The organism is Rhodococcus qingshengii JCM 15477 (assembly GCF_023221595.1).
In the GTDB taxonomy this organism is placed as follows: Bacteria; Actinomycetota; Actinomycetes; order Mycobacteriales; family Mycobacteriaceae; genus Rhodococcus_F; species Rhodococcus_F qingshengii.
This window is the reverse complement of the sequence record NZ_CP096563.1, coordinates 1,696,527-1,753,286: the sequence shown is the minus strand read 5'-3', so window position 1 is coordinate 1,753,286 and position 56,760 is coordinate 1,696,527. Positions and strand designations below refer to the sequence as shown.

At 63.2% G+C, this 56,760-nt stretch carries 58 protein-coding genes (2 of these 58 running past the window's edge); 21 read left to right on the top strand and 37 right to left on the bottom strand.

The window, feature by feature from the left end; genetic code table 11:
• The 3 genes from M0639_RS08125 to M0639_RS08115 all read right to left on the bottom strand — a co-directional run.
• Positions 1-740 carry the 5' portion of a glutamyl-tRNA reductase gene (locus M0639_RS08125; protein WP_003941867.1) on the bottom strand. The gene continues 622 nt to the left of window position 1, outside the view, so the window shows 740 of its 1,362 coding nt (coding positions 1-740); its start codon is at positions 738-740; its stop codon lies off the left edge, out of view.
• Positions 737-1,624 (bottom strand): redox-sensing transcriptional repressor Rex, encoded by an 888-nt coding sequence (locus M0639_RS08120; protein WP_007735314.1) that lies wholly within the window; start codon positions 1,622-1,624, stop codon positions 737-739. Before M0639_RS08120 ends, M0639_RS08125 begins: the two co-directional genes overlap by 4 nt.
• 140 nt (positions 1,625-1,764) lie before the next feature.
• Positions 1,765-2,025 carry a glutaredoxin family protein gene (locus M0639_RS08115; protein ID WP_003941953.1) on the bottom strand — a complete coding sequence of 87 codons (261 nt, stop codon included), beginning with the start codon at positions 2,023-2,025 and terminating at the stop codon, positions 1,765-1,767.
• A gap of 200 nt (positions 2,026-2,225) precedes the next feature.
• On the opposite strand from M0639_RS08115, the gene M0639_RS08110 reads away from it, so the two are divergent.
• Entirely contained in the window at positions 2,226-3,221 is a 996-nt protein-coding gene (locus tag M0639_RS08110; protein WP_020968932.1) for an HAD family hydrolase, read from the top strand.
• A gap of 39 nt (positions 3,222-3,260) precedes the next feature.
• Here the strand turns inward: M0639_RS08110 and M0639_RS08105 are convergent, their stop codons facing one another.
• From M0639_RS08105 to M0639_RS08075, 7 genes are all read right to left on the bottom strand, one after another.
• Complete coding sequence (locus tag M0639_RS08105; RefSeq protein ID WP_042923247.1) at positions 3,261-4,298, bottom strand: lysophospholipid acyltransferase family protein; 1,038 nt, start codon at positions 4,296-4,298, stop codon at positions 3,261-3,263.
• On the bottom strand, positions 4,295-5,428 hold the full coding sequence (locus M0639_RS08100; protein WP_064074199.1) for an NAD-dependent epimerase/dehydratase family protein: 1,134 nt from the start codon (positions 5,426-5,428) through the stop codon (positions 4,295-4,297). The genes M0639_RS08105 and M0639_RS08100 overlap by 4 nt, the downstream gene beginning before the upstream one ends.
• A gap of 217 nt (positions 5,429-5,645) precedes the next feature.
• Positions 5,646-5,747: a 30S ribosomal protein bS22 gene (locus M0639_RS08095; protein ID WP_003402602.1), complete on the bottom strand. Its 102-nt coding sequence runs from the start codon at positions 5,745-5,747 to the stop codon at positions 5,646-5,648.
• Positions 5,748-5,991: 244 nt separating this feature from the next.
• Positions 5,992-6,228: a helix-turn-helix domain-containing protein gene (locus M0639_RS08090; RefSeq protein ID WP_003941845.1), complete on the bottom strand. Its 237-nt coding sequence runs from the start codon at positions 6,226-6,228 to the stop codon at positions 5,992-5,994.
• A gap of 126 nt (positions 6,229-6,354) precedes the next feature.
• Positions 6,355-7,170, bottom strand: a complete 816-nt coding sequence (proC, locus tag M0639_RS08085; protein ID WP_003941923.1) for a pyrroline-5-carboxylate reductase — start codon at positions 7,168-7,170, stop codon at positions 6,355-6,357.
• 34 nt (positions 7,171-7,204) lie between these two features.
• Entirely contained in the window at positions 7,205-8,050 is an 846-nt protein-coding gene (locus M0639_RS08080) for a thioesterase family protein (protein WP_042923249.1), read from the bottom strand.
• Positions 8,047-8,685 carry a MerR family transcriptional regulator gene (locus M0639_RS08075; RefSeq protein ID WP_042453006.1) on the bottom strand — a complete coding sequence of 213 codons (639 nt, stop codon included), beginning with the start codon at positions 8,683-8,685 and terminating at the stop codon, positions 8,047-8,049. Before M0639_RS08075 ends, M0639_RS08080 begins: the two co-directional genes overlap by 4 nt.
• A gap of 150 nt (positions 8,686-8,835) precedes the next feature.
• Here M0639_RS08075 and M0639_RS08070 point away from each other — a divergent pair, with 150 nt between their 5' ends.
• The 4 genes from M0639_RS08070 (at position 8,836) to M0639_RS08055 (ending at position 14,851) form a co-directional block, all read left to right on the top strand.
• Positions 8,836-9,459: a TetR/AcrR family transcriptional regulator gene (locus tag M0639_RS08070; protein ID WP_003942051.1), complete on the top strand. Its 624-nt coding sequence runs from the start codon at positions 8,836-8,838 to the stop codon at positions 9,457-9,459.
• Positions 9,460-9,614: 155 nt separating this feature from the next.
• Positions 9,615-11,081, top strand: coding sequence for a wax ester/triacylglycerol synthase domain-containing protein (locus tag M0639_RS08065; protein WP_058227475.1), 1,467 nt, complete (start codon positions 9,615-9,617; stop codon positions 11,079-11,081).
• Between the two features lie 3 nt (positions 11,082-11,084).
• Positions 11,085-13,421: a glycerol-3-phosphate 1-O-acyltransferase gene (locus tag M0639_RS08060; protein WP_007735324.1), complete on the top strand. Its 2,337-nt coding sequence runs from the start codon at positions 11,085-11,087 to the stop codon at positions 13,419-13,421.
• Positions 13,418-14,851, top strand: a complete 1,434-nt coding sequence (locus M0639_RS08055) for an HAD-IB family hydrolase (RefSeq protein ID WP_003941905.1) — start codon at positions 13,418-13,420, stop codon at positions 14,849-14,851. Before M0639_RS08060 ends, M0639_RS08055 begins: the two co-directional genes overlap by 4 nt.
• On the opposite strand, the gene M0639_RS08050 is transcribed toward M0639_RS08055, so the two are convergent.
• From M0639_RS08050 to M0639_RS08040, 3 genes are read right to left on the bottom strand one after another with little or no spacing between them, the layout of a single operon-like run.
• The gene (locus tag M0639_RS08050; RefSeq protein WP_082893158.1) at positions 14,831-15,715 is read right to left on the bottom strand and encodes a sugar phosphate isomerase/epimerase family protein; all 885 of its coding nucleotides are present in this window, start codon (positions 15,713-15,715) and stop codon (positions 14,831-14,833) included. The two genes, M0639_RS08055 and M0639_RS08050, sit on opposite strands and share 21 nt — an antisense overlap.
• 7 nt (positions 15,716-15,722) lie before the next feature.
• The gene (locus M0639_RS08045; protein WP_064074200.1) at positions 15,723-16,856 is read right to left on the bottom strand and encodes an NADH-quinone oxidoreductase subunit E; all 1,134 of its coding nucleotides are present in this window, start codon (positions 16,854-16,856) and stop codon (positions 15,723-15,725) included.
• On the bottom strand, positions 16,856-17,806 hold the full coding sequence (locus M0639_RS08040; RefSeq protein ID WP_003941975.1) for a Ppx/GppA family phosphatase: 951 nt from the start codon (positions 17,804-17,806) through the stop codon (positions 16,856-16,858). Before M0639_RS08040 ends, M0639_RS08045 begins: the two co-directional genes overlap by 1 nt.
• Before the next feature lie 66 nt (positions 17,807-17,872).
• Between M0639_RS08040 and M0639_RS08035 the strand changes: the two genes are divergently transcribed.
• Positions 17,873-18,658, top strand: coding sequence for a DUF3109 family protein (locus tag M0639_RS08035; RefSeq protein ID WP_003941928.1), 786 nt, complete (start codon positions 17,873-17,875; stop codon positions 18,656-18,658).
• 101 nt (positions 18,659-18,759) lie between these two features.
• Here the strand turns inward: M0639_RS08035 and M0639_RS08030 are convergent, their stop codons facing one another.
• The 8 genes from M0639_RS08030 to M0639_RS07995 all read right to left on the bottom strand — a co-directional run bounded on the left by M0639_RS08030 (position 18,760) and on the right by M0639_RS07995 (position 27,251).
• Positions 18,760-19,449, bottom strand: coding sequence for a response regulator transcription factor (locus M0639_RS08030; protein WP_003942020.1), 690 nt, complete (start codon positions 19,447-19,449; stop codon positions 18,760-18,762).
• Positions 19,446-20,681, bottom strand: a complete 1,236-nt coding sequence (locus M0639_RS08025) for a sensor histidine kinase (RefSeq protein WP_003941938.1) — start codon at positions 20,679-20,681, stop codon at positions 19,446-19,448. Before M0639_RS08025 ends, M0639_RS08030 begins: the two co-directional genes overlap by 4 nt.
• A gap of 162 nt (positions 20,682-20,843) precedes the next feature.
• Positions 20,844-21,599: a phosphoglyceromutase gene (locus M0639_RS08020; protein WP_003941992.1), complete on the bottom strand. Its 756-nt coding sequence runs from the start codon at positions 21,597-21,599 to the stop codon at positions 20,844-20,846.
• 46 nt (positions 21,600-21,645) lie between these two features.
• Positions 21,646-23,247 (bottom strand): AMP-binding protein, encoded by a 1,602-nt coding sequence (locus M0639_RS08015; RefSeq protein ID WP_064074201.1) that lies wholly within the window; start codon positions 23,245-23,247, stop codon positions 21,646-21,648.
• Positions 23,248-23,386: 139 nt separating this feature from the next.
• Entirely contained in the window at positions 23,387-23,884 is a 498-nt protein-coding gene (locus tag M0639_RS08010) for a type III secretion system chaperone family protein (RefSeq protein ID WP_047268888.1), read from the bottom strand.
• Positions 23,881-25,209 carry a D-inositol-3-phosphate glycosyltransferase gene (gene mshA, locus M0639_RS08005; protein ID WP_003941843.1) on the bottom strand — a complete coding sequence of 443 codons (1,329 nt, stop codon included), beginning with the start codon at positions 25,207-25,209 and terminating at the stop codon, positions 23,881-23,883. Before mshA ends, M0639_RS08010 begins: the two co-directional genes overlap by 4 nt.
• Positions 25,210-25,251: 42 nt before the next feature.
• A complete protein-coding gene (locus tag M0639_RS08000; RefSeq protein WP_020906763.1) occupies positions 25,252-26,079 on the bottom strand; it encodes an alpha/beta fold hydrolase in 828 nt (275 codons plus the stop codon).
• Positions 26,025-27,251: an MFS transporter gene (locus tag M0639_RS07995; protein ID WP_064074229.1), complete on the bottom strand. Its 1,227-nt coding sequence runs from the start codon at positions 27,249-27,251 to the stop codon at positions 26,025-26,027. The genes M0639_RS08000 and M0639_RS07995 overlap by 55 nt, the downstream gene beginning before the upstream one ends.
• 111 nt (positions 27,252-27,362) lie before the next feature.
• On the opposite strand from M0639_RS07995, the gene M0639_RS07990 reads away from it, so the two are divergent.
• From M0639_RS07990 to M0639_RS07980, 3 genes are all read left to right on the top strand, one after another.
• Positions 27,363-28,136, top strand: coding sequence for a PIG-L family deacetylase (locus M0639_RS07990; RefSeq protein WP_003942001.1), 774 nt, complete (start codon positions 27,363-27,365; stop codon positions 28,134-28,136).
• A gap of 64 nt (positions 28,137-28,200) precedes the next feature.
• Positions 28,201-28,593 carry a PaaI family thioesterase gene (locus M0639_RS07985; protein ID WP_064074202.1) on the top strand — a complete coding sequence of 131 codons (393 nt, stop codon included), beginning with the start codon at positions 28,201-28,203 and terminating at the stop codon, positions 28,591-28,593.
• Complete coding sequence (locus M0639_RS07980; protein ID WP_064074203.1) at positions 28,590-29,594, top strand: tocopherol cyclase family protein; 1,005 nt, start codon at positions 28,590-28,592, stop codon at positions 29,592-29,594. Before M0639_RS07985 ends, M0639_RS07980 begins: the two co-directional genes overlap by 4 nt.
• Here the strand turns inward: M0639_RS07980 and M0639_RS07975 are convergent.
• Entirely contained in the window at positions 29,560-30,429 is an 870-nt protein-coding gene (locus tag M0639_RS07975) for a LysR family transcriptional regulator (protein WP_029254832.1), read from the bottom strand. The two genes, M0639_RS07980 and M0639_RS07975, sit on opposite strands and share 35 nt — an antisense overlap.
• Positions 30,430-30,499: 70 nt before the next feature.
• On the opposite strand from M0639_RS07975, the gene M0639_RS07970 reads away from it, so the two are divergent.
• Positions 30,500-30,859 (top strand): YybH family protein, encoded by a 360-nt coding sequence (locus tag M0639_RS07970; protein ID WP_054187841.1) that lies wholly within the window; start codon positions 30,500-30,502, stop codon positions 30,857-30,859.
• Between the two features lie 15 nt (positions 30,860-30,874).
• Here M0639_RS07970 and M0639_RS07965 read toward each other — a convergent pair whose 3' ends face one another.
• A complete protein-coding gene (locus tag M0639_RS07965; RefSeq protein WP_074447122.1) occupies positions 30,875-32,146 on the bottom strand; it encodes an ROK family transcriptional regulator in 1,272 nt (423 codons plus the stop codon).
• A 342-nt stretch (positions 32,147-32,488) separates the two neighbouring features.
• Between M0639_RS07965 and M0639_RS07960 the strand changes: the two genes are divergently transcribed.
• Genes M0639_RS07960 through M0639_RS07950 form a run of 3 tightly spaced genes read left to right on the top strand, consistent with a single transcriptional unit; the run spans position 32,489 to position 36,549 of the window.
• Entirely contained in the window at positions 32,489-33,466 is a 978-nt protein-coding gene (locus M0639_RS07960; RefSeq protein WP_042452972.1) for a TauD/TfdA dioxygenase family protein, read from the top strand.
• Entirely contained in the window at positions 33,463-35,784 is a 2,322-nt protein-coding gene (locus M0639_RS07955) for an arylsulfatase (protein ID WP_064074204.1), read from the top strand. The genes M0639_RS07960 and M0639_RS07955 overlap by 4 nt, the downstream gene beginning before the upstream one ends.
• A 15-nt stretch (positions 35,785-35,799) precedes the next feature.
• Entirely contained in the window at positions 35,800-36,549 is a 750-nt protein-coding gene (locus M0639_RS07950; protein WP_064074205.1) for an SDR family NAD(P)-dependent oxidoreductase, read from the top strand.
• Positions 36,550-36,564: 15 nt separating this feature from the next.
• On the opposite strand, the gene M0639_RS07945 is transcribed toward M0639_RS07950, so the two are convergent.
• The 4 genes from M0639_RS07945 to M0639_RS07930 form a co-directional block, all read right to left on the bottom strand.
• Entirely contained in the window at positions 36,565-37,323 is a 759-nt protein-coding gene (locus M0639_RS07945) for an ESX secretion-associated protein EspG (protein WP_054187843.1), read from the bottom strand.
• Positions 37,320-38,843 carry a hypothetical protein gene (locus tag M0639_RS07940; protein ID WP_064074206.1) on the bottom strand — a complete coding sequence of 508 codons (1,524 nt, stop codon included), beginning with the start codon at positions 38,841-38,843 and terminating at the stop codon, positions 37,320-37,322. The genes M0639_RS07945 and M0639_RS07940 overlap by 4 nt, the downstream gene beginning before the upstream one ends.
• 120 nt (positions 38,844-38,963) lie before the next feature.
• Complete coding sequence (locus M0639_RS07935) at positions 38,964-40,160, bottom strand: L,D-transpeptidase (protein ID WP_042452959.1); 1,197 nt, start codon at positions 40,158-40,160, stop codon at positions 38,964-38,966.
• Positions 40,161-40,192: 32 nt separating this feature from the next.
• Positions 40,193-41,236 carry a UDP-N-acetylmuramate dehydrogenase gene (locus M0639_RS07930; protein ID WP_051649640.1) on the bottom strand — a complete coding sequence of 348 codons (1,044 nt, stop codon included), beginning with the start codon at positions 41,234-41,236 and terminating at the stop codon, positions 40,193-40,195.
• 74 nt (positions 41,237-41,310) lie between these two features.
• On the opposite strand from M0639_RS07930, the gene M0639_RS07925 reads away from it, so the two are divergent.
• The 3 genes from M0639_RS07925 (at position 41,311) to M0639_RS07915 (ending at position 43,181) form a co-directional block, all read left to right on the top strand.
• Positions 41,311-41,808: a DUF2505 domain-containing protein gene (locus M0639_RS07925; RefSeq protein ID WP_003942023.1), complete on the top strand. Its 498-nt coding sequence runs from the start codon at positions 41,311-41,313 to the stop codon at positions 41,806-41,808.
• Positions 41,809-41,884: 76 nt separating this feature from the next.
• Entirely contained in the window at positions 41,885-42,385 is a 501-nt protein-coding gene (locus tag M0639_RS07920) for a DUF2505 domain-containing protein (protein ID WP_007735352.1), read from the top strand.
• A 7-nt stretch (positions 42,386-42,392) separates the two neighbouring features.
• Positions 42,393-43,181 carry a hypothetical protein gene (locus tag M0639_RS07915; RefSeq protein ID WP_007735354.1) on the top strand — a complete coding sequence of 263 codons (789 nt, stop codon included), beginning with the start codon at positions 42,393-42,395 and terminating at the stop codon, positions 43,179-43,181.
• Between the two features lie 70 nt (positions 43,182-43,251).
• On the opposite strand, the gene M0639_RS07910 is transcribed toward M0639_RS07915, so the two are convergent.
• The 3 genes from M0639_RS07910 to M0639_RS07900 form a co-directional block, all read right to left on the bottom strand.
• Positions 43,252-45,285 carry an Ig-like domain-containing protein gene (locus M0639_RS07910; RefSeq protein ID WP_064074207.1) on the bottom strand — a complete coding sequence of 678 codons (2,034 nt, stop codon included), beginning with the start codon at positions 45,283-45,285 and terminating at the stop codon, positions 43,252-43,254.
• An 81-nt stretch (positions 45,286-45,366) separates the two neighbouring features.
• Positions 45,367-46,797, bottom strand: coding sequence for an Ig-like domain-containing protein (locus M0639_RS07905; protein ID WP_064074208.1), 1,431 nt, complete (start codon positions 46,795-46,797; stop codon positions 45,367-45,369).
• Between the two features lie 310 nt (positions 46,798-47,107).
• A complete protein-coding gene (locus tag M0639_RS07900; protein WP_003941523.1) occupies positions 47,108-47,686 on the bottom strand; it encodes a type IV toxin-antitoxin system AbiEi family antitoxin domain-containing protein in 579 nt (192 codons plus the stop codon).
• A 127-nt stretch (positions 47,687-47,813) separates the two neighbouring features.
• Between M0639_RS07900 and M0639_RS07895 the strand changes: the two genes are divergently transcribed.
• On the top strand, positions 47,814-48,584 hold the full coding sequence (locus M0639_RS07895) for an LmeA family phospholipid-binding protein (protein WP_058227464.1): 771 nt from the start codon (positions 47,814-47,816) through the stop codon (positions 48,582-48,584).
• Here the strand turns inward: M0639_RS07895 and deoC are convergent.
• Positions 48,581-49,246 carry a deoxyribose-phosphate aldolase gene (gene deoC, locus M0639_RS07890; RefSeq protein WP_047268935.1) on the bottom strand — a complete coding sequence of 222 codons (666 nt, stop codon included), beginning with the start codon at positions 49,244-49,246 and terminating at the stop codon, positions 48,581-48,583. The genes M0639_RS07895 and deoC overlap by 4 nt on opposite strands.
• A 64-nt stretch (positions 49,247-49,310) precedes the next feature.
• Here deoC and purU point away from each other — a divergent pair, with 64 nt between their 5' ends.
• On the top strand, positions 49,311-50,198 hold the full coding sequence (gene purU, locus M0639_RS07885) for a formyltetrahydrofolate deformylase (protein WP_003941509.1): 888 nt from the start codon (positions 49,311-49,313) through the stop codon (positions 50,196-50,198).
• Between the two features lie 12 nt (positions 50,199-50,210).
• On the opposite strand, the gene M0639_RS07880 is transcribed toward purU, so the two are convergent.
• The 5 genes from M0639_RS07880 to M0639_RS07860 form a co-directional block, all read right to left on the bottom strand.
• Complete coding sequence (locus M0639_RS07880) at positions 50,211-51,242, bottom strand: alpha/beta fold hydrolase (RefSeq protein WP_021333908.1); 1,032 nt, start codon at positions 51,240-51,242, stop codon at positions 50,211-50,213.
• Positions 51,243-51,410: 168 nt separating this feature from the next.
• Positions 51,411-51,707 (bottom strand): DUF2516 family protein, encoded by a 297-nt coding sequence (locus M0639_RS07875; protein WP_003941505.1) that lies wholly within the window; start codon positions 51,705-51,707, stop codon positions 51,411-51,413.
• A gap of 95 nt (positions 51,708-51,802) precedes the next feature.
• Positions 51,803-52,630 carry a heparin-binding hemagglutinin gene (locus M0639_RS07870; RefSeq protein ID WP_003941552.1) on the bottom strand — a complete coding sequence of 276 codons (828 nt, stop codon included), beginning with the start codon at positions 52,628-52,630 and terminating at the stop codon, positions 51,803-51,805.
• Positions 52,623-53,129 (bottom strand): helix-turn-helix domain-containing protein, encoded by a 507-nt coding sequence (locus tag M0639_RS07865; protein ID WP_003941483.1) that lies wholly within the window; start codon positions 53,127-53,129, stop codon positions 52,623-52,625. The genes M0639_RS07870 and M0639_RS07865 overlap by 8 nt, the downstream gene beginning before the upstream one ends.
• A 103-nt stretch (positions 53,130-53,232) precedes the next feature.
• Positions 53,233-54,513 carry a DUF445 domain-containing protein gene (locus M0639_RS07860; protein ID WP_020968906.1) on the bottom strand — a complete coding sequence of 427 codons (1,281 nt, stop codon included), beginning with the start codon at positions 54,511-54,513 and terminating at the stop codon, positions 53,233-53,235.
• A gap of 170 nt (positions 54,514-54,683) precedes the next feature.
• Between M0639_RS07860 and M0639_RS07855 the strand changes: the two genes are divergently transcribed.
• Both M0639_RS07855 and M0639_RS07850 read left to right on the top strand, forming a co-directional pair.
• A complete protein-coding gene (locus M0639_RS07855; RefSeq protein WP_003941527.1) occupies positions 54,684-55,418 on the top strand; it encodes a TetR/AcrR family transcriptional regulator in 735 nt (244 codons plus the stop codon).
• 57 nt (positions 55,419-55,475) lie between these two features.
• The gene (locus M0639_RS07850) at positions 55,476-56,330 is read left to right on the top strand and encodes a polyphosphate kinase 2 family protein (RefSeq protein ID WP_064074209.1); all 855 of its coding nucleotides are present in this window, start codon (positions 55,476-55,478) and stop codon (positions 56,328-56,330) included.
• 16 nt (positions 56,331-56,346) lie between these two features.
• On the opposite strand, the gene M0639_RS07845 is transcribed toward M0639_RS07850, so the two are convergent.
• The gene (locus M0639_RS07845) at positions 56,347-56,568 is read right to left on the bottom strand and encodes a hypothetical protein (protein WP_039973486.1); all 222 of its coding nucleotides are present in this window, start codon (positions 56,566-56,568) and stop codon (positions 56,347-56,349) included.
• Positions 56,569-56,682: 114 nt separating this feature from the next.
• Between M0639_RS07845 and M0639_RS07840 the strand changes: the two genes are divergently transcribed.
• Positions 56,683-56,760, top strand: the start of a protein-coding gene (locus M0639_RS07840) for a DUF2231 domain-containing protein (RefSeq protein ID WP_064074210.1). Its footprint extends 492 nt past the window's final position; 78 of the gene's 570 nt are visible here — the first part of the coding sequence; the start codon lies at positions 56,683-56,685; the stop codon falls past the right edge of the window.

Genomic DNA, 56,760 nt, shown 5'->3' with positions numbered 1-56,760 from the left:
ATCGCGGCCGAAAGCTGATCGAAGGCAACACCGTCGGCGTCGACGCCGTTGGAGCGTGCCGTCTCTGCCAGGTGCTCGGCGCGTTCCTGTGTCCGGTTGACGACGACGATGCGTGCGATTCCGGCGCGGGTGAGATGCGCAACCGACAGACCGCCCATCGAGCCTGCACCGACAACCACGGCAGTGCGGCCGACCAGGCCGCCCTCACCGATGATGCCCGCTGCACGATCGAGAGCCACGGACACGACTGATGCTCCGGCGGAGTCGATTCCGGTTTCGGAATGCACTCGCTTGCCGACGCGCAGTGCCTGCTGAGCCAGTTCGTGGACGACGCGTCCGGCGGCCTGCTGCGCATCCGAAGATGCGTAGGCCGAACGGATCTGGCCGAGGATCTGCTGTTCGCCGATCACCATGGAATCGAGGCCGCTGGCCACCGCGAAGAGGTGCTCGACGGCTGCTTCGCTGTAGCGGACGTACGCGTGAGCGTGCAGCGCTGTCAGGTCGAGACCTGAATGGTCGGCCAGGATTTCACCGACCTCGGTGAGTGCACCGTGGAACGCGTCCACCACCGCGTAGACCTCCACCCGGTTACAGGTGGAGACGATCATCGCTTCGGAGATGTGCGAAGACGCCAGAAGCTTGTCGATCAGCTTCGGACGATCGGTGTCGGTGACAGCTACTCGCTCGAGCACCGGGACGGGCGCGGTTCGATGCGAGACCCCGACAAGCAGAACACTCACGGCGCGATCACTGATCCGTTTCTTGTCGAACCTGCTCCGACCGGAGCGGGTGAACTGGTGGATGGGACTGACGAAGCGGATGCGGCGTGAGCCACTCGTACTCGCGGCGCGCTGGATGCCTGATCGGCATTGCGCGCACTGTTGAAGGAGAGAACCTGCATCTCGACGGCTAGATCTACACGTCGCAGTTCCACGTGATCGGGAACGTCGAGGGCGATCGGCGAAAAACTCATGATGCAGCGCAGCCCGGCGCTGACGAACTGGTCGCACACGCCCTGAGCTGCCTCGTCCGGTGTGGAGATGACGCCGATGGTCGCATTCAGTTCACGGCAGGCGACGGTCAGTTCCTCGGTGCTGCGCACGACGAGATCCCCGACTCTGCTTCCGATTCGATCTGCGTCACTGTCGAAGAGTCCGACCATCTCGAAACCGCGGCGGCTGAATCCGCCGTAGCCGACCAGCGCCTTGCCGAGGTTTCCGACTCCGACGAGAACGACCTTGTGTCCACGATCGAGTCCGAGTGCACGCTCGATGCGGATGCGGAGCCTGTTGACGTCGTACCCGACGCCACGGACACCGTTGGGTCCGAGGAACGACAGATCCTTACGCAACTTCGCTGATCCGACACCGGACGCCTGCGCGAGTTCCTCGCTCGAGACGATGGAGGTACCCCGGTCGGACATCACTCCGAGGACCCGCAGGTATGCGGCCAAGCGCGTCACCGTAGCCTGGGGGATGACGCGATCCTGAGCGATCGGGTCGGTAACCGAGGCGCTGGAAGCGTCGGTGACGGAAGAGCCCGCAGCGCCGGTGACGCGCTGAGCCACAGGCTCATGCGTCTGGTGCGGTTCGGTCACGTCGCTGGCTCCTCGTCCGGTCGACACGACTGTCGACCTCCACGATGCTCCGGGGGAATGTTCACACCACGGTAACCGCTTGTGAACCCATGCACAAAGTTGCTCGAGACGGGTTCGATGTGCCGTTCACCTGCAAAGCGGCTCCGCGGACAACTTTGAGGGTTGCCTTACTTGCGTAAATCGTCACGAAGGCGCTCCTCGTCGACTTCCCAGTAACCGTGCTCGCGTCCGTCGAGAAGAATGACGGGCAATCTGTCTCCGTACTCCGCTCTCAGCTCTGGATCCGTCGCGGCAGCTTCGTCCACGTCGATGCACGTCAATTCCAGCTCGAACTCGGAACAGACCCGTCGCAGGACCTCCGCCGCGCCGACGCAGGACGCGCATCCTGCGCGTGTCAACAGGGTCACTTCATGCGTAGCTGCAGTCATCGACGCATACCTTTCTTCTACGGGGACGCCATCTACTTGATCGGTCGAGTGTGCCTCCGGAGCCCCACTCGGTGCCAAATCGGCGGAGAGGAACGTCACACACCACAGGGAAGGTCACCATCCAACCCATCGGGCCTCATCGCGGAGGATAGGCTGACTCGAAGAGTTCTCTGCTCGAGAATGCAACACGGGAGGTGCGGGTGCCTGCGCGATCACTACCGAACGGCTCCGGATTCGGATCAGGGCTTGCCGGGGTCATTCTCCCCGGACGTCGCCATGTGAAGAATCCGCTGGGCCCGAGTGAGTCGGAAGTTCGAGCCAATCTCGCCGGCGAGGCGAGCGCTGACGCAGCTCTGGCATTGCACGAAGCTGCCAACCCCACAGAACCGGAAACCGGCGAAGAGCCCCCGGCCGTTCCGCGCGACCTCACGGCCGCCGCATTCTTCGACGTCGACAACACCATGGTGCAGGGTGCGTCGATCATCCACTTCGCCCGTGGTCTCGCTGCACGAAAGTATCTCAAGACCTCGGATCTGGTGGATTTCGCGTGGAAGCAGATCAAGTTCCGAGTCACCGGCCGAGAAAGTAGTGACGACGTCGCCGAAGGCCGCGAGAAAGCACTGTCCTTCGTGGCCGGTCGATCCACCGCCGAACTCGCCCGCCTCGGCGAGGAGATCTACGACGAGGTCATCGCCGACAAGATCTGGCCAGGCACGAGGGCGTTGGCCCAGATGCACCTCGACGCCGGACAACAGGTGTGGTTGGTGACGGCAACTCCGGTCGAACTGGCTCAGGTCATCGCCGAGAAACTGGGATTGACCGGCGCCTTGGGCACTGTCGCCGAGAGTGAGGACGGCGTCTTCACCGGCCGACTCGTCGGCGACATCCTGCACGGCATGGGCAAGGCGCACGCCGTACGGACGTTGGCGGTGCGTGAAGGACTCAATCTCAAGCGCTGTTCCGCCTACTCCGACAGCCACAACGACGTTCCGATGCTCTCGTTGGTGGGGACACCGGTGGCGATCAATCCCGACGCAGATCTTCGTGAACTCGCGAAGAACCGCGGGTGGGAAGTTCGCGATTTCCGCACCGGACGAAAGGCCGCCAAGATCGGCGTACCGACGGCGCTGGTGCTCGGAGCGGTCGGCGGGGCGCTCGCGGCAATTCTCGCCAGGCGCAAAGAACAGAACGCCTGAGCGGGTTCGGTCCGGATCGAGCAGCGATCCGGACCGAACTCAGCCGAGAAAGACGTTGCGGCGCTTGGCCAACAGTCGATACAGCGTCTGCTGAATGGTTTCCCGGACGTGGTCCGTGACCTCGAACAGGACCATCGGATCGTCGGCGGCACCGCTCTCGAAGGTGTCGGTGACGATGGGCTTTCCGAACTCGATGTACCACTTCGACGGCAACGGAACCAGGCCGAGCGGCCCGAAGTGCGGAAACAGCGGTGTCACCGGGAAATACGGAAGACCGAGAACGCGTGCGAGTGTGGTGAGATCACCGATTTTGGGATAGATCTCCTCCGAACCCACGATCGAGCACGGAATGATCGGAACACCGGTTCGCATTGCGGCCGACACGAAGCCACCGCGCCCGAACCGCTGCAACTTGTACCGCTCACTGAACGGTTTCCCGATGCCCTTGAATCCTTCCGGGAACACGGCCGCGACTTCACCGTCGTTGAGCAGACGCTCGGCGTCGGGGTTGCAGGCCAACGTATGACCGGCTTTGCGCGCCAGTCCACCCACCACTGGCATCTCGAATGCCATGTCCGCAGCCAACATTCGCAGTGGACGATGCGCTGGATGGTGATCGTGCACGGCAACCGACGTCATCAGTCCGTCGATCGGGATCACACCGGCGTGGTTGGCGACCACAAGCGCTCCCCCGGTGAGGGGAATGTTCTCGATCCCACTGACCTCGACGCGAAACCACTTCTCGAACAACGGGCGCAACATCGGCATGACGACGTTGTCCGCGAAATGCGGGTCGAACCCGAACTCGTCGACCTCGTAGTCGCCGGACACCCGACGTCGGAAGAATTCTGCTGCCGAGGCGATCTGGTCGACGATCGCCGACCTGGCCGAATCGACGAACGTGCTCTCACCGCCGTGGTCGGCCGCCGAGGACACTCCGGACGGATGCCGGCGCTCACTTTGTTCACGGATGTCACGCTCTGCACCGGTGACGGACTCACGCGAACGGGAAGTTGCCGACTTTCCGGTGTGAGTTGCGCTGGGCCGCAGGGGAATTACCTTCGCCACGTCAGTCACCCCTTCACCGCACTTCGTCCCGACAGCGGCATGTGCATCACATCTGCACTTGTTGCCGCCGCGGCGGCGTCACCGCCGAGAATGGTGGTCAACGCATTCTCCGCCCGATCGATCCACTCGGACTTGATGATCCGGCGCGTCTGCATCGCACGCATGAAATCGTCGAGTGCTTGCATGGTGGTCCATCGCGGCTCGAACCCCAGCTCGCTGCGCATGCGAGTGGTGTCGAGTCCGCAGCCGAACCGGAAGTACTCGAGTTGCTCGTCGGTGTACAGCCTCATGGACGACCCCACCAACGCGCTCCCGACGCTGCGGAACAGAGCGAGCGGCATGGGAACTTCCACCCTGCCTGCCCGGCGGATCGCCTGCGACATCATGACCACTCCGTCGCCGGCGATGTTGTACGTACCCGAAGCGTGTCCGATGGTCGCCTTCTCCAGCGCCGCGAGGGCATCCTCGACGTGGAGCAATTGCAGGCGCGCGTTGCGCCCGACGATGGTGGGCACGAGTGGGGCGGTGACGTAGTGCCCGACGGTTGCAGTCAGCTGAGGTCCGATCAACGGCGCCAACCGCAGAATCCCGACCGAGATGTCCGGGCGCCGACGCCCCATTCCACGGAGGTATCCCTCGATCTCGAGGCTGTCGCGGGCATATCCGCCCGGCGGCCGGCGGCGCGCACTCATTTCTTCGGTGAACTGAGCGGGATCCTTGGCACTGCACCCGTAGACGACCGAAGCCGAGCGCAGGATCACCTTGCGAACCGTCGGCGCTTTCTGGCAGACCGCGAACAGTTGCATGGCGCCGATGACGTTCATGTCCTTCATCGCGGCGCGGCTGCCGGCTTTGGGGGCTTTCTGAAGCGTCGACGCGTGCACGACGGTGTCGACCTCGGCGTTTCGGATCACTTTGCCGATCAGCGGATTGCGGATGTCTGCTCGCACGAATTCCGCGCGGCCCATTCTGCGCATCATGTCCTTGCTCGGACTGACGGCGTCGACGGCGATGACACGCTCGATCGACGGATTCTGCGCAAGCCTGGTCACCAGGTAGCCGCCGAGAAATCTGCTCGCCCCGGTCACCAGTACGACGCGAGGCGTCGTGCCCCCTGAAGTGTTGTCACCTTCAACCACCAAGTACCCCCATATCCAGTAGAAACGCGCTCTGCCGAAGCGTCCCTCCCGCGATTTTCCCCCACTTTACGGGCAGAGGGGGTCCCGCGCTGACTACCCAAATTTCGGCCATTCAAGACAAACCGCCCAGCCAATGAGACGTGGCACACATCGCTTCCCCCCGAATATGTTGATGCCCGCCACCCCGGAAGGGGTGGCGGGCATCAACAGGTACTGCTTATTTACCGAGTTTCCTGCGCTGTACTCGGGTACGACGAAGCAGCTTGCGGTGCTTCTTCTTCGACATGCGCTTGCGACGCTTCTTGATCACTGAACCCATAGCGGGTGTCCCTCACGTTCTTCTCTAGCGTTCCTGCGCACGCCGGTCACGTACGCCTGCGCCAAGCAATTGGCGCCTGGCCCTCGTTTTAACTAGCTCAGCGCCTTACGACACCAGCTTGCTGGTACGACAGTGACTCATCGTACCGGTGTGGAGTCACTCGGCATAAACCGAGCCTCCGGCACAGCAACCGCTGTGCCCGCGACTCGGCTCACGCCGAGGTCATCCTCTTCGAACCGGCTGGTCAGCCGGCATCGAAGTACGAGGTTTCGAGGTAATCGTGTACTGCCTTCGCATGTACACGGAACGAACGGCCCACTCGTACAGCAGGCAATTCGCCACTGTGTACCAACCGGTACACAGTCATTTTCGACACCCTCATCAAAGTTGCTACCTCAGCAACAGTGAGGAATTGCGTGCCGGCCACTGCCGGCTTTCCGTCGTGGGACGAACCCATGGACGGCTTGTTTGCAGACACCATTAATCCACATACCTCCAGCACGACTCGCGCCGCCGGCTTCCCCTCCGGCGGAACAGACACGTACGTACTAAGTCGAGCTTAGCTGCACTGGTGGGGTTAAAGCGACGGGTGTGGCTAAACGGACGACTAATCCGCAGCTGCACCCATCGCGGCCGAGCGCGACTTGGCGGCATCCAAGGCATCGAAGAACGCCGTCCGCAGGCCGCCCGCTTCGAGCTGACGCAGTGCCGCAGCCGTCGTTCCGCCCGGTGACGTCACCGCGGCGCGAAGATCCGTCGCGCTGTCGCCGGTGCGATCGAGCATCGCTGCGGAACCGACCATCGTCTGCACCACCAATTCGGTAGCGACCGGGCGCGTCAGGCCGAGACCGACTCCCGCGTCGATCATCGCTTCGGCGACCAGAAAGAAGTAGGCCGGGCCGGAACCGGAGACAGCCGTGACCGCGTCGATCTGCGATTCGGGAACCGTGACCACCTTGCCGACGCTGCCGAGGATGCCGCGTACGAGCTCGAGATGCTCGGCCTTGACGTGCCGTCCGGGCGAGAGCACGCTCACGCCCTCCCCGACCAACATGGGGGTGTTCGGCATGACGCGGATGACCGGGAACCCTGCGGGCAGACGCGTTTCGAAGAATCCCGTGGGGATTCCCGCCGCAAGGGAAACGATCAATTGTTCGAGGTCGCCGTCCAGATCGACCTTCGTCAACGCCGTGAGCGCTGACTCGACGTCGTTCGGCTTCACCGCGATGACGATGACGTCCGCACCCTCGGCGGCATCGGCGACCGTGCTGACGCGGATGGAGTATTCGGCGATCAATTCGTCTGCGCGAGGCTGATATTGCTCGGCGACGACCAGATCCTTGATGGCGTGGCCGGCCTGCAACAGCCCGGAGATCAGCGCCTCGCCGATCTTGCCGCCACCGATAATCGCAATTCTTGTCATGGCGAACAGCCTGCCACGACCGCAGCGATCGACCCTAGCGGGGCATCATCGCCAATTGACGACTCTGGACGACGACTGCGCCCGTCGAATCGAGAACAGCATGATCCTCTTCGAACCACGTGCTGCCCAGAACATCCGAGCTCGCCCGCACGCGAAGCCATCCCGGCGTCGGCAGGCGGCGCAGGTACGTCGTCAACTGCACGGTCGGCGCCCACCCGAACAGGCCGCGGTTCATCGTCACCGGCGCGCTGATGTCACCCGCCATGATCGCGAACAGCACAGCGGTGTCGAGGTCGTTTTCGTCCTCGGGTCGAGGACGGACCCACATCCTGACCTCGGCCTCGCCTTGGCTGCCGGTCAGGAAGTGCGCCGAGGTGGTGTCGATTCGCATGTCGCAACCCTGACCGACATGCACGACCTGCGCCATCGGGTGATCGCCGATGACTGCCACCGCACTCTCCGGCGGTTCCGGTGACATGTCGTCGATCGACGAGGCCGTGACGAAGGTGGGGTCGCCGTCATCGGGGAATCCGAGCGTGACCGCCGCGCGAACAGCGCTGCGGCCCGCCTGGCTCAACTCGACGTCGAACAACGCGACCTGGCGTCCCTGCTTTCGGACGATCACCTCCAGTTCGACTTCACCCGGATCTGGGGCTGACAGATAGTTGGCGCTCACCGCGAGTGGCTGCATCTTCAGAAGCGAGTCGTTCTCACCTGCGCCGTCTCGCAGACATCGACGCGCGGCCGCGGCGCACACAGCCATCATGGAACCGCCGTGCACTTTCGGCCCGATGGTCCAGATCGAATCGATCGTTGCGGTGTATCGCCCGTCGCCGAGCGAGGTGAGGCGATTGAGATCTTGAAAGGGACTGGTGCTCATCGATTTTCCTGTTCGGTGCTTTCTCGGTGTTGCGGGAAATGTCGTGCGGCCAAATCTTGGTGCGCCAGGCGTCGCAAAGCTGTCAGGACGGGTTCGTACATGGCGGTTCCGAGGACCGCATAGCGAATGCCGTCCTCGGTCGAACTGGTAGGCATCAGCTCGATTTCCACTTCGGCAATCCCTCGGATGTGGTCGCCGTAGGCGCGCAGGCGCTCGTCCGAGAGACTCAGTCCTGCATCCTCGAGGCCGATCAGTGCCCGCTCGAGGTGCGCGACCGCCACGTACCTCGGCTCGAAAACCTGACCGAGAAACTCCAGAACCTTGCGAGCTCTGGGGAACTCTGGATCCGGTTCAGGTTCGACGTACGGGGGTAGTTGCGCGATTGCGCGGCCGAAAGTCTCGAATTCGGATCGCTCGTCAGTGTCCACCAGTTCGAGCACCGCGCGAATCCGTGGAATCGCGAGTCCCGCCCCGGCCAGGGCCCTGATCAACGCGAGTCGCCGGACGTGCTGTTCGCCGTACCTCGCTCCCGTTGCGCTGGTCGGCTCACCCGGCATCAGCAGACCTTCACGGAGGTAGTACTTGATAGTGGCCAGTGCAACGCCGGACTGTGCGGCCAGTTCGGAAACCTTCACCGCTCCTCCGTCCAACTCGCTCGACCCATTACTGGATAGTGATGCTATCCAATGGGGGCCGAGCATCGGTAAGGAGGACACGCCTTGCGCTAGGGTTGAACCTTCTTTGCGCACACCACCAGAAATTTCCGAACGGAGCGAACAGGCGGAATGACGGATTTGCAGTCGGAGGCTCAGCCCGACGAACAGTGGCGCATCGTGGAACCACTGACGCTGACTCCCCTGCTCACCGCCGCACTCGAGGTGTTCCACGAACTCGGTTACCACGGAGCGTCGGTTCGTGACATCGCAAAACGTGCCGGTGTCACCGTGCCGACGCTGTATTACCACCACGGCAACAAACAGGGCATCCTCGTCGCGCTGATGGAACCGGGCATCGAGAACGTCACCGCACGCGCGAGCGCTGCGGTCGACGCTGCCGGACCGTCGCCGACGGCACAGTTCGGCAATCTCGTCGAGGCGTGTGTTCTGCACATGACCAGTCGCTCCGACATAGCCTTCCTCGATTCCGAACTGCGATACCTCGAGGACGCGGAACGAAAGAGCTACGCCGCCAAGCGAAAGAAGCTCGAGAACCTACTCGTCGACGTACTGACGGCAGGCGTCGAGAGCGGTGAGTTCACGGTCCCGGACATCACCGGAACGGGCCGTGCGCTACTGGGAATGTGTCAGTCCGTCGTCCTCTGGTATCGACTCGACGGACCGCAGACTCCGCGCGAAGTCAGTGTTCTCTACCGCGAGATAGCCCTGAAAGCCGTCGGCGTCACTTCTTGAGCACTGAACTTCCCGGCATGTCCGATTAGCCCTTAACTGACGAACGTCACACCTGTCGGCTGACACCGAAACCGGGACGCGCCCACGGTCGCGGGTCCACACTTAGAAGCAGAGATGCGCGGGGTGGATCCGCAGACCGAGGGAGTTCTTGACGTATGGCCAACAGCAATCCATTTGTTCCTCCTAGCGCGGTCGACGTCGACCTTTCCGCGGTCGCCTGGGGGGCGAACCGCACGATGTCCGACTTCGAGACTGGAATGTGGCGGATGGAAGAGGCGCAGCCGCAACTGCGCTCACCGATCGTTGCGGTGGAGGTTCTCGATCGTGCCCCGGACTGGGATCGACTTCTCGACGCAGTCGAGTGGGCATCGCACGTGGTTCCGCGTATTCGTATGCGAGCAGTGGAACCGGCAATGCAGCTGGGCAATCCGGTGTGGTCCGTCGATCCCGAGTTCGACATCGGCTACCACCTACGACGCGTCCGCTTACCTGCACCGGCGGACTTCGATCACGCACTGCGCATGTGTCGTCACCTTGCGACGGAACCATTCGACAAGGCTCGACCGCCGTGGAGCGCGCTGCTCATCGAAGGTCTCGACGACGGTCGCGCCGTGTTCGTGGTCAAGACTCACCACTCCATCACCGACGGCATGGGCGGCATCCAGATGATGACGCTCCTGCACAGCAGACGCCCGGACCCCACTCCGAACAAGCCCGACCGCACACCGCCTGCTCCTGAGCATCTGTCATCGGTGGGCGCCTTCGGCGAGGAGGTCGTCAGCGAGATCCGGCGTGCGCCCTCGCGTATCGCCAAGCTGGTCCGCGGTGCCACCAATGTTGCGACCACGGCAATCTCGAGTCCGATCACGACAGCTTCCGAGGTCCTCGGTTACGCCAATTCACTCCGCAAGATCGTCACTCCCCCAGCTCGTTCCGGTTCCCCTCTGCTCCACGATCGTGGTCTCGGACGGTGGTTCGGAACTCTCGAAGTGGGTGTTCCCGAGCTCAAGGCCGGAGCAAAAGCTGCCGGCGGCTCACTCAACGACGCGTACGTCGCCGCTTTGCTCGGCGGCTTCCATCGCTACCACGAAGCCTTCGGACAATCCGTCGACAGCATTCCGATGGGTATGCCGATCAGCATGCGTACGGGCGCAGACGCCAACGGCGGCAACCGGTTTGCAGCCGTTCGCTTCAACGGCCCGGTCTCCGAAACGGATCCGGCCAAACGCATCAGGCAGGTGCGAGAGATCGTTCTGAGTCTGCGTGAGGAACCGGCGTTGGACGCTATCGACGTCGCCGCCCCGATCCTCGCTCGCCTGCCGAACTATCTACTCGCGAACTGGTATCTGTCCCAGTCGACAGGACTGGACCTGCAGGCCAGCAACGTCGCCGGCGTACCGGTACCGGTCTATCTCGCCGGAGCGAAGATCGAGCGGATGTTCCCGTTCGGCCCGGCGCCCGGTTGCGCGGCAATGGCGACACTGGTCTCCCACGTCGGGGTGTGCTGTATCGGAATCAATCTCGACACCGCTGCGATCACAAAACCCGCGCTGCTGATGCAGTGCTTGCAGGAGAGCCTGGACGAGATCGTCGCTCTCGGAGTCACAACGGAAGGTGCGTGAGTCATGAGCGAGAACACGACCAACCCGCGCGTGTACCTCACCGAAACCATGACAGAGGCCGAAGCCGGCGTGCTGCGAAAGTGGCTTGCCGACAAGGCAAGCTCATCCGAAACTCGGCCGGTCACCGTCAACATCACCGACAAGACCCTGGCAGAACTGGCGGCACGGACCGACGACCCGATGCTCGCACCGCTTCGCGTGGTGTGGATTCCGGACACCCATACCAAGCACAACGTCGCGGTGCGACTACGTGATGCGCTGGCACCACGCGATCCTCTCCACCCCGGACGCGGTGCACAACGCAGAACCCTGCGCACCGACCCCTCTCGGTGCCAGGTCATCGAAGGTGAACCCGCACCACTGAGCGATCTCGAGCGTCGCCTCGAAAAGAGCGGTGGCGGTTCGCTACCGGAGTTCATCCGACGGCAGGCCGCTCTGGCACTCGAACGAGCCGAATTGGGCCTACTGGGTGGCCAGTACAAGGTGTCACGGTTCGTCGTCGACGAGATCACCGACACCCGCCGATTCGCCACCGAGGTCATGGCTTTGGCCGACCGGTTGAACATCGCCGTCGCCGAAGTCGATCGCCGCGCACGTGAAGCTCTCGAAGAAATGGTTGCCACCCAGAGTCGCCAAGCCATCGCGGTGTGGGATCGCCTGGGCCGCTACTTCGCTCGCGCCTACAAGCTGGACGTGGACACGAGCCGCTTCGAGGAACTCCGTGAGCTGAACAAGGAACACTCACTGGTCTTCCTCCCCAGTCACCGTTCGTACCTCGATCCCCTCGTCCTGCGTCCGGCGTTGATCGCGAACGGCTTGCCGCTCAATCACGTCATGGGCGGCCTCAACATCAGTTTCTGGCCCATGGGCTCGATCCTCAAGCGCAGCGGCACCGTCTTCATTCGTCGAAGCATCGGCAACGACGAGGTCTACAAGTGGTCGATGCACGAGTACATGCGCTATCTGCTGACCAAGCGCTTCAATCTGGAGTGGTACATCGAAGGTGGACGCGGACGTACCGGGAAACTACGCCCGCCGCGCTTCGGTCTCCTGACCTACCTGACCAAGGCATTTCAGGTCAGCGGAGCGTCCGACGTGTACCTCGTCCCGGTTGCGCTGAGCTACGACCAACTCTACGAGGTCGGGGCCATGGCTGCCGAGGCGCTCGGCGCCGAGAAGACACCGGAAGGCCTGCGCTGGATGGTGGGTTACGTACGCGCCCAGGGAAAACGCAACGGTGTCGCGCACGTGACCATCGGCCGGCCGCTCTCACTCGCGGACGCACTCAGCCAGGAAACCGATCAGCGCCTCGCCATTCAGAAGGCCGGCATCGAGGTGTGTCACCGCATCAACGAGGTCACCCCGGTGACCGTGTCTTCACTGGCGATGTTGGCGTTCCTCGGAATCGAAGACCGGGCGTTGACAGTTCGTGAACTCACCGCGATTCTCACGCCGCTGTTCGGCTACATCACCGCGCGAAATCTTCCGATCGCCGGCGACGTCGAACTGTCCGATCCGCGTGTCATCGAGAAGGCATTGCAGACACACGTCGATTCCGGGGTGCTCGAGCGCTTCGATCGGGGCGGCGAGCAGGTCTTCTACCTCGGCAAGGACCAGCATCTTGTCGCTGCCTTCTACCGCAACAACACGATTCACTTTCTTGTCGTGCGTGCCATCACCGAACTCGTACTTCAGGCAGCCGTCGAAGAGCGGTTCGAGGACCCCATCGGGGACGGGTGGGCAGAGGCCAAGCGCATCCGAGATTTGTTGAAATTCGAGTTCTTCTTCAGTGACCGGGACACGTTCGAGCAGGAGATGCGGACCGAGCTGACGCTGATCGACCCCGAGTGGGAAACCGTCATGGCCGACGACAAACGAACCGAGCACATGATCGAGACGGTTCGCCCGTACCTCGCGCACCGCGTGCTCCAACCGTTCCTCGAGGCGTACCAGGTTGTCGCCGATCAGCTTGTGCTCGCGCCGATTTCGACATCGTTCGACGAAAAGTCGTTCATCAGCAACTGCATCGACGTCGCACATCAGCGTCGACTGCGGCAGCAGATCGCCAGCAACGAATCCGTCTCCGGTGAGTTGTTCGCCACCGCACTGAATTTGGCGCGCAACCGTAACTTGATCGAAGTCGACGACGACGGAGTCCGGGCCCGGCGCCTGGCATTCGCTGCCGAGATCAAGGTTCAGGTCGAGCGCCTGCGTCACCTTCGCGCACTCGCGCATGCACGACTCGATCAGGTGGCGATGCCGGTACCGGACGCCGCTGCGGTAGTGACCATTCCAGAAGCAAACCGAGCGCCCGCCGCGAACGAGGAAGTAGGACTGTGACCGGACTCGAGCGTCTGCACTCCGCCATCGAAGCCGCCCCGCCCGGGCCCGGAACGATCGCCGCCTTCGACCTCGACGGCACCTTGATCAGCGGGTACTCGGCCAGCGTTGTGTACCGAGACCGCCTGCGACGCTTGGATATCAGCGTCGGCGAACTCTTGCGCACCACCGGTGCCGCGATCGACACCCAATTCCGCGGTGCTGACGTCGGAGCACTCATGGACATCGGCGTTCGAGCCTTGGGCGGCCGTACCGTCGAGGAACTGAACGACTGGGGCCGACGGCTGTTCAAGCAGGAAATCGCCGCGATGATCTACCCGGAAGCCCGCGGGCTACTGGCGGCACACCGGCGAGCCGGCCACACGATCGTGATGGCTACGTCGGCGACTCCGTTCCAGGCCAAGTACGTCGCCGAAGATCTCGACATCGAAGACGTGCTGTGCACCGAACCCGAAGTCGTCGACGGCATGCTCACCGGCGAACTGTCTTCGCCCGCACTGTGGGGGCCGGCCAAGGCCAATGCCCTTGCAGGCTATGCCGAGAAGATGGGCGCCGATCTGAAGAACGCGTTTGCGTACTCCAACGGTGTCGAAGACGTCTTCATGCTCGAGGCCGTCGGTCGACCTGTCGCGTTGAATCCCGATCGTGGTCTGGCCAAGATCGCGTTGCGCAATCACTGGCCTTCGGTCAGCCTGCGTAAACCGCAACGAGGCGCAACACCGATCTCCACGATCCGAACGGCGACGGCCATGGGCGCGCTTGCTGCCACCGCCGCCCTCGGTGCGTCGGCAGGCATTGTCACCGGGAACCGTCAACTGGGTGCGAACCTGGTCGGCACGTACGGCCCCGACATCTCGCTCTCACTGCTGGGCATCGACGTCGAGATCGACGGCGAGCACAACGTGTGGGATCACCGCCCGGCGGTGTTCATGTTCAACCATCAGAGTTCCCTGGACATGTTGGTCCTGGGCACCGTGATCAAGCGTGACGTGACCGGCGTCGCGAAGAAGGAAGCGGCAAGCGATCCGCGGTTCATGCCCGTCGGTGCACTGCTCGACGTCGCCTACATCGACCGCACCGACACCACGAAGGCGAAGGCTGCACTGCAACCGGCAGTCGACAAGCTGAAGAATGGTGTCTCGATAGTCATAGCTCCGGAGGGCACCCGTTCTCCGACGCCACGTCTGGGCCCTTTCAAGAAGGGTGGATTCCACTTGGCGATCCAAGCCGGTGTGCCGATCGTGCCCGTGGTGATTCACAACGCGGGTGAACGGATGTGGCGCAATTCGCTTGTCGCCCATCCAGGCCCGGTCTATGTCTCGGTGCTCGATCCCATCTCGACCGAAGGCTGGGAGACCAAAGACCTCGACGCACACGTCGAGAAGGTGCGCGCGCAGTTCGAAGCTGCGCTACTTGCCGGCCACCGCTGAGCGTGCCAGGTGCTCGCGTGCAAACGCGAGCGCCTGCGCCAGCATCGACGACCGCTCCCGCCGGGTGCGCGCGTTCTGTGTGTTGATCTCGATGACTGCCTGGCCGCTGAATTCGCTCGCAGCCAATTGCTGACACAACTCCGCGCACGGCTGTGAGCCATGCCCCGGAATCAGGTGCTCGTCCATCGACGCCCCGCGACCGTCGGCCAGGTGCAGGTGCTCGAGCCCCTTGCCCATACGGGAGGCCAACTCCAGGGCATCCATGCCCGCCGTCGCGGTGTGCGACAGGTCGAGTGTGTAGTGAGCATGATCGGAATCGGTCGGGTCGTACGACGGACTGAACGCGGACAACGCTGCCCCTGGACCGCCACGTTTACGCAGACGCTCCGCGGACTTGTCCTTGCCGCCGAAGAAGCTGTCGGCGCGCATGGGGAACATGTTCTCCACCGCCACAACGACGCTGCTCTTCGATTCGAGTTCGACAACCTGTTCCGCGAAGCCTTCGGCGTACTTGCGCTGCCACCGGAACGGCGGGTGGACGACCACCGTCGTCGCTCCCAAGGTTTCGGCGGTGCGCACCGAACGCTCGAGCTTCTCGACCGGATCGGAACCCCACACGCGCTGCGAAATCAGCAGACACGGCGCATGCACCGCCTGCACCGGAATGGCGTACTTGCGAACGAGGGCGGCAACAGCACCGATGTCCTGACTCACGGATTCGGCCCACACCATCAGTTCGACACCGTCGTATCCGAGATCAGCGGCGTAGCGAAATGCTGCTTCCGTGTTCTCCGGATATACCGAAGCCGTCGACAGGCCGACGGCTATCGGCCGACGAATCATGCGCTGCGATCCCCCGATCATCGTCCGATCAACCCGAGGTCAACAAGAACGCCAGTGGACCGAGCGTCACGATCATGCCGACGACCACCGCGATCACGAAACTCGTGATGTCGTCCGTCTTCCGCAGAACCCGCACGACAGCAACCAGGCCGACGATCACGATCAGCGCGAGCACCAACGCCACCCACGGCAGCATGTCCCACAGCTTCTCGAAGCCCTTGAACATCGCGCCGCCGACGATCAGTGCAACAACCACCTGACCGGCAAGCACTGCCCATTCACGGATCGAGTTACGCTCGCCTGCCTCTTCCGCTGCCGGTTCGGCTTCGACATCGGACTCCGCGGCGGCACTGGTCTTTTTTGCACCGTCATCGACAGCCGGCGCCTTGACCAGATCGACCACGGCGGTGGATTCGGCCTCGCCGGCATCCGCGTCTGCAATCTTGTCGATCAGTTCGGTGCTCTCTTCCGGCGCGGCCGGAGCGGGAGCGGTCTGTGCAGGTGCCTTGGCGACGGGAGTGGGGACACGCGGCGGCAGGATCGGCGGACGCAACGACGGCGACTGCGTTGCGGCGCGCTCCTGACGCATCAGGTCGCCCGCCAGGGTCTGACCCGACAGCAGGGCTGGTTCCTGCGTTACCTGCGTCGGTGACGAGGAGTTGAGCGGTGCCCGGCTCACCCACTGCCCGGGCGAGGACTTCGAGGTCTGTCCCGGCGAACGTGTGGAAGTCGGCTTCGGAGTGGTGACCGGCGGCGCAGCAACCGGCTTCGACTCACCCTTGGGTGCCTGCGGCTCGTCATCGTCATCGTCGTCGTCGAACGAGACGGCGAAGGCTGCGGTGCGATCGGCGGGAACCTTCGGTGCCGGTTCGACTGACTTGGCGGTTTCCGCGACAGCCTCGGCCGGCGCTGAAGGTGCAGAGTTCTCCGGCGCAGCGGTTTCCGGCGCAGCGGCTTCAGGCTGGGCTGCTGGTTCGTCGGACTCGGGCTCGGCGGCCGCGCGCGATCCCGACTGGCGAACGATCGGGATCTCACCCGTCAGTTCGGCGACGGAGATGCCACCGGCTACGCCGCGCCGGCGTCGTCCACCTCGGGATTCGACGCTCTGACCGTTCCGCTTGAGCAGTTCCGCTACGGAAATCTGCTGACTGTCCTCGGTCATCAAGCACTCACCACCAATTCACCGCCCATTTCTGTGTCGAGCTTTCGCAGAATCAGACCCTCACGCAGTGCCCAGGGACAAATTTCCAGTTCGTCCACTCCGAGCGCCCGCATGGTTGCCTCTGCGATGAGCGCGCCGGCCACAATCTGCTGTGACCGATCCGAGCTCACTCCTTCCAATTCTGCACGGTCCGCTGCCGTCATCCTGGATATGAAGGCTATGAGTTGCCTGAGTCCGCTGGAAGTCAGGGTCCGTTTTGCCCGGGGGCCTGCGGCAGAAGGGGCCGCGCCGGTGAGCCGAGCCAACGATCGGAAGGTCTTCGAAGTCCCGACCGTGCGGTCCCAGTCGCCGGCGGCGCGCAGTTCCTTGGCTGGTCCGACCAACTCCGCGTCCAGCCAGTCGCGCAATACAGCGACCCGGCGCTTGCCCGGCGGATCAGCCTGTAGCCAGTCGCGCGTCAACCGTCCGGCACCGAGTTGCAGTGAGAAGGCGACGTCCGGATCCTCGTCACCACCTGCGGTGAGTTCGAGCGAGCCGCCGCCGATGTCCAGGTTCAGGATGCGTCCGGCGCTCCAGCCGTACCAGCGGCGCACGGCCAGAAAGGTCAAGCGGGCTTCGTCGACCCCGGACAGAACCTCGAGGTTGACTCCGGTCTCGGCGCGGACGCGGGCGAGTACGGCTTCGGAATTGTTGGCGTCACGGACCGCGGAAGTGGCAAAAGCCATCATTTCCTCGCACCCGGACGTCTTGGCGATACCGGCGAATTCGGAAACCGTCGAGACCAACCGATCGGCTCCTGACGTGGTGATATCGCCGCGGTCGTCAGTGTTTTCTGCCAGCCTCAACGTGGACTTGGTCGAGCTCATGGGTGTTGGGTGGCCGCCCCGATGGGCGTCCACAACCAATAGATGGACGGTATTGCTTCCGACGTCGAGTACCCCTAGTCGCACATCGCCACGTTACTGGGTCTACGGTCGGCCCTTGTGACAGCAGGTAACCCAGACCGGTCCCACAAGATGACTCCGAGCCCCGAGGTCGATCTCGATTTCCCGCGCGAATGGGTCGAATTTGTCGATCCGGATAACTCCGAACACCTCATTTCCGCTGATATGACGTGGTTGCTCTCGCATTGGACCTGCGTGTTCGGCACGCCGGCGTGTCAGGGCATCATCGGAGACCGCCCGGACGACGGTTGCTGCTCGCACGGCGCTTTCCTCTCCGATCAGGAAGATCAGGACAAGCTCGATGCGTCAGTGAAAATGCTCACAGCCGAAGACTGGCAGTTCATGGAAAAGGGTCTCGGCAAGAAGGGCTACGTCGAAGAAGACGACCTCGAGGACGAGCCCGCGCTGCGCACCCGCCGCTACAAAGGAGCGTGCATCTTCCTCAACCGGCCGGGTTTTGCCGGAGGCGAGGGCTGCGCTCTGCATTCCATGGCGCTCAAGAAGGGCATCGAGCCGCTCGAGGTGAAGCCGGACGTGTGCTGGCAGCTACCGATCCGCCGCACCCAGGACTGGGTCGACCGGCCGGACGGCGTCCAGATCCTCAAGACCACGATCACCGAGTACGACCGCCGAGGCTGGGGTGAGGGCGGCGACGACCTCGCCTGGTACTGCTCCGGCTCCCCCGACGCTCATGTCGGGGAGCGGCAGGTCTGGCAGTCCTACGGGCCCGAGTTGACGGAGCTTCTCGGAAAGCGCGCGTACGACGAGCTGGCTCGCCTCTGCAGGCGTCGCGCGGGCCTCGGCCTCATCGCAGTCCATCCGGCGACCACGATCGCTCAGAACAAAGCTCAGGGCTGACTCAGCCTGAACAAAAAGAATTCAGCCGCTCACACGATCGTGTGAGCGGCTGAATTCTTCTCGACATTTCCTCCTCGACATTTCTTCTCGACGAGGTTCGATCACGCTTCGAGCTTGTAACCCAACCCACGGACCGTGACCAGATGTTCCGGCTTGGCCGGATCCGATTCGATCTTCGAACGCAACCGCTTCACGTGTACGTCAAGGGTTTTGGTGTCACCGACGTAGTCGGCGCCCCAGACGCGGTCGATCAACTGTCCGCGGGTCAGCACCCGACCGGAGTTGCGGAGCAGGTACTCGAGGAGGTCGAACTCCTTGAGCGGCAACGTCACCGGGTTACCCGCGACCTGCACGACGTGGCGCTCGACGTCCATCCGTACCGGTCCGGCCTCGAGCACCCCGTTGTCGGAGGCGAGGTCCGCCTCGTTCTCCACCCCGCGGCGCAGCACCGCACGGATGCGAGCGATCAGCTCGCGCGCCGAATACGGTTTGGTCACATAGTCGTCCGCACCGAGTTCCAGGCCGACAACCTTGTCGATCTCACTGTCACGCGCCGTCACCATGATGACGGGAACGCCGGAGCGCGACCGCAGCGCCTTGCAGACGTCCGTGCCACTCATGCCGGGCAGCATGAGGTCGAGCAGGACGATGTCCGCTCCGGAGCGATCGAATTCCGCCAACGCCGACGGTCCGTCGTTGACGATGGTGGTCTCGAAGCCCTCCTTGCGGAGCAGGAACGCCAGCGGGTCCGCCAAGGACTCCTCGTCCTCCACGATCAGCACACTCGTCATCGTTTGGCCTCCATGCCGTTTTCTCTACTGCCTTGTTCTCGTCTGCCGATCCGCGTGGAACCGGCGGTTCCCGCGTCGTCAGAGTCGATGTCGTCGTCCGACTCCACGTGTGCCGGTATCTGCAACGTGAAGGTAGACCCTGTACCCGGTTTGCTCCACAGTTCGATGGAGCCGTTGTGATTGGCCGCGACGTGTTTGACGATCGCCAGCCCCAGACCGGTTCCACCGGTCTGCCGTGACCGCGCCTTGTCCACGCGGAAGAATCTCTCGAACACTCGCTCCTGGTCCGCTTTCGCGATGCCTTCTCCTCGGTCGGTGACTGCGATCGCGACATTGTCGCCGCGCACCGAACGACTGACGGACACCGGAGAACCCTTGGGCGAGTACGCAATAGCGTTCTCGATGAGGTTGGACAATGCCGTGACGAGGAGAGTCTGATCCCCGAGCACTTCCAGCCCACTCGGATGGTCGGTGGTGACCGTGATCCCGGCGGCCTCGGCCGACAGATTCGACCTCGACAGTGCTTCGGACACCACGGTGTCGACGTCGACCACGTCGAGATCCGGCAGCTTCTCGGCACCTTGCAGACGCGAGAGTGCGATCAACTCGGTGACCATCTTGCCCAGACGAATCGACTCACCGAGCACCCGTTCGCCGAAGTGGCGCACCGATTCCGGGTCGTCAGCGGACTCGAGCAGCGCCTCCGCGAGCAGGCTCATCGCACCGACCGGCGTCTTGAGTTCGTGGCTGACGTTCGCGACGAAATCGCGTCGGGTCGCCTCCATGCGGACCTGCTCGGAATCGTCGTCGGCGAACAGGACCACGAAGTTGCGATCGTCCTTGCTGAGCAACCGGGCCGTGCCACGTACCGCGATCTTGTCGCGGCCCCGCTGAGCGGTCTGCGCCGTCAGATCGACCTCGACGGGTTGACCCGTCCGCAGAACTTCCTGAGCAGCCCGCCAAGCTCGCTCGTCGACCAGACGATTCTTGACGAGACCGAGTTCCTCGGCGCGAGGATTGAAGAGCACGACGTCGTGAAAACCGTCGACGACGGCGATACCGCTTTCCGAAGCCAACACGATGAGGTCGAGAACCTGGGACATCGTGAGCCCGGTCTGTTCGTCCGAGCGCTGACTCTGGCGCGACGACAGCCTGGGTACCAGCACCCCGCCGACGAGGTAGCCGACCAAGCCGGCGACCACGACCAGCAGCACTGCAATCACGACACTCACGGCGCAATCGTACGTTCGCGCGAAGAGTCGGTTACGGCGGGTTCGGACGTTCCCACCCGTGTAATCCGCCAGGTGGACGGCGTTGGTTCGTCGTTCATCTGCTGTTGGCCGAGGCCCCCCGAAATCACTGTTCGGGGGGCCTCGACGCACATCATCGGGTTGCTACTTTCCGCCCTGATTCGCCACCGCGGCGGCGCCGGCAGCTGCGGCCTCCGGATCCAGGTAGGTGCCGCCGGGATTGAGCGGCTTCAGGTTCTCGTCGAGGTCGTAACGCAGCGGGATTCCGGTCGGGATGTTCAGGCCCGCGATGTCCTCGTCCGAGATGCCGTCGAGGTGCTTGACCAACGCACGCAGCGAGTTGCCGTGCGCGGTGACCAGCACGTTCCGACCGGCGAGCAGCTCCTGGGAGATGGTGTCCTCCCAGTACGGGATCAGACGCTTGACGACGTCGAGCAGGCACTCGGTCAAGGGAACCTCGTCGAGGTTCGCGTACCGGGGATCGGTGTCCTGGCTGTACTCGCTGCCGGCTTCGATGGCGGGCGGCGGGGTGTCGTAGCTACGACGCCAGAGCATGAACTGCTCGTTTCCGTACTCTTCCTTGGTCTGCGCCTTGTTCTTGCCCTGCAGAGCGCCGTAGTGACGCTCGTTGAGGCGCCAGTCGCGGACCACGGGGATCCAGTGGCGATCGGCGGCGTCGAGCGCGAGGTTTGCGGTGCTGATCGCGCGGCGCAGCAGAGACGTGTAGAGAACGTCGGGCAACAGGTTGTGCTCGGCGAGCAGTTCGCCGGCGCGCTTGCCCTCGGCCATGCCCTTGTCTGTCAGGTGTACGTCCACCCAGCCGGTGAACAGATTGAGTGCATTCCATTCGCTCTCGCCGTGGCGGAGCAGGACCAGGGTTCCGATACTCATGGCGTTCATCCTGGCACGAGTACCGGAACCCTTCTTGATCAACCCTGTCCGGAAATCAGCTCGGGGCTACTTCCGCAGTTCGCAGATCCTTGCGGAGGATCTTTCCGGCCGCGGATTTCGGCACGGTGCTGATGAACGAAACCTGGCGAACCTTCTTGTGCGGCGAGACGCGCTCGGCGACGAACGAGATCACGTCGGCTTCGGTCAACTCGGCGCCGTCCTGGAGCACCACGAATGCCTTCGGAACCTCTTCGCCCTCGGCGTCGAGCACGCCGATCACTGCGGCGTCGGCGATCTGCGGGTGGGTCAGCAGCAAGGCCTCGAGTTCCGCCGGGGGAACCTGGTAGCCCTTGTACTTGATCAGTTCCTTGAGGCGGTCGACGATCTTGACGACGCCGTCGCCGTCGACGGTCGCGATGTCACCGGTGTGCAGGTAACCGTCGTCGTCGAGGGTGTCCTTGGTGGCCTGGTCGTTGCCGAGGTAGCCGAGCATGATGTTCGGGCCCTTGCACCACAGTTCGCCGGGCTCGCTGACGCCGTCCGAGCCGAGAGGCGGGTACGCGACCTCTTCGCCCGTTCCGGGGTCGACGAGCTTGCATTCCATGTTGGCGATGGTCGGACCGCAGGTGTCGAGCGCGATGTCGTCGCGGTCGAACGGGATCGCGTGCGAGACCGGGCTCATCTCGGACATGCCGTAGCCCTGGCGGACGTGGCAGTTCAACCGGTCGGCGACGGCCTTGCCGAGCGCCGCGTCGAGCGGGGCCGCACCGGAGAAGATGGTGTGCACGCTCGAGAGGTCGTACTGGTCGACGAGCGGGTGCTTGGCCAGCGCGACGGCAACGGGCGGTGCGACGAAGATGTACGTCGACTTCTGCTCGGCGACGATCCGCAGGAACTCGACGAGATCGAACTTCGGCATCGTGATGAGGCTCGCGCGGCGGTAGAGCGCAGCGTTGAGCAGGACAGTCATGCCGTAGATGTGGAAGAACGGCAGGACCGCGAGAATCTTGTCGTCGGTCTCGATGCCCATCCGCGGAATGATCTGGCAGACGTTGGCCACGAGGTTCCGATGGGTGAGCATGACCCCCTTGGGTCGGCCGGTGGTGCCCGAGGAGTACGGCAGCACCGCGAGTTGGGTGGCCGGGTCGAAGGAGATCTCGGGCGCCGCTGCGCCCTCGCCGAGCAGATCTCGCAGCGAGAGGTGGCCTTCGGCCCCGTCGAGCACGAAGACGTTCTCAGCGGGGATACCGACCTGATCAGCAGCGGCCTTTGCCTGCGGCAGGAGCGGCGAGACGGTGAAGAGGAACTTGGCCTTGGAATCGGTGAGCTGCTTGGCGATGTCCTCGGCGGTGTAGAGCGCGTTGATCGTGGTCGCGACGCCACCGGCACGAAGGATGCCGTGGAAGACGGAACCGAAGGCCGGGACGTTGGGCGAATGCAGCCCGACCACGTCGCCGACGGCGAGTCCGCGCGCTGCGAGAGCGCCTGCAACGCCGTTGATCTGTGCGATCAGCGAAGCGTATGTGGTGACTGCGCCCGAACTGCCCTCGACGAAGGCCGTCTTGTCGAGGTCTGCGGGGTCGGTGTTTCCGAACAGGAAGTCGTAGACGCTGAGGTTGGGGATTTCAACGTCGGGGAACGGACTCTTGAAGCTCACTGTGCTCCTCGAAAAGTTGCGCGGCGGGGTGGTGTGACCAACTTACTGTGACTCACGGGAACAGTATTATTCCGTGACGACAGTCACAAGTAAAGGCCACTTTACGTGACACATCCGCGATGTGTCTCACCCCGCTCGATCAGCTCTGCGCGGGCTCTTCCTCGATGAGGTGCTTGAACGGTTCGAGATTCGCCAGCGACTCACCTCGCGACACCCGCCACGCCCACTCACGCTTGATGGACGAGGAGAAGCCGAGTTCGAGGATGACGTTGAAATCGCCGTCGGCGGCTTCGAGAACCTGACCGAGCACTCGGTCGAGTTCATCGCCGGTCACGGCATGCTCCGCGATCTTGCCGACCAGGTAGATGTCCCCGACCTTGTCGAGTGTGTACGCCACCCCGTACAGACGGCGGTTGCGCTTGAGCAGGAACTTGTAGACGCCTTCGAAGTTCTCGTCCACCTTGCGGCACACGAAGGCCTCGACCCGCACACCGTGATTGCCGACGGTGAGCAGAGTCGACGTCTTGAGTTTGTGTTCACCGGGAAGTTCGACGATGAAATGCGCGTCGTCTTTTCTGGTGAAGTCGAGTTCACGCTCGGTGAGGGCCTGCTCGATGGTGTCCGAAATGCTGCTCATGTACGCACTCCCCCGGTCCGGCGCAGACGCCACAGACCCCGCGCACGGCGGGGCGAGAAGTCGCTGGGACCGGTTCCGTTGTTGTAGTTGACTGCGGCTTTGCGATAGCTCTCGAGCAAACCGTCCGCGGTGTGTTCCCACGAGAAATTTTCGGCGTGACGCGGTGCCTGCGCGGCGAGTTCGGCCAAGCGCGTCGGTGCTGTCACCAAGGATTCGAGGGCGCCGGCCCAGTCTTCGGTGCGGTGTCCTTGAACCAGCAGGCCTGTCTCCCCGTTGCGTACGGCTACTCCCAGTCCGCCGACGTCGGCGGCGATCACGGGAGTTCCGCAGGCTTGAGCTTCGATGGCGACCAATCCGAAGGACTCCGAATAGCTCGGCACCGCAACCAGATCCGAGGCACGGTAGACATCGGCGAGACGCTCCGGAGCCTGCGGCGGCAAGAACGTCACCTGCGCTGTGATGCCGAGTGAGCGTGCCAGTTCGATCAGCACGTCCGGCCGCGCGAGGCCAGTTCCCGACGGCCCGCCGACGACGAGGATGCGCAACGGCAACTCGGGGCGACGGCTGATCACTTCGGCGGCAGCACGCAGCAGAACGTCCGGCGCTTTCAGAGGTTGGATCCGGCCGACGAAAGTCACGACGACCTCGCCCGGGTCCAACCCCAACGACGCGCGGGCGGAATCGCGATCGCCCGGTCGGTAGCGGGTGAGATCGGCGCCGGGAGCCACGACGTCGATACGCGTGGGATCTGCGCCGTACAACTCGTGCAGCGCCTTGGCTTCGTCGGTGGTGTTGGCGACCAGGCGATCGGACTCGGCGACTACTTGCTGCTCGCCGATCTGACGTGCTGCCGGCTCCGGGGTGTCTCCCTCGGCAAGCGAAAGATTCTTCACCGCCGCGAGGGTGTGGGCGGTGTGTACGAGGGGCACGCCCCAGCGGTCGCGGGCCAGCCAGCCGACCTGACCGGACAACCAGTAGTGCGAGTGAATCAGGCTGTAGTACCCGGGCTCGTGGCGCGCTTCCTCCCGCAGAACTCCTGCGACGAAGGCACACAGTTGAGTCGGCAGATCCGCCTTGTCCAGCCCTTCGAAGGGACCAGCAGCAATGTTCCGAACCCGCACTCCGGGAGCGGCGTCCACCACAGGTGCGTCGGCCGAGGACGTCGCGCGGGTGAATATCTCCACCTCGACGCCACGTTTGGCGAGCTGAATGGCGGATTGCAGAACGTAGACGTTCATCCCACCCGCGTCACCGGTGCCGGGTTGCGCCAATGGCGAGGTGTGGACCGAGAGAACGGCCACCCGGCGAGGGCGCGAAATGTGCATGGGCGTCACGACTCCATACTGCCCCCTCACCGGGCGCGAACTCTAACCGAGGCTCGAGATGAAGGTTCGCACTTCGGACACGAATCGTGTCGGATCCTCCACGAACGGGCCGTGATTGCAGCCTTCCCAGTACGACGCCTGGGACTTGGGAATCAGTTCCTCGGCGTGCTTACCTGCGCTCACGTCGACGACGGAGTCCTCGGTTCCGTGCAGAACGAGAACGGGGATATCCAGGTTGCGGAGCAAGTCGTCGTGACCGACAGCACGGTTGAACAGTGCTGCGCGCACCCGCGGACGCGTCGAGAGGCTGTACCCGAACAAGGCCTGCGACGCTGCACCCTTGCCCTCGGGTGGGCCGGTGAGAGCATTGCCGAAGGCGCCGAGTGCACGGATCGCCTCGCGGGGATCTTCGGACATCGCGCCGGGAACTGCGCTACGCATCGCGGAGCCGACCTTGCCACCTTTTTCGCCGCGCCCGATGCTGGTGATCGCCCCGACCAGAACCGCACCCGCCACCGCGCCGGTGCCGTGCGCTGCCAGGTAATCGCAGATCACCAGACCGCCGTACGACCAGCCGAGCAGGATCGCGTTCTCGGTGACGCCTTCTGCCGCGAGAACAGCCGCGACGTCGCCGGCCCAGTTCGCGGAATCGTCGTATCCGGTTTCGGGAGCATCGGAGTAACCGTGGCCGCGCAGATCGACAGCGATCAGGCGGTAGTCCGCAGCCAGGTCCGCGAGGACCTGCTCGCCCCAGCACTGCGAGGACTGAGCCCAGCCGTGCAGCAACACCAGCGGGGTCCCCGCCGAATTTCCGGTTACTCGATAGACGATGGACGTGCCGTCGACGCTGACGGCTTCACGAATAGACATGCCGTCACGATAGAGGCTGCGACTGCGGCGCCGACGGCGAGCATGTAGGCCGACGGGACGCCGTAGCGATCGATCAGCTGTCCGGCCAGCGCAGACCCGAGCGCCACGCCGACGCCGAGGCCGGTAACCGTCAGGGTCATTCCCTCGGTGAGCTTTTCCGGCGGGACGATCTGTTCGACCAGGGCTGTCGCGATGATGAGCGTCGGTGCGATGGTCGCGCCCGCCAGCACGTAGGCACCCGCAAGTGCGGCCACGTTTCCGACCAACAGAAGCGGGACGCTGAGAACGGCGACCGCCGAGGACGCGATCATCAACTGCCCGCGCAGCGATCGCGCCGGGTGCATCGACCCGAAGATCAGTCCCGCGATTCCCGAACCGCCGGCGAACAGCGCGAGGACCAGCGTCGCCGACCCCGGCGAATTCTGTTCCTTGGTGAACGCGATGGCGCCGACGTCGATGACGCCGAAGATCGTTCCGAGCATCACCATGATCACGATGACGATCCACATCACGTGGTTACCGAGAACCGATCGTCCGCGGCCGGGTCGACGCGGATGCACCTTCGGTTCGGTTCTGCGCTGTATGACCAGCAGCAGGGTTCCGGTGACCAGCAGGATCAACCCTGCCAGTGGTCCAGCCTCGGGGAAGAGCCCGATGCTCAGACCTACCGAGATGACCGGGCCCGCCACGAAGCAGAGCTCGTCCACCACCGATTCGAAGGCGAAGGCGGTGCGCATCTGAGGTTTTCCGACGTAGATCGCGACCCATCGGGCGCGAATCATCGCCCCGATCGTCGGCGTGGCGCCGCCAGGCACAATCAGCACGAACAGCAGCCAGTCGGGAGCTTCCATCCGGACTGCGAGCAGGAGCGCCCCGATCGCGGTGACGCTCACGGCTGCGGCAATCGGCAGGACCGCTCGCTGTCCGAAGCGGTCGACCGCACGCGAGACCGCGGGCGCGATGATCGCCGACGAGAGCGCAAAAACCGCGGCGAGCGCGCCGGCGAGCGCGTAGTCACCACGAAGTTGCGAGATCATCGTCACGATTCCGATGCCGATCATCGCCATCGGCAGCCTTGCGACAAATCCGGCGGCCGAGAAGGCGACCGACCCCGGGGCCGAGAATATCTCGCGGTAGGCGCTCAGCAGGCCTTTGTTGGTGGATTCGCTCATGTCAGCTTCTCGTGCACTGAACAAGGTTCACAGAGCCGAGGCCGACTCGACAAATCGTTTTCACTGTGCGCTCGGGTTGACCTGTCGGTAACTTGCCTTACGATTGCGCGAATGAGTGTCCTGGTGTGTTTCCACGCCCATCCCGATGACGAAGTTTTCACTACGGGCGGCGTGATGAGAATGGCCGCCGACGCAGGTCACCGCGTCGTAGTCGTCACCGCTACCGACGGTGCTCTCGGTGAATTCCCCGACGGACTGTTGGACGAATACGAGACGTTGGCTCAGCGCCGCAGCCGTGAGCTCGAGGCGTCCACCGACGCGTTGGGTGCCAGTCGCGTCGTGTCCCTGCACTACCCGGATTCGGGGATGGTGGGTACGCCCGAGAACGAGAATCCGGAAGCGTTCTGCAACGTCGACGTCGAGAAGGCCGCCGAGCGTCTGGCCGAGGTTCTTCGTGAAGAGAACGCCGATGTCCTGACCATCTACGACCCCAACGGCGGATACGGCCACCCGGATCACATCCAGGTCCACCACGTCGGCGTTCGTGCTGCAGAACTCGCGGGCACGCCGTTCGTCTACGAGGCGTCCACCAACCGCGATCACATGAAGATGCTGATGCAGGCCAACCCCGAGTGGACCGAGGAGGCGCAGCCGCCGGACATCGAATCGTTCGGGCTTCCGGCTGACCAACTCACCACCGCGGTCGATGTCAGTTCGGTGATCTCGTCCAAGCGCGCGGCCATGTACGCGCACGCAACGCAGGTCGGCGATTTCGGCCCGTTCCTCGAAATGCCGACGGAGCAGCTCGCCGCGGCATTCGGCACCGAGTGGTTCCGTCGTCGCAACGCGCCGGAAGGGCTGTCGGAAACCGCCCTGCCCCTGTGAGTCACCGCCCTCGATAAACCGAAGTCCCGACGGAGGTTTCGGCGGCTCGTTAACATCGGTAGGCATGGACCTCGAACAACTTGTCGCGAGCATGCCTTTTGCAGTTCACACCGGAATTCAGTTGGACAGCGCGGCACCCGAACAGGTTGTCGGCCATCTGGATTGGGACAGCCACCGCACCACCGCCGGCAACGGAATGCACGGCGGCGCCTTGATGACGCTGGCAGACAGCGTCGGCGCCGTCTGTGCATTCCTCAATCTGCCGCCCGGCGCAAGTACGTCCACCACCAGTTCGTCGACCGTGTTCACCCGCGGGGTTCGTAAAGGCACGGTCACCGCAACTGCCCGTCCATTGCACGCGGGACGCAGCACCATCGCGGTCGTGACCGAGATCCGCGACGACGAGGGCCGCCTCGTCGCTCAGGTCACCGCATCACAGGCAGTACTGGGATCGTGAAGCTTCCCGCGTACCGCGCTTCGGGTGCCACCCTGCCGTACGGCAATCTGCTTGCCTCCCATGACGTTGCGATGGAGGGTTACTTCTGGCGATTCACGATGCCAGACAGCGGGCGGGTGGTGATCGCGCTCGCCGGAATCAACAAGTCCGACGGCGGCAACTGGTCGACGCTCGGTCTCGCGGCACATCCAGGCGGATTCCTCCGTACTGCTGAGCACCCGAGCGGATCGGCCGATCCCCGTATCCTGGGGGCCTACGCCGACAACGCTTTCCGCGGCAATGCCGATCGACTCCAGGTCGATTTCGGCGACAGTCATCTCGACGTGCGGATCAGTAGTCAGCGATTCTGGCCGCACCGCCGCTTCGGGGGATCGAGTTACTTCCAATCAATTCCCGCACTCAATCAGTACTGGCATCCGTGGCTGCTCGGCGGCCGGGTCGAGGGAAGCGCCGTCATCGACGGGCAGAGCTGGGATCTCACCGGAGCGCAGGTGTACGGCGAGAAGAACTGGGGAAAGGGAGGATTCCCGGAATCCTGGTGGTGGGGACAGGCACAGGGGTTCACCGATCCTCGAGCCTGCGTGGCGTTTGCCGGCGGACAGGTCAGCGCCGGACCTCTGCGCACCGAAGTCACCGCCGTCGTTGCCGCGCTACCGGACGGAACGGTATTGCGGCTGGGTAATCCGCTGACGTCACAGGTGGAGACGACGGTGTCCGACGATCGCTGGACTCTTCGCGGCTACAGCCGGAAGTGGAGCGTCGACATCGACGGGACCGCGCCCATCGCCGACGCACACATCCTTCCTGTTCCGATACCTGCCGAGCGTCGAAACGTGCCAGGAGCGCTCGAGCATCTCGGTGGAACCATGTCGGTCATCGTCCGCCGGCGCGGCACCATCGTCTGGAAGGACAGGTCACGGTTGGCCGCTCTCGAGCACGGCGGATTGGATCGGGCGCAGGCCGAACTCACTCGGCGGGAACAGCTCTCGCAAGATCGATGAGAGCAGAGGCCGCCGGATTCTTGCCGCCCGACGAACGCCAGACCAATTCCAGCCGAGATCGTGCTTCCGGTTCGAGATCGATCCGATGCAACTCCCCCACTGTCGACTCCGGAAGCACGGCCATTCCCAGCCCCTGCGCTGCCAATGAAACGATGATGCCGAGGTTGCTTGCCTCGAGCGCAACCGTCGGCTTGGTGCCGGCTGCGGCGCACGCGAAGTCCAGACACGTTCTGATGCCGGTTCCCTCCGGCAGACAGATGACCGATTGCGTCGCGAGTTCGGCAAACGGCAGAGACGACACCTCGGCCAGCGGATGATCCGCCGCCACTCCGGCCACCAGTCGTTCGTCGGTGATCACCCTCGATTCGAGCCCTTCCGGCAGCTTGCCCGCCACCCCGATGACGGCTATGTCGAAGGTTCCGTCCAACACTCCGGCAAGCAAACTGCGCGAATCGTCCTCGGCCAGCGAAATGTCCAGTCCGGGGTGTTTGTTGTGCAACCGACTGAGCAGATCTGTGAGGTCGGCGGAAGCGCAGGCGGTAACCATCCCGACCGAAACGGAACCCCGAACCAGTCCGTTCAAGGCATCGACAGCGTCGCGGGTGCTCTGAACGGAAGCGAGTGCAGCGTAGGCGTGCGGGAGGACAGCTCGCCCGGCGTCGGTCAGACAAACGGTTCGACCACTACGATCGAGCAATTCCTGCCCCAACTCACGTTCCAGCCGTTTGACCTGCGCACTCACACCCGGTTGGGCTACGTGAAGCCGCTCGGCGGCGCGAGTGAAGTTGGCTTCCTCCACTACCGTGACAAAGTATTCGAGCTGCCGAAGTTCCATAACTGTTGATTCTAGCTGCGAGACAAACTAGATCTTGGACTTATCGCCGGTGCGGTAGAACGATGGAAGCATGACAACAACAGATGACGTTCAGAAGGCCGGAACCCCGGAAGACATCGCGAAGCTTTTTGTGCAGTTCGCCAACGCTGGTGACGCAGACGCCGTCGCCGCACTCTACGAGGAGGATGCGGTGATGGCCTTCCCGCCCGGATCCCTCACCGTGGGCCGCCAAGCCATCCGCGAGGTGATCTCTCAGATGCTCGCCGCAGCACCGAGATTCACCGTCGAGGAATCTCTACCGACGGTGATCAGCGGCGACCTGGCAATGACCTCGACCAAACCATCCGACGGAACCGGCGGGCGCACGCAGGTCGCGCGCCGCCAGCCCGACGGATCTTGGTTGCGAGTCTTGGATCGACCGGAACTCTGACTACCCTCTTCGCAGTCAGACGGCCGACGCGCGGCGCATAGCCGCAGCGGGATCAGCAAACAGTGAGCTCAGTGACACGACCGTGGAAGCGTATTCCTGAACCCGATTGCCGAAACCGGTAATTCGAATGTCCTTACGCTCCAAGGAGGATGCCGTCGAGAAGGCCTCGGCGACATGGGGCACCCCGGCGGGATAGTCGGTAAATGCCTGACCACCCAGAATCACCCGATCCGGGTTGAACAGGTCACGCAGCATCGCCACTGTCCGGCCGAGGACGCGTGCTCGATCAACCAGAAGCTCGTGTGCCGGAATGGAACCCGACGACGCGGCCCGGTAGACGTCCGCGATCGTGACACGCTCGCTGCCCTGGATCACGGCGCCCGAAGACAAAGCCTGCGCGACTACGGCGCGGTCACTGATCGTCGCTTCAAGGCAACCCACGGCTCCGCAGGTGCACCGTGCGGACGAACCGGTGGGGAGGTGCGCGATCGAACCGGGTCCGCTGGACGGCGTGTGTACTCGCCCTTCGAAAGTGATTGCGATACCGGCAGTTTCACGAGCATAGAAGTACAGGCCGGTAGTGCCCGGCGTCGGGGCTTCGGCACGGTCGGTGCTGAGCAGAAGTTCCGACGCAGCCATCGCCTCGACGTGGGCGGCTACCGATACAGGGAGATCCAAGCCGGCTCCGATGATGGACCCGACCTTGGCGCCCTTCCATCCCAGACGCGGGTGATCGACGACTCCGGTCGCTGAATCGACGCGACCGCCGATGGCCACGCCGACGGCAAGCGGACGACGCTTGTGCCACCGCGAGGCAAAGGATTTGGCCGAGCGCGCAATCGTGGCAAGCGCGACAGCAGAATTGGTGGCAGGCGTCGGAATCTCGACGGCGCCGAGCACCTTTCCTCGAATGTCGCTGGCAATGATGCTGGTGACGACGGCACCGATGTGGATGCCGACTGTCAGATAAGGCTCGTGGTTGACCTCGAACGGAACTCGCGGACGCCCGATTGCTCCGGAGGCCGTCAGGTCCGCGCGTTCGCGCAGGATCCCGAGGTCCAGCAGGCTCGTGACCTGCCGGTTCACGGTGGCGATGCTCAGCCCTGATGCCTTTGCCGCAGTGTCACGTGAGAGCGGCCCACGGGATCGAGCAATGCGCAACACAGTCGCAGACGGACCGTCGGCGATGCGTAGTTCGGGCGCAACTATCTGGGTACGGGTCCGGGTTCCCGAGAGCGCGGTTCGCGATCGGATGTTCGGAATGGCGGAGATTGTGGGTGTCGACATGGCTGTCCCTTGCAGAAGGAGGAGAAGGCGCATATCTCTGTCGACCGAGAAATCAGCGTTTCCACTGGTCACACGAAGAAATAGACAGAAAAGGCGCAGAAATTAGCTGCAGAAAGAACGGCGGCGACAACACAGCTCTCGCGCCAGAGGCAGACGCGAACCAAGCGCAGCGGTCACATAGGTGACCCGCAAAGCGGCAGGCTGGTCGGTCGACATGGCTCCAAAAGTAGCAGCTTCACCGAGATTCACAAATCAGGTGCGGTAACGATCACACTGAACGCAACCCTGTCGGGGCGAAATCTCGCGTGTTTGGGTGGGCACACTCCCCACGAAAGGTGCACCATGTCTACAGCTTTCGCCAAGCCGACCCTCACGAATTCGGCATCAACGAACGGAGCGGCCGTTGACGCCGCTCGCGGCACTGTCACCACCCTCGGCGCGCATATCGGCGCCCGAATCGACGGAATCACTCTCGGCGGGCATCTCGACCCGGCGACGATTTCCCTCATCCGGCAAGCACTTCTCGAACACAAGGTGATCTTCTTTCGCGGGCAAGACCACCTCGACAACGATTCGCAGTACGAGTTCGCCCAGCTGCTGGGTACCCCGACCACTGCCCACCCCACCGTGAAGTCGCACGGCGCAAAAGTTCTGCCCATCGACTCGGACCTGGGCAAGGCCAACAGCTGGCACACCGACGTCACCTTCGTCGACCGCATCCCCAAGGCTTCGATCCTGCGCGCGGTGCAACTACCCGAATACGGCGGTTCCACGACGTGGGCGTCAGGGGTAGCCGCCTACAACGGACTGCCGGATCCGCTCAAGGCGCTCGCGGAGAACCTCTGGGCTCGCCACACGAACGTCTACGACTATGCGGCAACCAGCGCCGAGCGGCTCACCGAAGATCGCACGGCCGCCTACCGCGAGGAGTTCCAGTCCACGTACTTCGAGACGGAACACCCGGTGGTGCGGGTCCACCCCGAAACCGGAGAACGCACGCTCGTCCTCGGACATTTTGTCAAGAACTTCGTCGGGTTGAGCACCGAACAGTCGAACGGTGTATTCAAGCTCTTGCAGGATCACGCCATCAAGCTCGAGTACACGACGCGGTGGAACTGGGAAGCGGGTGACGTCGCGATCTGGGACAACCGCGCCACCCAGCACTACGCGATCGCCGACTACGACGATCAGTACCGGCGTCTGGAGCGCATCACCCTTGCCGGCGACATCCCGGTCAACATCCACGGGGAACGAAGCCGCAGCATCGCCGGCGACGCTTCCGAATACTCGATCATCGAAGGCGCCTCGACTCTCCCATGACTTCACCGGATTCCGCCCCTCCTCCGCACGCCCGCGGATACGAAGGCTTCGAGGGTCGAATCGGCCGCACCGCAGCCGATTCGACTCCGTCGTGGCCCACCTCCACGACCCCGATTCCCGGATCACCCAACATCGTCGTGGTTCTGATCGACGACATGGGGTACAGCGACATCGGGCCGTTCGGCTCCGAGATCGAGACTCCCACCCTCGACCGCCTTGCCGCGCAGGGCATTCGGATGACCAACTATCACACGACGCCCCTCTGCTCGCCGTCGCGCGCAGCTCTTCTCACCGGCCTGAATCCGCACCGCGCCGGGTACGGTTTTGTCGCCAACGCCGATCCGGGCTACCCCGGACTGCGTCTGGAATTGGCCGACGACGTCCAGACACTCCCCGAAATCCTCCGCGGCGCGGGCTATGCGACCTATGCCGTCGGCAAGTGGCACCTCGTACGCGACGCCAACCTGGCCCCGGGACGAAGTCGTGACTCCTGGCCGACACAGCGCGGTTTCGATCGTTACTACGGCTCACTCGAAGGCCTCAACTCCTTCTACTATCCCAATCAACTGATCTCCGACAATTCTGTGGTCGACGTGGACGAGTACCCCGAGGGCTACTACCTCACCGACGATCTGACCGACAAAGCGGTCGGGTACATCAAGGACCTCCGCGCCCACGATCAGGACAAGCCGTTTTTCCTCTACTTCGCACACGTCGCCATGCACGGACCGTTGCAGGCCAAGCCTGCCGACCAGGAAAAATACCGCGGCCGCTACGACGAAGGGTGGGATCGAATCCGCGAGTCGCGGTTCGCCTCTCAGCTCGTGCAAGGCCTCTTTCCGGAAGGTACGCAGCAAGCACCGCGAAACTCCGAACCCGGCTTCGACGTCCCCGAATGGGATTCACTCACGCCGGAAGTGCAGTCCAGGTTCGCCCGCTACATGGAGGTGTACGCGGCGATGGTCGACTCGATCGATCAGAGCGTCGGACGCATCGTCGACACCCTGGACGAACTCGGCGAGCTCGACAACACGATCATCGTCTTCACCTCCGACAACGGCGGCACCGCCGAGGGCGGTTCGGACGGGACCCGAAGCTACTTCGCACAGTTCGCGCATATTCAGGATCCGGACTGGGTGGGCGATGTCCCCCACGACGAATCCCTCATCGGCGGACCTGAATTGGGCGTCCACTATCCACGTGGATGGGGACAGACGTCCAACACCCCGTTCCGGTTCTACAAAGGGCAATCCTTTGCCGGCGGGATCCGTGTTCCTTTTCTCCTGTCCTGGCCCGCTGGATTGAAACCCGAAGCAGACGACAACGGGATTCGCGACCAGTTCGCGTACGTCACCGACCTGACCCCTACGCTGCTCGAACTGGCCGGAATCGACGCACCCAGTGTGCGAAACGGGCTCCCGGTGAAAGAGTTCGACGGGGTGTCTTCCGCGTCCGTTCTGCGTTCGTCTGCCGCTCCGAGCACTCACACCGAGCAGTACACCGAGATGACCGGCAACCGTGGCTACTACAAGGACGGCTGGAAACTGCTGGCTCTCACCCCGGCGGACATCGACAAACCGCACTGGCAGTTGTTCGACGTCCGCACCGACCCGACCGAGCTCGACGACCTGGCATCACGGTTTCCCGACAAGGTTCGCGAACTCGCCGAGGCCTGGGACCACTCGGCGTGGGCGAACACCGTGTTTCCTCTACTCGGCAATACCGTCGGCGCGGTTCGCCGTCCGGAGGAAGGAGCACTCTCACGCCCGGTGCGACTACTTGCCGGAACGCCCCCGCTGGAGCGCTACCGCTCATCCAAGCTGATCGGGTTCCGCGACTTCGACATCACGGTCGAACTCGACGGTTACCGCGAAGGTGACGCCGGTGTCCTTGTCGCCCATGGCGATCCGCAGGGTGGGTACCTTCTCTACGTCGAGGACGGGCATCTGCATCTCGGGTACAACGCGTTCGGTTCCTACTCCGTTGTCGACGCCGGACCGCTGGCGCTCGGCACCGAACGCATCGGGCTGTCGGTGACGGTGGTACCGCGGTTGCGTTGGGATCTCCACGTCAGCGTCGACGGCATTCACGCGGGCCAGCTGCTCGGGCAAGTACAACTGGTGGGAATGGCGCCGTGGACCGGTATCTCGGTCGGTGTCGACGCCAGGGGACCTGTGTCGTGGGAGGTACGACGACGCCATGGTCCCTTCCGGTACAGCGGCGCGCTGCGCGCCGTCACCTACACACCCGGCCGGATACAAGTACCGCGTCGTCACATCGAATCCATCGAACGGGAAGCAGAGTATGCCGCCGACTAGCCCTACGATTGCATCATGACCATTTCTTCCGATGCCCGCATCGCCGTAGTCACCGGAGCCAGCTCCGGAATCGGTGAGGCCACCGCCCGCACCCTGGCAGCTCAGGGATTCCACGTCGTGATCGGTGCTCGCCGCGTCGATCGTCTCGAGAAGATCGCCGAGGAAATCGGTGGTACCGCTCTCGAACTCGACGTCACCGACGAGGATTCCGTCGACGCGTTCGCGGCCGTGGTCCCACGTGTCGACGTGTTGGTCAACAACGCGGGTGGTGCAAAGGGTCTGGCAACAGTCCTGGACGCCGATCTGGACGACTGGCGGTGGATGTGGGAGACCAATGTTCTGGGCACGTTGCGTGTGACGAAGGCACTGCTGCCCAAGCTGATCGATTCGGGTGACGGTCTGGTCGTGACCATCACCTCGGTGGCCGCGCTGGAGGCATACGACAACGGCTCGGGCTACACCACCGCCAAGCACGCTCAAGCCGTCCTTCATCGGACATTGCGTGGTGAACTGTTGGGCAAGCCCGTTCGACTGACCGAAATCGCGCCGGGAGCCGTCGAGACGGAGTTCTCACTCGTCCGGTTCGAGGGCGATCAGGACAAGGCCGACAAGGTGTACGAGGGAATCACACCGTTGGTGGCGCAGGACATCGCCGAGATCATCGGTTTTGTCGCGTCGCGGCCGTCACATGTGAACCTCGATCAGATCATCGTCAAGCCGAGGGATCAGGCAAGCCCCGGTCGGTTCCACCGCACCATCAGCTAGTTCGAATCGTTCTGACTAACCAGTGCGAATCACCCGGTGCAGGACGAGGCCGAGATTGCGTGCAATCTCGGCCTCCGTCATTTCCGTAGAAGCGCTACGGGCACTTACGGTTTCATCAGCGGTGACGATGTACCGACCATCTCCGGCATAGTCGTACCAGTGGAACGTTATGCCGTCGTCTGTCGGTCTGCTGTCCACTGCTCCTCCCGGGTATGTGGTGACTTCACCGATCGAGGTCCGCTCTCGGCCAAAGAATCTGCTCACTTCCTCGCTCCCGCGCGCACCGGCGGCACTGCTCAGGAAGCTCGCTCTACCGGAAGTTTTCGGCCTTTCGATGCTCACACCACGCTCCGATCCAGCGGGGCAGGTCGGCAGGTGATCGACGAGCATCCGTGGAATTGCCGATGGGCGTACCACGGTGAAAACCACGTCGGAGCCACAGTCGACAGTCCTGCCGGGCAGTTGAGTCAGGAGCACCCCCAGGTCGCCGGCAACAACGCCGTGCAATCGCGTCACCGTACTCATGTTCTGCCCGTGAAAACCGGAAACCTCAACGCGAGCATCAGGATTCGCAAGAGCACCGAGAACGTGATGCAGCCGATCGTCGAGCAACCAAGCCAGGTGTGCTCCCGCTCGACGTCGCTCTTCTGTCAGCTCGTTCATGGTTTCGGCCGTCGGACGAAACCGCAGCGGGTACGGGAGTCGGTCACGTCCGACCGCTTCCCAGAGAATCTGGAATTCGAGGCCGGTGAACTGCCACTGCATGGTGGTCATTCGCCCAGCACCGCCGGGGAGACCATCGGTAGGTCGCCGACCAGGGCGTTGCCGTTCTCGACTGTGACGAGGTAGCCGGGGGTGTCGTGAACGTTGTCTTCGTCTTGCCCTTGCCCTCGTCCCGGTGCCATGCCGCCGACGCCACCCATCGCGCCCCGACCGCTCTGCGCGCCCGTCGCCGAGGTACCGCCAGCTCCGTTGACGCCCCCACGTCCGCCACCGGCGAGGCCACCGGTACCGCCAGGGCCGAGGGCTCCGACTCCGGTTCCGCCTGGCCCGAAGCCTCCGGTACCGATTCCACCAGCAGGACCACCACCCGAACCGCTACCTACCAGGCCTGACGGCGTTCCGGAACCAAGCTGAGCGCCATTCGGAGTTGCACGAGCTAGGCCATCTGGCGCTGCACCGGCGGACAGTGGACCGGCATGTGCCGCCGTGGTCCCGGCCGGGTCGGAATCGGTTCCGGATCGAACTGCATCGACGTTCGGATTCCCTTGGGCATCAACGCCGCTACGGTTGTCACCATTTCCGGAATCGGTGCCGGATGGATTCTGACCGGAACCGTGTCCGGGCGGGTTTGCCCCGCCGGAGTTTCCACCGTCCGCTCCCCCACCGACCCCGCCACCCGATGTAGACGGCGCGCCGAGCCCGTTTCCTGGACCCGAAAAGTTCCCGCCGTCGGCACCACCACTACCGAATGCGCCGCCACTTCCAGCCCCTCCACCGCCGGTGACCGGATTGAATGCGGCCGGGAGGATCGGCACCTGATCGTCCGCACGCTTCATGGACGGCAGATACACGTCCTTCATCACCTGGCGCGCTTGACGTTCGGCTTCTTCCGCTTCGTATTGGGCCTGCTTCCATGTAGCCCCGGGAACCATGCTGAGAAACCTCTCGACCGTCGAGGCGCCGTCGGGGGCCGGAATCGAGCGTTTGGCCTCGTCGAGTGCGATCTTCGCCTCCTCGATCTTGTTCGAGATCAGATCGACCCGCACCTTCAGCTCACCCGCATCAGCCGAGTAGGCCAGCACTGCTTCCAGCGCAGCCGAGCCGCCGCGCCCCTGCCAGCCTTCGGTGATCGCACCGTTCACGTCGTTCTGGAACTTCCCGATGCCGGCTTCGACCCGGCCTGCAATGGCCTTCCAAGCCTCACCGATCGCACTCAGGGTTGCCGGATTCATCTCGTTGACGTGGTCGAAGATTTCGGAGTGCGACATCGCATCGAACGGATCGTCGTCCACGATTGCGTGTTCGCTGTACTCGAGCGACGACGTCTGGGCGGTGAGGGCATCGCGCTCACCCCAGGCTCGTGCGCGCTCCACATCGGCGTCGACGGTCGCAGCAGCCATCTCGTCGTCGAACGCGCCGCGGTCGTCGGTTATGGATTGCACCAGAGCAGATGTAGCGATTGCGCTCGCGATGGGAGTGCCGACAACTGGCAATGCCGCCACGCCAGGAGGCACGGCCTGCGTCGCTTCGGAGATTCTTCCCAGCACGTCTTCCAGAAATGGAATGCCCACCGCTGTCCCCCTGAAGTCGAAAACCCCCGTCGGACTCCCCCGAGCCGACAGCACTTACCTGTACAGACGCAAGCAGAGCCCGGACGGTTCCCTCATCCACGGATTTACCGCAGTACAGAGTTACGGCAGTGCCGACATCGACTTCCAGGTCGGCAGATCGATTGCCCAGTCGTAGATGTCGCCGTCCGCAGGAGACAGGTCGATCGACGTGCCGGTCACCTCGACGGGGTCACCGTAGAGGGCGGTTCCGAAGTATTCCTGCGCGTCGGATGTCGACAGGTTGATGCAACCGTTCGTGACGTTCGACGAGCCCTGCACCCCGGTGGTCTCAGGATTGGCGTGGATGAATTCGCCGTTGTTGGAGATGCGCACGGCCCAACGCTCACGCACGTTCTCGTAGAACGGCGGATTGGACATCATGAAGTCTTCGTACTTCTCCGTCACCATGTGAATGCCGCTGCGCGTGACGTTGCGAGGTTCGTTTCCCTCGCCGTAGCTGACGGGAATGTCCATGATCGTCTGACCGTCGCGCACCACCTGCATGCGGTGGCTGGGCGCATTCGCCTTCACGATCTGGCTACGACCGATCGTGAAGTCGAGCGTGAGATCCTGGTCGCCGAAGGCGCCACCGCCGTAGTTCAAGCCGTAGAGCTTGGCGTCCAGATGGACAGTCGTGCCCGGCACCCAGTAATCGGCCGGACGCCAATGGGCCCGCGATCCGCCGTTGTCGTCGGCCAGCCAAGCCCACGATCCGGCGGTGGGCGGCACGGTGGTCACGACAAGCGCCTTCTCGACGGCCGCCTTGTCGACGACGGAGTTGTCGAACTGCAACGTGATCGGTGCCGCGATGCCAACTTCTTGGCCGTCGGCGATGTTGAGGGTGGCGCCGGTGGTCGACTCCGGGGCAACCGTCGTAAAGCTCCCTTGGACTGGCACGGATTTACCGTCGGTTCCGGTTGCCGAGCCCGACCACGAATACGTGGTGCCGTAGCCGAGTGCCTCACTGACGGTGAACGATGTCTTGTCAGGCGACAATTGTCCTGCAACGGCTTTACCGGCTGCGTTGCTGAGGCTGACGTCGGACAGCGTTCCCTGGGTCACGGCTACCGAGACGGGGGCGACCGGGCTGACATCTTTGGTGCCGGGCGCCGGCGTCGACACCACGGTCGCCACCGGTGCTGGTTCGGCGGCCGCCGCGCCGCCCTGTCCGTCCTTGCCGCCGATCGTGCAGCCGACGACGGCCACCATCACAGCGAGCAATACAGCTACCAACGCAACAAGACGCGAACGACTTCTCCTACCACCCAGCTCATGCACTTCAACAGGCTACCTGCGGGCTCTGTCAGGAATCAGACGGTGCAGCCCACAGTTACCGGTTCCGGTTCCAGGTGCACACCGAACGCGGCTTCGACGCCGTCGCGCACTGTCCGCGCGAGCGAGACCACATCCGCGCTCGTTGCCGACCCTCTGTTGGTCAACGCCAAGGTGTGTTTCGTCGACAGCCTGGCCGGTGCATCTTCACCGGGATAACCCTTCGAGAATCCGGCCCGTTCGATCAACCATCCGGCCGAGAGCTTGGTTCCACCACTGCCCGGGAACTGCGGCACGGTGACGTCTCCGAGCTGTTCGGTTATTGCTCCGAGCACAGCGGGCAGCTTGTCGTCCGGCACCACGGGGTTGGTGAAGAAGGAACCCGCGCTCCAAGTGTCGTGGTCGTACGGATCGAGGACCATCGCCTTACCCGTCCGAAGACCCAGAACTGCCTCGCGGACCTGCGACGCAGGTAACCGCTCGCCTTCTTCGGCCCCGAGTGCGGTGAACAGTTCGCGGTACGCGAGCGGGGCACTCAGTCCGTCGGTCGACGCATCGAATTCGACGGCGAGAACCACTGCTGCATCGGAATGCTTGAGGACGCTCGACCGGTAACCCAATTCGAGTTTCGACGGTTCGACCCACGACACTTCGCCACTGCGTCGGTCGAGCAATTGAACCCGCCGGAGCCGCGAGCCCACCTCGACGCCGTACGCGCCGACGTTCTGCACCGGCGTCGCACCGGTCGAGCCCGGAATCCCGGACAGGCACTCGAGGCCACCCAGTTCCGCGGCGACCGATTGACCGACTACTTCGTCCCACACCGCGCCCGCTTCGGCGACGACGCGGTCCGTGTCGAGGCTCACGGTGGTGTTGGCCACACGAACGACAACTCCGTCGAATCCCGAGTCGGAGATCACGAGATTGGATCCGCCGGCGAGAATCAGCGTCGGGATCTGCTCGCGATCGAGCAGCGTCACGACGTCGATCAACGACTGCGTCGTCGGACATTCGGCGAGCAGCCGCGCCGGTCCCCCGATTCGGAGCGTCGTCAATCCCGACAAGTCAACGTTCTCGGACACGAAAGCGCCTGATTCCACGACGCGTCTGCCAATGGTTACGTCCCACACATCGATAAACGGTAGCCTCCACAATCGTGAGCCGTCGCATCGAGCATTCGTCGAAGTACACAGTCCCCGCCGAGAAGGTCCATGAGGCGGTGACCTCCGAGCAGTACTGGCGCGACCGAATCGTCGCTGTCGGTGGTCCCGGCGCAACGATCGAAGAGCTGACCGTTCGCGACGAAACCGTCGCGGTCACGATGTCGCAGATCATTGCCGCAGAGCATCTCCCCAGCATGGTGTCGAAAGTCGTCAACGGCGACATCGTCATCAAGCGCAGTGAAACGATGGCGCCTTTCAAGGACGGCAAGGCCACCGGCACCTTCTCCGCCCACGTCGACGGCGTTCCCGCCCGTGTCGAGGGCACGCAGGTGCTGACAGGTGACGAGAACTCCGCCACTCTCGAGATCGACGGTGAGGTCGAGGTCAAGATCCCGTTCCTCGGCGGAAAGATCGAAAGTGCGATTGTCGACGAGGTTGTCCGGCTCATCCAGGCCGAACAGGACTTCACCCGGGAGTGGATCGCGAAGTAAAACCCTGCGGGCGGCGGCAGTTGTGGATACAGCCGATTTGGCTTGTCACAGCGTGTAACCGGTATTCTTTTCGATCATGGCTCGCCGCATCGACTACTCCGCCCGCTATCAGCACTCCCCCGAGCAGGTCTATGCGGCGCTGGCGGACCGCTCGTACTGGGAGGCCCGTGTCGAGGAGATGCGCAAGCATTCCGAGAACCATGTGGAACATTTCGAGGTCACCGATTCCGGAATCGATCTCGTGCTCCACCACATTCTTCCGCGCACGGATTTGCCTGACATCGCTCAGACAGTGATGAAGAAGGATCTTGTCATCACTCGTAAGGAGTCGTACGGCGCCTTCGGTGACACCGTGACCGGAACGTACGAAGCGTCCATCCCGGCCGGGCCGGGGAGTTTGTCCGGCACCATGGAGTTGTTCGCGACCGATACCGGGTCCACGCTGCGAACCACGTCCGAGGCCAAGGTCTTCATACCGTTCATCGGCGCGAAGTTGGAGCAACTGATGCTCATCAACCTCGTAGATCTGTTCCGCACCGAAGCCCAGGTCACCGCGACCTGGCTCGCCGCACGCTGAACCCGGCGTGAAGAAAGCTCCACCCCCGAAGATCGAGGGGGTCATCACCCGTGGCACGACGGGAATCAACAGACTGCGACGTAGTGACCGGTGGATCGTGCACAACCGCACTATCGCGCACGCCCTGAACAACGCGACCGATCCGTTGATCGTCGACCTCGGGTACGGGGCGAGGCCGGACACCACCTTCGAGATGGCAAGCCGCCTCACCGCTGTCCGGCGGGATCGACGCGTCATCGGGCTCGAGATCGACCCCGCCCGCGTGGTCGAGAGTCGTGACGGTGTCAGCTTCGCCCGTGGTGGATTCGAACTTGCCGGTCTCACACCCGTCTTCGTACGCGCCTTCAACGTGCTCCGGCAGTATCCGGAGGAGGCTGTGGACTCTGCGTGGGCACACATTCAGTCCGGTCTCGCGCCGGGCGGGCTGCTACTCGACGGAACCTGCGACGAACTCGGGAGACGTTGCGCCTGGGTGCTTCTCGACGCTGATCGTCCATTGACCCTGACACTGGCCTGGGATCCCTTCGACATCGAGCGCCCTTCCGACATCGCGGAACGTCTCCCGAAGGCTCTCATCCACCGCAACGTTCCCGGTGAGCCGATCCACGCGTTGCTCAGCGCGGCCGATCGAGCCTGGGCCACCGCCGCGCCGCACGCCTCGTTCGGACCTCGCCATCGTTGGGCTGCCGCATTGGAAATACTTCGGGCGCAAGGAATTCCCGTGCAACCCGCGCGGCGACGTCTTCGTGACTGCATCCTGACCGTGCCCTGGCACGTCGTAGCGCCGAATCCCTGAACTCACAGACGGGAAACGCCCCGCCGCGGAGGTGTTCTCCGCAGCGAGGCGTCCGTGTGCAGGCGTCGGGCTAGGACCCGAAGATGTTTTCCAGGCTTCCCAGTGAACCGGTCGAACTGCCGCCGTTGCCCGGATCGCCGCCGTCGGACGCTGCCGTCACCTTGACGGTGACTGCGGCCTGGGTCTCGGAACCGAGATAGCCGTCAGTTCCACTGAACACCGCGGTGATTCGGCGATCTCCGAGTTCAGTGAAGGTGTGCGAGAGCGTGGCCTTACCGTTCACCACCGCAACTGGTCCACCGATCGGGGTGGTTCCGTCCATGAACTGAACCGTTCCTGCGCTGAGCGTAGGTACCACTGCCGCAACAAGATCGACCTTCGCGCCCTTGACCGCTGACGCCGGAGCGCTCACGGTGATGGACGTTTCCTGATCCTCCGCGGCCGGAGCCGTGACCGAAACCGACTGAGCAGCCGAGGTAGAGGTGAGGAATCCCGCGGCACCCGAGTACACGGCCGTGATGTCATGCGTGCCGACGCTCGCGAACTCGTGCATGATCGACGCCTTGCCCTCGACGACCGGCACCGGCGAGCCGAGATTGCCCGAGCCGTCCTTGAACTGCACTGTGCCGCCCACCGGCGTCGGCGTGACGGTTACCGACAGACCAACTGCCGTACCGGTTTTTGCATCCGCCGGAACGGTCAAGACCGTCTGGGTCTGCTGGTCGGTGGGAGCCGGCGCCTTGACGTTCACGGTCTGGGCGTTCGATGTCGAACCCAAGTAGTTACCCGAACCCGAGAACACTGCGGTGATGCTGTACTCACCCGCCACGTTGAAGGTCGGCGTGGTTGTTGCCTTACCTGAGGCATCCACGGGAACCGGGGATCCCAGATCCCTGCCACCTTCCTTGAACTGCACGGTTCCGCCTGCAGCACCGGTCGAGACGGAGGCAGTGAACGACAAGGCCTCCCCTGTCGAACCTGTCGACGGGCCGACGAGGGTAGTCGTTGTGTTCTCCTCGACCACCACCGGAGCGACTGTCAGCGCATGTGGCGCCGATGTCGAAGTCTGGTAGACACCGGAACCGGAGTACACCGCCACGATCGAATGCGCTCCGACTGCATAGGAATTCGTCAGCGAAGCCTTGCCGTTGGCATCGACGGGAACGGCGCCGCCGAGGTCGGTTGCACCGTCCTTGAACTGCACCGTGCCACCCGCCGGAGTGGGCGACACCGTAGCCTCGACGGTCACGGAATCACCTGCAACTGCACTTGCGGGACCGGTGATCGCGGTTGCAGTGCTCTTGTCCGCTTCGGACACTACGACGTCGACAGCTGACGACGTGGAAGACGCCACCTTTGCATTACCGAGATACTTGGCCGTCACGCTGTGGGTTCGGACGTCAGCCGGTGTCCAGGCAAGCGTTGCAACACCATTGGCGAGCGCGCCCGCACCGATCTTGGTGGCACCGTCGAAGAACTCCACCGAATCACCGTCGGCACCACCGGTCACCGTCGCGCTCAACGTCACCGGCTGTCCCAACTTCACGCCACTGGTCGGTGACAGCGTCGTCGTCGAGATGTTCTTCTGAACGTTGATCGACGGACCACGACCATTCGTCGTGTCGTCAACGAACACCGTCCCGTCGAAATGCACCGTCGTCGACAAATCAGTACCACGAGCACAATCCGCACCGACGCGATACTGGAATTCGAACGTCTTGACGTCACCACCCCACATCGGCCATTCCGTAGCACCCGCACTCAAACGAACAGAATCAGTAGCCACCTCGTTGACACGGAACGCACTACCGTTCACCGTCGCCGAACCATCGACATACGTCATACACGCCGGATGAAAATCGCGCACCGCATACAGATTGTGAACCGCGGCAGTTCGCTTGAACACCGTCTTCGACGTGATCACATCACCCTCGGACGGCGTCCCGTTACTGATCGTCCGAGTCACCTTGTACCCGTCGGAATTGAACTCCGCCGTCACCGGAGCCGCACCAGCAACCCCGACACCCGCAACCACCGCGAAACCCGCAGCAACAGCAAACACACTCAAACCTGCAACTGCACGGCGTGCAGAACCTACAGACATAGCTTTTCCTTCTCGAGAAGTGAGCGAAATGGGTGATGCCCCACCGCCGAACGCGGGCGGGGCATCACCAGGTGTCGGCGGCTAGGAGCCGAAGATGTTGCCGAGGCTGCCGAGCGAACCGGTGCCGTTGCCTGGTTCTTCACCGTCGACGGGTGCGGCGATCTGGACGGAGACCTGATCGGACGATGCCGTCACCGTGCCGGCGCCCGAGTACTCCGCCGCGACAACTCGCTGCCCTTGAGTTGCGGGCTTCCACGAAAGGCTGGCCTTTCCGGATGAATCGACCGTGGCCGTGCCGATGACGGTCTCGCCGTCCTTGAAGGTGACTGTGCCACCCGCATTGGCGGGGCTGATTTGAGCGGAGATCGTCTGGGCAACGCCGACCTGGCCCGCCACTACGCTGAGATCTGTTGTGGAGCTTGTTGTTCCGGCGGGCTGTTCGGCGACTGTCACATTCGCGGTGGTACTCGACCCAGTGACGCCGGATCTGCCGGAGAACACAGCCTCGACGGTCTGCGCACCGGCAACCGTCGGAACCCAGGCGTAGGTCGCTTCACCGTTGCCTGCCACCGGCACCGAAGCGAGCACCGTTCCGCCGACCTTGAACGTGACCGTTCCACCGGTGCCCGACGCGGACACAGTCGCTTTGAGATTGGTCGACTTGCCGACCTGCGCGCCCGAGATCGGCGCCAGCGTCGTACTGGACTGAGCATCGGCCTGCGAAACGTTCACGATCAGCGCTGCCGAAGCGGAACCGACGGCACGCGCCGTGTCGGCGAACTTCGCTGTGATCGAGTGGTCTCCACGGGTGGTCGGTGTCCAGGCAAGTGTTGCAACACCATTGGCGAGCGCGCCCGCACCGATCTTGGAACCGGCGTCGAAGAACTCCACCGAATCACCGTCGGCACCACCGGTCACCGTCGCGCTCAGCGTCACCGGCTGCCCCACCTGAGCGCCACTGACCGGTGACACGGCGGTCGTCGACACGTTCTTCTGAACGTTGATCGACGGACCACGACCATTTGTCGTGTCGTCAACGAACACCGTCCCGTCGAAATGCACCGTCGTCGACAAATCAGTACCACGAGCACAATCCGCACCGACGCGATACTGGAATTCGAACGTCTTGACGTCACCACCCCACATCGGCCACTCCGTAACACCCGCACTCAAACGAACAGAATCAGTAGCCACCTCGTTGACACGGAACGCACTACCGTTCACCGTCGCCGAACCATCGACATACGTCATACACGCCGGATGAAAATCGCGCACCGCATACAGATTGTGAACCCCAGCAGTTCGCTTGAACACCGTCTTCGACGTGATCACATCACCCTCGGACGGCGTCCCGTTACTGATCGTCCGAGTCACCTTGTACCCGTCGGAATTGAACTCCGCCGTCACCGGAGCCGCACCAGCAACCCCGACACCCGCAACCACCGCGAAACCCGCAGCAACAGCAAAAACACTCAACCCACCGACAACACGACGAACACCACTCACGGACATCCAGATCCCTCTCGACAACGGGGCAGACAGGCGTCCAGGACAAGCGTCCGTCTGCTTTCGATGCCGTGACGTTATCCCATTGACTGTAAAGTAACTACGCTTTTCGCAGATTTAGTTCATCGGCGACATCGCCGAACTGCAGTAACAGTGGGCTGAACGTCCCGAACCGCACATCTGGATGCGTTCTTACCTGCGCTAAAGACAAAACAGTCGCCCGAAAATAGCGATTTACAAATCTCTGATATCGGCGTCATATTCGATTTCGGGCGTGATGCCAGAAGGTCGCAGGAGCCTCGAAGATCTCTCTCGGCTACAGGCTTGCGGCCAGAGCCAACTCGACCCGAACAGCAACGTCGACGCTCGCGTTCTCACACGAGAGATACAACTCGTGCGCGTCCAGTCGGCCTATCGCGACCGCATCGGCGACTACTTCGTTGAGCAGAACTTGAGAGATTCCACCGGAAGCGAGGTCGTGCACGGTGCGCAAAGGCGTGGTGATGCGGATGGGCCCGATCTGTTCACACTCGTCGTCCGCGAGCGGCAGTCGGTGCAGTGCTACCTGGCGGGTCGGCGCCGCGAGAGGGTGCGCAACGGAGAGGTGGATGAAGCGAGGTTGCAGGTGCCCGAGGCCATGCAGATCTGCGGCACTGTAGTGCGAGACGGTGGCGCTACCGGCGAACCACGTGCACCACTTCGCGAACTCGTCCAAGGCGGTATGTCTGACGCGTTCGAGGCGAAAAAGCCCGCGGCACTCACATGTCCATGTTCCGGATTCCGTCATTTCTTCCATCAACGCCAGACCGAAACCCAGTTCGGATGCCTGGAGAGCCGTGACAAATCCGCACTGTCGCAGCGCCAGCAGCTCGAGTGATTCGTAGTCCGAAGCCATGACCACCTCCGGTGACCGTCGAAAACGCCGTTTCGAACAGACTACGGGCGAGTGTGTCGCGCATCACAGGAATGAGGAAGTGCGTATTCACAGAGTTCGTTCAGACTCGTCGGGAAGAATCTGGCGAATGACTGTCGCAGCGAACAATCCTCGTCCGCGCAACCGAGTGCTCATCATCCTTCTCGTGGTGATCGCCGTACTCGTCGCGGCGCTCGTCGGTGGAGAACTGTACGTACGCAACCAGGTGAAGACCTGCATGGCCGATCAGTTCCAGAGCGAACTGGGATCCCAGGTCGACGTCGGGTTGAGCTGGAAGCCCGTACTCCTGCAGGCAGTCGACAAGAAGGTGCCGTACATCAGCATCGACAGTGACGACTCTTCGTTCGGCCCCGCAACGGGAATGCAGGTTCACGCGAAGGTGAACGACATCAACTTGCAGCCCTCGGCGGGCAACAGCGGCACCGTCGGCAGCTCCAGCGCCGACGTCACCTGGTCTACCGCAGGCATTCTCGCCACCTTGCAGGAACAGACCTTCGGCGGGCTCGTCTCCGGCGTCACCGCCGACTCGAGCGCCGGAACACTCGCGTTCGACGTCGGTCCGGTCGGGCTCGCGAAGCTCACGGTCAAGCCCACCGTCACCAACGGTGTGGTCGACGTCCAGACCGTCGGCGCCGAGATTCTCGGATTGGGTCTGCCGACCGATCTGGTCGACGGCATCGTCCAGACACTCACCGACAGCCTGCAGACCTACCCGCTGGACATGAAGCCCACGAAGCTGACCGTCACCGACGACGCTATCCAGATCTCGTTGGAGGGCGGCGCTTACGCCATGCCCGTCGCCGACGCGAACAACCAGAACACCTCGGCGGTTCCGGACAGCTGCGGCCTGCTGACCTAGTCGGCCAGACCGTCCAATACTGCTCGACTTCCGGATAGTCCGAGGCGGGTGGCGCCGGCCGCGATCATGTCGAGCGCTGCCTGCGTCGTACGTATTCCGCCACTGGCCTTGACTCCCACGCCCGGGCCAACCGTCTGCGCCATCAGTGCGACGGCCTCGACCGTCGCTCCACCCGCGGGGTGGAAGCCGGTGGAGGTCTTGACGAAGTTCGCCCCGGCACGCACAGCTGCGCGGCAACATTCGACGATGGCCTCGTCGGACAGCGCTGCGGTTTCGAGGATCACTTTGAGGATCGCACTCTCCCCCATCGCCTCGCGGACGGTGAGGATATCGGCCAACACCGCGCTGTAGTCGCCGGCGACCGCCGCTCCTACGTCGATGACCATGTCGATCTCGGCTGCGCCTTGATCGACGGCCAGTCGCGCTTCAGCACCCTTGACCAGCGAATGATGCTTCCCCGACGGGAATCCGACGACGGCCGCCGTCACAAGTCCCTCGGCGCGAATCGGCAACATCGACGGCGAGACACAGACAGCCAGCACACCGAGGCTGCGTGCTTCGTCGATCAGGGCGGTCACATCGGCCGCGGTGGCTTCGGGTTTGAGGAGAGTGTGGTCCACCATCGCGGCAACCTGGGAACGAGTGAGTGCAGCTTCAGACATGTTGGAAAGCTTGGCACACCACCACGCGACCGTCGCTGCAGCCGCACCTGAGAGACTAGGCCGCATGACCGCTGCACCATCGATCGATGATCGTCGCTATGTTCTGTCCCTCGGCTGCCCCGACACCACGGGCATCGTCGCACGCATCTCGACCTTTCTCACCGACGTCGGTGGATGGATCGTGGAGGCCGCATACCACGCCGATGCCGACACCGGATGGTTCTTCACGCGTCAGGCGGTCCGTGCATCGTCGGTGAGCATGAGCATCGACGAGCTTCGTGAACGGTTCAAAGCTGTTGCGGCCGAGATCGGTCCGGAAACCGAGTGGACTCTTCACGACTCCGGCGCACCCAAGAAGATCGTGTTGCTCGTGAGCAAGGAAGGTCACTGCTTGCATGACCTCCTTGGCCGCGCCGCGGGCGGGGAACTCCCCGCAGAAATCAGCGCCGTCATCGGAAACCACGAAGATCTGCGCAGTGTCACCGAGCGCCACGGGATCGACTTCCACCATGTTCCGTTCGCCAAGGACCCGGCAGAACGGGGACCGTCCTTCGAGAAGGTCCGCGCCCTGGTCGACGCTCACAATCCCGACGCCGTGGTGCTTGCCCGATTCATGCAGGTGCTGCCCGAATCACTGTGCGAGCACTGGGCCGGGCGCGCGATCAACATCCACCACAGCTTCTTGCCGTCGTTCATCGGTGCCCGCCCCTATCACCAGGCGTTCGCCCGCGGCGTGAAGTTGATCGGCGCCACCTGCCACTACGTGACCGCCGAACTCGATGCCGGTCCGATCATCGAGCAGGACGTGATCCGTGTGGACCACGCCGACGATGTCGCCGACATGGTCCGTCAGGGTCGAGACATCGAAAAGCTCGTACTCTCCCGCGGACTGCGCTGGCACCTCGAGGATCGTGTGCTGGTCCACGGGCGCAAGACGGTCGTCTTCAGCTAGAGCTGCGTTGCGCTAGAGATTGCGCAGTCGCACGATTTCCTTGTCGAACTCGTCGATGTTCTCGATCGACGACATGTGACCGACGCCCGGCAACACGATCAACCGTTCGAGGTTGCCGGCGTCGTCGAGGACCTGCGCAAGCTTGCGCGCATGGACCGGCGGAGTGAGCCGATCGAGCGAACCGACGAGCACGGTGGTCGGCACTTCGAGATTGTCGAGTCCCTCGTGAATGTCGAGGGTGCTCAGCGCTGCTCCCCAACCTCCACGGATGCGGGGCTTGCACTCACGAACGATGTTCTCGCAGAACTGAATCTCGGCCTTGGTCGCGTTCGGTGACATCGAGACGTACTGGATCGCCTTCGTCATGGCGCCCGAGGAGACGAACGGAACGGGCGAACTGAGGATGGCGCGGCCCACGGGGACCGGCACGCGAGGGAAACGATTAGGCAGTGGGATGACCGTGGTCTCGGCGATCAACCTTTCGCTCGCGGTGCTCGCGAGCATGACCGCCGACGCGTACTTCTTGACCTCGTCGGGGTGACGACCCGCCCAGGCGATGATACTCATCCCGCCCATGCTGTGACCGACGATGACGGCCTTCTTGTCCTCGCGAACCGTGGCCGCCAGCACTGCAGAGAGATCGTCGGCAAGGACGTCCGGGCCGAGCGGAAGATTGCCGACGGTGCTGCGGCCGTGACCGCGCTGATCGTAGGTGATGACGCGATATTCGCCGGCAAGCGCATTGACCTGCGGGTACCAGAATTCGGTGGAGCACGTCCAGCCGTGACTGAGAACGATCGGATCGCCGTCGACGGGACCGTAAGCCCGGACATTGATGATCGCACCGTCGTCGGTGGTCAGTTCGCTGATGTCAGCTTTGAGCGTCGGAGTCTTCAGGAGTGCATTGGGCTCGACGTCGCTCGACAGAGTCAACCCTCGCGTGGATCGCCGATGACGGATCCCAGCGACGGCCGCGACGAGTGCTCCCACTCCGACGGCGCCTGCCAGTACTCGAAGCTCTGTGGTGCGCGAACGACTGGACATGCATTTACCCCTGACTGCTGCTGACGACAGACGGATGCAATCTATGTGTGACTGCCGTTAACCGACACTATCACTCGAACAACGCCCGTTGTCAGCGTTGGCGAGAAGAGTGGGGCAGCACACCATGAGCCGGGAACCACGGCTCGGAATGAGCGGGAGTGCGGCAAACTACCAGCGAGAACCGCCGTGCTGAATGTCGTCCACCCGCGGGCGAACGTCGACGAGATACACGCACACTGCAACGACCGCGATGATGCCCAGGAGCCCGACAGGGGACGTCGCCAAGAGGATCAACGCCGCGACGATCAGAATTCCCAGCCAGATCGGCTTGGTCAATTTGTTGACCGCGGTGAAAGCGTCAGGACGCTGCCTGACGGCATGAACGATCGCGTAGACAGCACCCACCAACGCGAGCACTTTGAGTGCGAGAAAGATCAGACCGACTAGCCCATCGACTTGAGTCACAACTACATCCTAAGTTCTCATCCGGTTCCCGACGAACACGAAGGCTCCCACACTCGGCTGAGTGAGGGAGCCTTCGTCAGGCGGAGCTGGGCAAATCAGGCCTTCTTGGCCGGAGCAGCCTTCTTGGCCGGAGCCGGTGCGGTGGCCTTGGCCGGAGCAGCCTTGGCGGGTGCAGCCTTGGCCGGAGCGGCCTTCTTCGCGGCGGTGGTCGCGCGCTCCTGGACGTCGGAAGCAGCAGCGGTCACGCGAGCGGCAGCTTCCTTGGAAGCCTCGTCAGCCTGGTCACCGAGGTCGAGGACCTTCAGTGCAGCCTCGTCGCCTGCGTCGGCGATCTTCTCACCGGCGTCAGAGATCTTCTCGCCGACCTCTTCTGCGGTGTCGGAGATGCGTCCGGCAGCGCGGCCGGCCAGCTTGGCAGCCTGCTCGCCCACGGCGCGCGTCTGACGAGCAACGGTTCCGAGTGCGTCTTCGGTCAGCTCGACGGCGTCGCCGAGTGCCGACTCTGCAGCAGCGATGCCTTCTTCGACTGCGGGCTGCTTGCGGATGCGCTCGACTGCGTCTTCGCCACGTTCTGCGAGGGAGTTGTACAGATCTCCGGCAACCTTGAGGTATGCCTCGGCGACCTTGCGGAGTTCCTCGGGTGAGAACTTCTCGCGCAGCTCGGCAAGCTCTTCGGGCAGCTCGGACGGCAGGCCGGCGAGACGCTCGCGCAGCGCATCGACGCTCTCGGCAACGTCACCCTGGACGGAAGCGAGCTTCTCGCGAGCACCGTCGACACGGCCGTTGACATCGCCCTGGGTGTTCTCGGCGCGCTCACGAACCTGAGCAACTACATCGGCCACGGCCTGGACAACCAGGTCGCCTGCGCCGACGGCGGCGTAGAGCGAGGTCTTGACGCTGTCGATGGCGTTCTTGTCAGTCATCTTGTTCTCCTAGTGAAGTCTCGGTGTCTGGAATTGCGGCCGATTCAGCGAAATCGGGCGCTGCGGCTGGTCTTGACGACTCGTTCTCGCGACAGAACGAGTCGTAGATTTCGAGCAGTACTTGCTTCTGCCGTTCGTTGATGGCCGTCTCGGCCAACACCGCGTCCCTGATGGGACTGTGCGGGCGTTGCTCGAGATATCCCGCTTGGACGTACAGCACTTCTGATGAGACTCGAAGGCCCTTGGCGATTTGCGCCAGTACGTCCGCCGACGGTTTGCGCAATCCGCGTTCGATCTGACTCAGATACGGATTGCTGACGCCGGCGAGTTGAGCGAGTTGGCGCATCGAAACTTGGGCGGCTTCCCGCTGTGCACGAATGAACCCCCCGATGTCGTGTGCCGCAGAGCTGACGACGCGAGCTGCCAAGTCGCTTGCTCCGGCTGCGGCACCGGATGATTCACGATCTCCGTCATCGGAGTTCGTCGACTTCGCTGGCATTGCGTCCTCCCTTTCCAGTGGACATTTCCCAGGATAGGAGAGGGTGCTAACTATTGCAAGCACTACTGCTAGCACTCGTGGTGGACGTCACATACCGGACAGCTCAGCCGAAGATGAGCGTCGAAATCGTGTAGATCAGCAGTCCGGCGATCGAGCCCACAACGGTGCCGTTGATACGGATGAACTGAAGATCTCGACCGACCTGCAACTCGATCTTCTGGCTCGCTTCGTCGGCGTCCCACCGCTCGACGGTGTCACTGATGACTCCAGTGATCTCGTCGGTGTAGTTCTCCGCGATGTACTTGGTGCCCTGCACCAGCCAGCCGTCGACCTTCTCACGCATGGACTCGTCGTCACGCAGCCTGACTCCGAAGCCGGCGACGTTCTCGGCGACCTTGGTCCGCAGGGTGCTGTTCGGATCGTCGACGGACTCCATGATGAGCCGCTTGGCAACCTGCCATGTCGACGACGCCAGACCCGTCACTTCCTCGCGACCCATGATCTCGGCCTTGATCCCCTCGGCCTTCTTGATGGTCTCCGGGTCGTTCTGCAGATCATCGGCGAAGTCGATCAGGAAGCGGTTGGCGGCGAGGCGTACCTCGTGTTCGGGGTTGGAACGGACCTTCCAGGTGAACTCGACTAGTTCCTTGTAGATCTTCTCCCCCAGCATGGCGTCGACGAACTTCGGCGACCACGCGGGCGAATCGCGAACGATCACACGATCGATCGTCTCCTGGCTGCCGAGAGCCCACTGATGTGCCCGCTCGGCAAGCAATTCGATGATCGGCAGTTGCTTGTTGTCCTTGAGAAGTTCACCGAGCACTCGGCCGATCGGCGGTCCCCACATGGGCTCGGCCAGACGCTTCACGATCGTGTTGTCGATGATCTGGGCGATGTCCTCGTCGCGAAGAACCTCGACCATGCCGCGCAAGACCGTCGACGTCTCGGCGGCGACGCGAGCGGCGTTGGCAGGTTCGGCCATCCACGTTCCGAGCCGCAGCGGAATCTGCGCCTGCTGCACCTTGGCCGACACAACCTCGGGAGCCAGGAAGTTTTGACCGACGAATGAGCTCAGGCTGGCTCCGAGCTGGTCTTTCTTACGCTTGATGATGGCAGTGTGCGGGATGGGAAGGCCCATCGGATGACGGAAGAGCGCGGTGACGGCAAACCAGTCGGCAAGCGCGCCGACCATGCCCGCCTCGGACGCGGCCCGGACGTACCCGACCCACTCTCCGGCGCCGCGGGATTCCTGCCACCGGCAGAAGATGTAGACCACCGTCGCGAAGCCCAGAAGGCCAGTAGCGAAGACCTTCATCTTGCGAAGGTCCCGACGCTTGGCGGCGTCGTCGAAGGCGGAGAGGCTCAGTTGCTGCACCCTCGCCATTGTGCCGAAAGGTGTGACGCGGCGTAGCGCGAGCGACACGAAGTCCGATTCTGCAGGACCTAATCCCCCGAACTGCGGATGTGAGTGCCCGAGATAAAGGCGCGGACATTAAGCTGGACCGGAAAGTAGACCGATCGGACGTGGCTCGCACCACAGATATGAGATGACTCGTGGCCAAGAATGCCGTGCAGGACAACGAGCAGGTAGACGGCCCAGTCGTTGCTGATGCGAAGCCCGAGAAATCCGACGGTCGGAAGCGTCGTTGGCGTGAGCACAAGATCGCTCGCCGCGAGGAACTCGTCGACGGCACCATCGCCGCCATCCGCGCGCGCGGCCGTGAGATCGGCATGGACGAGATCGCGTCCGAGATCGGTGTCTCCAAGACCGTGCTCTACCGATACTTCGCCGACAAGAGCGACCTCACGACCGCCACGATGATGCGGTACGTCGAGACCATCCTGTCGCCGCGTATCTACGAAGCGATCAGTGGCGATCTCGACGATTTCGAACTCACCCAGGCGAGCATCACCGCATACGTCGAGACGGTGGCATCCGACCCCGACATCTACCTCTACGTCATGGCCAACGGCGCCGGCGCCAACCGCGACGTCGTTGCCGATTCCGAGCGCATGATCGCCGAATTGCTCTCCACGGTGTTGGGCAATCGTCTTCGCGAGATGGAGATGGATTCCGGCGGTTCGCTGCCGTGGGCGTTCGGGATCGTCGGCGGAATTCAGCTCGCGACGCACTGGTGGATCTCCAACAAGTCGATGTCCGCGGAATCGCTGATCGACTACCTCACGATGATGACGTGGGGCGGCATCACCGGCATAGCGGCGGTCAACGGATCACCGGCCAAGTTCAAGTCGGTTCCGCATCCCCTCGTCAAGCCTGCCGAGGACTGACTCGCCCGAGACCGAACTTTCGAGCCGCCGGGCGCGATCCTGTGGCACTCTTTCGGCATGGCACAAGACTCGCTGTGGGAAACACCGGCCGCCAAGACCCTGCGGGCGGAGCCCGGGTTCGAACTCGATCAACTCGATCGCAACAGCACTCCGGGATTCACCGGAAACAAAGCTGACGGCGAACGTCTGCTCGAGGAGCGCGGCGCGGTTCTGTCCGACCTGCAGGAGTTGCTGTACGCCAACGGCCGGTCAGGGGACAGTCGTTCAGTCCTGCTGGTTCTGCAAGGAATGGACACCGCAGGCAAGGGCGGCATGGTCCGACACGTGATCGGTCACGTGGATCCTTCGGGAGTTCAGCACGCGGCCTTCGGCGTCCCGACCGAAGAGGAAAAGCAACATCACTACCTTTGGCGGATCAAGAAGGAACTCCCCCGCGGCGGCTATCTCGGTGTGTTCGATCGCTCCCACTACGAGGACGTCCTGGTAGTGCGCGTCCACGATCTTGTCCCGGAGGATGTCTGGAGCAAGCGCTACGACGAGATCAACCAGTTCGAAAAGGAACTCGTCGACGCCGGAACCACTATCGTGAAAGTCGCGATGTTCGTCTCGCTCGACGAGCAGAAGAAGCGACTCGAAGAACGTCTCGACCGCCCGGACAAGTATTGGAAGTACAACCCCGGCGACGTGACCGAACGCGGTTTGTGGCCTGCATATCAACAGGCGTATCAGGCAATGCTCGACAAGACGTCGACCGAGCACGCGCCGTGGTACGTCGTGCCGTGTGATCGGAAGTGGTACAGCCGCATTGCGGTCACGGAGCTACTGATCGACGCTCTGGAAAAGCTCGATCTCGACTGGCCCCTTGCCGACTTCGACATCGAGGCGGAGAAGGCACGACTCGCACAGTCTTGATCAGAAGCAGGCCCGATCAGAACAGGTGTGGGGATTCGCGGTGCACTTTGTGGTCGTGACGCACAGTACTGGCGTACAGGGCTACCGCGAGGCCGATGCACGCGACGCCGGCGAGGCCGGCGATCAATGCCCAACCACCCTGGCCTGAACCTGCCGCCACCAGAAAACTGCCGAGGCAGACCACTGTGGCCAGCACCAGGAAATACGACGCCCACGCTGCAAAGAGATTGAGCTTCATCGTTCGCTCCTCCGGTCGGATCTCTTTCGTTTCGACCGTACGCCGGAGCATGACGGTCGACAAGACACCGCCGTCGCGAGGTTTCCCGACGTCTACGCCGGGTAGCCGAATTACATGGACATCGGAACTCTTTATCGCGGAATCGAATCCGCTCGCGGACTGGACGGTCCGTCCACTGGCCTCAGGCGCAGA

Excerpts from the sequence above, each read along its gene's own strand:
- M0639_RS08035 (WP_003941928.1), top strand. The coding sequence starts at position 17,873 with ATGACTCCGAGCCCCGAGGTCGATCTCGATTTCCCGCGCGAATGGGTC.
- M0639_RS08060 (WP_007735324.1), top strand. The coding sequence starts at position 11,085 with ATGAGCGAGAACACGACCAACCCGCGCGTGTACCTCACCGAAACCATG.
- M0639_RS08090 (WP_003941845.1), bottom strand. The coding sequence starts at position 6,228 with ATGGTGTCTGCAAACAAGCCGTCCATGGGTTCGTCCCACGACGGAAAG.
- M0639_RS07975 (WP_029254832.1), bottom strand. The coding sequence starts at position 30,429 with ATGGAACTTCGGCAGCTCGAATACTTTGTCACGGTAGTGGAGGAAGCC.
- proC (WP_003941923.1), bottom strand. The coding sequence starts at position 7,170 with ATGACAAGAATTGCGATTATCGGTGGCGGCAAGATCGGCGAGGCGCTG.
- M0639_RS08070 (WP_003942051.1), top strand. The coding sequence starts at position 8,836 with ATGACGGATTTGCAGTCGGAGGCTCAGCCCGACGAACAGTGGCGCATC.
- M0639_RS08115 (WP_003941953.1), bottom strand. The coding sequence starts at position 2,025 with ATGACTGCAGCTACGCATGAAGTGACCCTGTTGACACGCGCAGGATGC.
- M0639_RS08050 (WP_082893158.1), bottom strand. The coding sequence starts at position 15,715 with ATGATCGGGGGATCGCAGCGCATGATTCGTCGGCCGATAGCCGTCGGC.
- M0639_RS08065 (WP_058227475.1), top strand. The coding sequence starts at position 9,615 with ATGGCCAACAGCAATCCATTTGTTCCTCCTAGCGCGGTCGACGTCGAC.
- M0639_RS07920 (WP_007735352.1), top strand. The coding sequence starts at position 41,885 with ATGGCTCGCCGCATCGACTACTCCGCCCGCTATCAGCACTCCCCCGAG.
- M0639_RS07950 (WP_064074205.1), top strand. The coding sequence starts at position 35,800 with ATGACCATTTCTTCCGATGCCCGCATCGCCGTAGTCACCGGAGCCAGC.
- M0639_RS08010 (WP_047268888.1), bottom strand. The coding sequence starts at position 23,884 with ATGAGCAGCATTTCGGACACCATCGAGCAGGCCCTCACCGAGCGTGAA.
- M0639_RS07960 (WP_042452972.1), top strand. The coding sequence starts at position 32,489 with ATGTCTACAGCTTTCGCCAAGCCGACCCTCACGAATTCGGCATCAACG.
- M0639_RS07995 (WP_064074229.1), bottom strand. The coding sequence starts at position 27,251 with ATGAGCGAATCCACCAACAAAGGCCTGCTGAGCGCCTACCGCGAGATA.
- M0639_RS07955 (WP_064074204.1), top strand. The coding sequence starts at position 33,463 with ATGACTTCACCGGATTCCGCCCCTCCTCCGCACGCCCGCGGATACGAA.
- M0639_RS08080 (WP_042923249.1), bottom strand. The coding sequence starts at position 8,050 with ATGAGCACCAGTCCCTTTCAAGATCTCAATCGCCTCACCTCGCTCGGC.
- M0639_RS07850 (WP_064074209.1), top strand. The coding sequence starts at position 55,476 with ATGGCACAAGACTCGCTGTGGGAAACACCGGCCGCCAAGACCCTGCGG.
- mshA (WP_003941843.1), bottom strand. The coding sequence starts at position 25,209 with ATGCACATTTCGCGCCCTCGCCGGGTGGCCGTTCTCTCGGTCCACACC.
- M0639_RS07880 (WP_021333908.1), bottom strand. The coding sequence starts at position 51,242 with ATGTCCAGTCGTTCGCGCACCACAGAGCTTCGAGTACTGGCAGGCGCC.
- M0639_RS07985 (WP_064074202.1), top strand. The coding sequence starts at position 28,201 with ATGGACCTCGAACAACTTGTCGCGAGCATGCCTTTTGCAGTTCACACC.
- M0639_RS07965 (WP_074447122.1), bottom strand. The coding sequence starts at position 32,146 with ATGTCGACACCCACAATCTCCGCCATTCCGAACATCCGATCGCGAACC.
- M0639_RS08045 (WP_064074200.1), bottom strand. The coding sequence starts at position 16,856 with ATGACCGAGGACAGTCAGCAGATTTCCGTAGCGGAACTGCTCAAGCGG.
- M0639_RS07865 (WP_003941483.1), bottom strand. The coding sequence starts at position 53,129 with ATGCCAGCGAAGTCGACGAACTCCGATGACGGAGATCGTGAATCATCC.
- M0639_RS07910 (WP_064074207.1), bottom strand. The coding sequence starts at position 45,285 with ATGTCTGTAGGTTCTGCACGCCGTGCAGTTGCAGGTTTGAGTGTGTTT.
- M0639_RS08095 (WP_003402602.1), bottom strand. The coding sequence starts at position 5,747 with ATGGGTTCAGTGATCAAGAAGCGTCGCAAGCGCATGTCGAAGAAGAAG.
- M0639_RS07845 (WP_039973486.1), bottom strand. The coding sequence starts at position 56,568 with ATGAAGCTCAATCTCTTTGCAGCGTGGGCGTCGTATTTCCTGGTGCTG.
- M0639_RS08000 (WP_020906763.1), bottom strand. The coding sequence starts at position 26,079 with ATGTCTATTCGTGAAGCCGTCAGCGTCGACGGCACGTCCATCGTCTAT.
- M0639_RS08020 (WP_003941992.1), bottom strand. The coding sequence starts at position 21,599 with ATGAACGCCATGAGTATCGGAACCCTGGTCCTGCTCCGCCACGGCGAG.
- M0639_RS07900 (WP_003941523.1), bottom strand. The coding sequence starts at position 47,686 with ATGGCTTCGGACTACGAATCACTCGAGCTGCTGGCGCTGCGACAGTGC.
- M0639_RS07970 (WP_054187841.1), top strand. The coding sequence starts at position 30,500 with ATGACAACAACAGATGACGTTCAGAAGGCCGGAACCCCGGAAGACATC.
- purU (WP_003941509.1), top strand. The coding sequence starts at position 49,311 with ATGACCGCTGCACCATCGATCGATGATCGTCGCTATGTTCTGTCCCTC.
- M0639_RS07905 (WP_064074208.1), bottom strand. The coding sequence starts at position 46,797 with ATGTCCGTGAGTGGTGTTCGTCGTGTTGTCGGTGGGTTGAGTGTTTTT.
- M0639_RS08030 (WP_003942020.1), bottom strand. The coding sequence starts at position 19,449 with ATGACGAGTGTGCTGATCGTGGAGGACGAGGAGTCCTTGGCGGACCCG.
- M0639_RS07945 (WP_054187843.1), bottom strand. The coding sequence starts at position 37,323 with ATGACCACCATGCAGTGGCAGTTCACCGGCCTCGAATTCCAGATTCTC.
- M0639_RS07870 (WP_003941552.1), bottom strand. The coding sequence starts at position 52,630 with ATGACTGACAAGAACGCCATCGACAGCGTCAAGACCTCGCTCTACGCC.
- M0639_RS07860 (WP_020968906.1), bottom strand. The coding sequence starts at position 54,513 with ATGGCGAGGGTGCAGCAACTGAGCCTCTCCGCCTTCGACGACGCCGCC.
- M0639_RS07990 (WP_003942001.1), top strand. The coding sequence starts at position 27,363 with ATGAGTGTCCTGGTGTGTTTCCACGCCCATCCCGATGACGAAGTTTTC.
- deoC (WP_047268935.1), bottom strand. The coding sequence starts at position 49,246 with ATGTCTGAAGCTGCACTCACTCGTTCCCAGGTTGCCGCGATGGTGGAC.
- M0639_RS07895 (WP_058227464.1), top strand. The coding sequence starts at position 47,814 with ATGACTGTCGCAGCGAACAATCCTCGTCCGCGCAACCGAGTGCTCATC.